Raw genomic sequence first — 55,794 nt, forward strand, 5'->3', positions numbered from 1 at the left:
CACCGAGGGGCACGGAGACGTGCGCATCGAGGCGCGCGTCCACGGGAACCGGCGGCGAGGAGCGGGGCACATGCGGGGTGGGACGGCATCGTGAGGCTCCTGCACACCTCGGACTGGCACCTCGGCCGGTCCTTCCACCGCGTCGGCCTCCTCGAAGCCCAGGCCGCCTTCCTCGACCACCTCGTGGCGACCGTCCACGCGCACGACGTGGACGCCGTCCTCGTCGCCGGGGACGTCTACGACCGGGCCGTGCCCCCGCTGCCCGCCGTCGAGCTCTTCGACACCGCGCTGCACCGCCTCGCCGAGGCCGGCGTGCCCACCGTCATGATCTCCGGCAACCACGACTCGGCCCGCCGGCTCGGCGTCGGCGCCGGACTCATCGAGCGGGCCGGCATCCACCTCCGTACCGACCCCGACGGCATCGGCACCCCCGTCGTCCTCTCCGACGCCCACGGCGAGGTCGCCCTCTACGGCCTGCCCTACCTCGAACCCGCACTCGTCCGCGAGCGGCTCGGGGCCGAGAAGGCCGGCCACGAGGCGGTGCTCGCCGCCGCCATGGACCGGGTCCGCGCCGACCTCGCCGGCCGGCCCGCCGGCACCCGCTCCGTCGTCCTCGCCCACGCCTTCGTCGCGGGCGGCGCGCCCAGCGACAGCGAACGCGACATCACCGTCGGCGGTGTCGCCGCCGTCCCCACCGGGATCTTCGACGGCGTCGACTACGTCGCCCTCGGCCACCTCCACGGCAGCCAGACCCTCACCCCGCGCGTCCGCTACTCCGGCTCGCCGCTTGCCTACTCCTTCTCCGAGGCCGACCACCGCAAGACGATGTGGCTGATCGACCTCGGCGAGGACGGGGCGATCACCGGCGACACACGGATCGACTGCCCCGTTCCGCGCCCCCTCGCCCGGCTCCGGGGGCGGCTCGACGACCTCCTCGACGACCCCGCGCTCACCCCGCACGAGCAGTCCTGGGTCGAGGCCACCCTCACCGACCCCGTGCGGCCCGCCGAGCCCATGGCCCGGCTCACCGCACGCTTCCCGCACACCCTCAACCTGGTCTTCGACCCCGAGCGGACCGGGGACGACCCCGGCGCCTCCTACGCCCAGCGGCTCCGGGACCGCAGCGACCAGCAGATCGCGGAGGACTTCGTGGCCCACGTACGCGGCGGCGCCGCCCTCGACGGCGCCGAACGCACCGTCCTGTACGGCGCGTTCGACGACGTCCGCGTCGACCTCGCCGAGCGCGAGGTGGGCCGGTGAGGCTGCACCGCCTGGAGATCACCGCGTTCGGGCCGTTCGGCACCACGCAGAAGGTCGACTTCGACGCCCTGTCCTCCGCCGGACTCTTCCTCCTCCACGGGCCGACCGGCGCCGGCAAGACCTCCGTCCTCGACGCCGTCTGCTTCGCCCTGTACGGGAGCGTGCCCGGCGAGCGCCAGACCCGCGGCGCCTCCCTGCGCAGCGACCACGCCCCCGTCGGCACGTACACCGAGGTCCTCCTCGAACTGACCGTGGGGGACCGGCGCCTGGAGATCACCCGCCGCCCGGCCCAGCAGCGGCCCAAGAAGCGCGGCGGCGGCTTCACCACCGAGAAGGCCCAGACCTGGCTCCGCCAGTACGACCCGGCCACCGGCGAATGGGCCGGCCTCAGCCGCTCCCACCAGGAGGTCGGAGAGGAGATCACCCAGCTCGTCGGCATGAGCCGCGAGCAGTTCTGCCAGGTCGTCCTCCTCCCGCAGGGCGACTTCGCCCGCTTCCTGCGCGCCGACGCCGAGGCCCGCGGCAAGCTCCTCGGCCGCCTCTTCGACACCCGCCGCTTCGCCGCCGTCGAGGAACGCCTCGCCGAGCTGCGCCGCACCGCACAGCAGCAGGTCGAGGACGGTGACACCCGGCTGCTCACCCTCGCCCACCGCATGACCCAGGCCGCCGGCGGCCTCGACGCCGCCCGCACGCCCGTCGAGGGCCGCCCCGGCGACCCCGGGCTCGCCGACTCCGTCCTCACCTGGGCCGCCGTCGCCCGCGCCGAGGCCCGTGAGGTCCTCGACATCGCCGGCGTGCGACTCGCCGCCGCCGAGGACGGGCAGGCCGCCGCGCGCGCCGCCCTCGACGCGGCGAACGACCTCGCCGCCCGGCAGGCCCGGCACGCCGACGCCCTCCGCCGCCGCGAGCGGCTCACCGAGCAGACCCCCGAACGCGACCGCCTCCAGGCCTCCCTCGACCGGAGCCTCAAGGCCGACCGGGTGGCCCCCGCACTCGGCCTGCGGGGGGAGGCCGAGCGTGAGCACGCCGCCGCGCACACCGCCCGGGAGCGTGCCCGCGCCCAGCTGCCCCCCGGCCTCGCCGAGGCCGGCGCCGAGCAGCTCTCCGCCCTCGAACACCGGCTGCGCGAGGAGCTCGGCGGACTCGACGCGGCCCGCCGCGCCGAGCACCGCGCGACCGCCGTCGCCGAGGAGCGCACCGTGCTCGCCCGGGAGGCGCGCGCCGACGAGGACGCCCTCCGGGACGCGGCAGACTGGCTCGCCGGCTGGGAACCGCGCCGCGCCGCGCTCACCGAGCGCGTCGAGGCCGCCCGCGACGCCGCCGCCCGCGCCGAACACCTCGCGGGTCGCCTCGACCCCGCCCGCCGCCGGCTCGCCGCGGCCCGCCGCCGCGACTCCCTCGGCGAGGCCACCCTGGCCGCCGAGACCCGCCTCGCGGAGGCCCGCGAGCGGCGCAACACCGCCCACGAGAGCTGGCTCGACGTCAAGTCCCGCCGCCTGGAGGGCATCGCCGCCGAACTCGCGGTCACCCTCACCCAGGGCGACCCCTGCCAGGTCTGCGGCTCCACCGCCCACCCGGCGCCCGCCCGCACCACCGCCGACCACGTCGACCGTGCCACCGAGGACGCCGCCTACGCGGCCTACACCCGCGCCGAGGAGACCCGCACGGCCGCCGAACGCGACCTCGCCGTCACCCGCGAGTCCTGGTCCGCGGCGCGTACCGAGGTCCGGGCGGGAGTCGAGTCCCCGGAGCCCACGGTCGGCGAACTCGCTGCCGAAGCCGACGAGTTGGCTCGGCTGCACGCCGAGGCGCACGCCCTCGCCGGGCAGACGCACAGCGCACGGGAGGCACTCGCGCGGGCCGAGCGGGAGCACGAGGAGCGGGTCGGCGCGCAGCGGGCGGCCGAGCGGCGGGTCGCCGCGCGGACCTCGCGCCGGGAAGCCCTGGAGCGGGAGCAGTCCGCGCTCGACGAGGAACTCGCCCGGGGACGCGGCGAGTTCGCCAGCGTGGCCGAACACGCCACCCGACTGGAGCGGCGCATCGCCCTCCTGGTCGACGCCGCCGGAACCGTACGCACCGCCGAACTCGCCGCCCTGCGGCTCAAGGAGGCCGACGACCGGCTCGCCGACGCCGCCTACCGCGCGGGCTTCGCCACCCCGGCCGAGGCCGCCGGCGCCCTCCTCGGCGAGCGCGAACGCCGTGACCTCCAGCAGCGCGTGGACGCCTGGCAGGCCGAGGCCGCCGCCGTCGCCGACCGGCTCGCCGAGCCCGGCACGGCCGAGGCCGCCGCCCTGCCGCCCGCCGACCCGGCCGGTGCCGAGGCCGCGCACAGGGCGGCGGAACGCGCCCTCCGCGAGGCCGACTCCGCCCTCGCCGCCGCCCGCGAGCGGGCCACCGGGCTCGACGGACTCTCCCGGCAGGCCGTCACCGAGGTCCGCCGCCTCGGGCCGCTGCGCGAGGAGTACGACCGGGTGGCCCGCCTCGCCGCCCTCACCGCCGGCACCTCCGTGGAGAACGAGCGCCGGATGCGCCTGGAGTCGTACGTCCTCGCCGCCCGGCTCGAACAGGTCGCGGCGGCCGCGAGCGCCCGCCTCCAGCACATGTCCTCCGGCCGCTACACCCTCGTCCACTCCGACGCGCGCTCCGGCGGCAAGCGGTCCGGCCTCGGACTGCACGTCGTCGACGCCTGGACCGGCAACGAACGCGACACGGCCACGCTCTCCGGCGGCGAGACCTTCTTCGCCTCCCTCGCGCTGGCCCTCGGCCTCGCCGACGTCGTCACCGACGAGGCCGGCGGGGTCCGGCTCGACACCCTCTTCATCGACGAGGGCTTCGGAAGCCTCGACGAGCAGACGCTCGACGAGGTCCTCGACGTCCTCGACTCGCTGCGCGAGCGGGACCGCAGCGTCGGCATCGTCAGCCACGTCGGCGACCTGCGCCGCCGCATCCCGGCCCAGCTGGAGGTCGTCAAGGCGCGGCAGGGCTCGGCGGTCAGGCTGCGCACCGGAGGGGAAGCGCTCAGCGGCTGAGGGAGCGGCGGGGCAGCGGGGAGGAGTAGACGATGCTGGTGGTCACCGCGCCGAGCGTGGCGATCTTCCCCGTGATCCCCTCCAGGTGCTTCATCGAGCGGGCGGCGACCTTGAGGACGAAACAGTCGTCGCCGGTGACGTGGTGGGCCTCCAGGACCTCCGGCGTGGTGTCGATCAGGTCGTGGAACGGCTTGTAATTGCCGTGCGGGTAGCGCAGCCGGACGAACGCGAGGATGGGCAGGCCGAGACGGTCCTGGTCGACGATCGCCGTGTACCCCGTTATCACCCCGGCGTCCTCCAGGCGCCGCACCCGCTCGGTCACGGCGGACGGCGACATGGACACCGCGCGGGCGAGCTCGGCGAAGCTGGCGCGGCCCTCGGACTGGAGGGCTTCGAGGATGCGCCAGTCGGTGGCGTCCGGAGTGTATTCGGTGCTCATGAGGGAGAGCGTGCAGGGGAATCCCCGGTCGATCAAGGGATCGACCGGGGATTCTCGTGGAGTGATCCGCCTGCTCAGAGGTGGAGTGATCCGCGTGCTCAGAGGTGGAGTGATCCGCCTGCTCAGAGGTGAAGTGATCCGCCTGCTCAGAGGCGGGAGATCTCGTCCACCAGGTCGTCCAGGCCCAGCGGGCCCAGGGAGAGCGCCGCCATGTGCCAGGCCTTCGCGTCGAAGGCGTCGCCGTGCGCCGCCCGCGCGTTGGCGCGGCCGAGCAGCCAGGCGCGCTCGCCGAGCTTGTAGCCGATCGCCTGCCCCGGCATCGACAGGTAGCGGGTCATCTCGCTCTCCACGAAGGACGGCGGGCGGCTGCTGTGCAGCTGGAAGAACTCCTGGGCGAGCTTGGGCGTCCATCGCTCGCCCGGGTGGAAGGGCGACTCCGCGGGGATCTCCAGACCGAGGTGCATGCCGATGTCCACGATCACCCGGCACGCGCGCATCATCTGGCCGTCGAGGTAGCCGAGGCGCCGCTCGGCGTCGGGCAGGAAGCCGAGTTCGTCCATCAGGCGCTCCGCGTAGAGCGCCCATCCCTCCGAGTTCGCGCTGACCTTGCCGATCGTCGCCTGGTAGCGGGAGAGCCGGTCGGCGACGTGCACCCACTGGGCGAGCTGGAGGTGATGGCCGGGCACGCCCTCGTGGTACCAGGTCGACACCAGGTCGTACACCGGGAAGCGGGTGGTGCCGTCCACGGGCAGCCAGGTGCGGCCGGGGCGCGAGAAGTCCTCGGAAGGACCGGTGTAGTACGGCGCGGCGGCGCCGCCCGGCGGGGCGATCCGGGACTCCACCCGCCGTACGCGCTCGGCGAGTTCGAAGTGGTGCCCGTCGAGCGCAGCGATCGCCTCGTCCATGAGCTCCTGGAGCCAGACCCGGACCTCCTCGACGCCCTCGATGTGGGTGCCGTGCTCGTCGAGGTGGGCGAGCGCCTCCCAGGGGCCGGCGCCCGGCAGGATCCGCTCGGCCTCGGTCCGCATCTCGCCGAGGAGCCGGTGGTACTCGCTCCAGCCGTACGCGTACGCCTGGTCGAGGTCCAGGTCGGTGCCGTTGAAGAAGCGGGTCCAGCGCTGGTAGCGCTCGCGGCCCACCGTGTCCGGCGCGTCGGCGACGGCCGGGGCGTACACGTCGCGCATCCAGTCCCGCAGCGTCCCGACGGCCGCGGTGGCACCCTGGGCGGCCGCCGCGAGCTCGGCCCGCAGCTCCTCGGGGAGCGTGGCGGGGCCGGCGGCGGCGAACTCCTCGAACCAGCCCGGCTTCCCGCTCGCCCCGCCGGCCCACTCGGTGAGCTGCTCGACGAAGGTGGCGGTGGGGCGCGGCCCGCCGAAGAGCTTGCGCTCCAGGCCGAGCGCGAGCGCGGCGCGGTAACCCTCGAAGGCCGCCGGGACCGCGCGCAGCCGGGCGGCGACCGCCGTCCAGTCCTCCGCGGTCTCCGTCGGCATCACGGTGAAGACGATCCGGACGCTGTGTGCCGGCGAGCGCATGTTGCTGACCGCGCGGAGGTACTCCTCCGCCTCGTGCACGGCGAGTTCCGCCGTGAGCCGCTCGCGCAGCAGCCGGGCGCAGCGCCGCTCGGCGTCGCTGTCCGCGCCCGGGGCCCGCTCCGCCCCGTCGAGCCGGGCGAGCGTGCGGCGGGCGAGGTCGGCCACCGCCCGCTGCCCTGCGGGCGAGAAGTCCGGCAGCCGTCCGGCGCTCTCCTTGACTCCCAGGTACGTACCGGTGATCGGGTCGAGGGCGATGAGTGCGTCGACGTGGTCGTCGGCGACCTGGCGGGGCAGCTGGCTGCTGGAAGTGTCTGGCATGGGGGTCATCCTGGCGCCTCCGGCGGGCCCGCGTCACCCTCGTCCTGGCTCAGTCGGCTGACAAGGAAGGGCCGGGGGAGGGCGGCAGGAGGGGGCCGCACTCCCACTGCTGGAAGATCAGCCGGGTCTCCACGCGGGCCACCTCGCGGCGCGAGGTGAACTCGTCGAGGACGAGACGCTGCAGGTCGGCGGGGTCCGCCACGGCCACGTGCACCAGGTAGTCGTCCGGCCCGGTGAGGTGGAACAGCGCCCGGGACTCGGGCAGGGCCCGGATCCGGTCGACGAACGGACCGATCAGTTCACGCCGGTGAGGGCGGACCTGGACCAGAAGCAGCGCTTCGAGCCCACGCCCGAGTTTGGCCGGATCCAGACGTAGCTGGTGTCCGAGGATCACCCCGGTGCGGCGCAGCCGGGCCACCCGGTCGAGGCAGGTGGAGGGTGCGACCCCGACCTCCGCGGCGAGTTCGCGGTAGGTGCTCCGGGCGTCGTTCTGCAGGAGGCGAAGAATGTGCAGATCGACCGCGTCCAGTACGACAGAATCAGCCATCTGGCGAACGTAACACGGCCTGTTCGCGCTACTTCCCGGTATCCGTTCACAGTGCCGCCATGGACGCCATGGATCACGGCCTCTCGGCCACCCCGAGGGCCCTTGCCACCGAAGCCGTGCACGCCGGCCGCGAAGACCTCGCCGGCCTCGGGCTGCACGCCCCGCCGCTCGACCTGTCCACCACCTACCCCTCGTACGACGCCCGGGCCGAGGCCGCCCGGATCGACGAGTTCGCCAGCACGGGCGCCCGGCTCGACGGTCCGCCCGTCTACGCCCGGCTCGACAACCCGACCGTGGCCCGCTTCGAGGAGGCCCTCGCCCGCCTGGAGGGCGCCGAGGCCGCCGTCGCCTTCGCCAGCGGCATGGCCGCCCTCACCGCCGTGCTCCTCGCCCGCGCGAGCCAGGGCCTGCGCCACGTCGTCGCGGTCCGCCCGCTGTACGGCTGCAGCGACCACCTCCTCGAAGCCGGGCTGCTCGGCACCGAGGTGACCTGGACCGACCCGGCGGGCATAGCCGACGCGATCCGCCCCGACACCGGCCTCGTCATGGTCGAGTCGCCCGCCAACCCGACCCTCGCCGAGGCCGACATCCGGGCCCTCGCCCACTCCTGCGGCTCCGTCCCGCTGCTCGTCGACAACACCTTCGCCACGCCGGTGCTCCAGCGCCCCGTCGAGCAGGGCGCCCGCATCGTGCTGCACAGCGCCACCAAGTACCTCGGCGGCCACGGCGACGTCATGGGCGGCGTCGTCGCCTGCGACGAGGAGTTCGCCCGTACGCTCCGTCAGGTCCGCTTCGCCACCGGCGGGGTGCTCCACCCGCTCGCCGGCTATCTGCTCCTGCGCGGCCTCTCCACCCTTCCGGTACGGGTCAGGGCGGCGTCCTCGACGGCCGCGGAGCTCGTACGGCGGCTCGCCACCGACCCCCGGATCGCCCGCGTCCACTACCCGCGGATCGGCGGCGCGATGATCGCCTTCGAGGTGTACGGGGACCCGCACGACGTGATCGCCGGGGTGCGCCTGATCACCCCGGCGGTCAGTCTCGGCAGCGTCGACACCCTCATCCAGCACCCGGCCTCCATCAGCCACCGCATCGTGGCCGAGGGAGACCGGCGCTCGGCCGGCGTCAGCGACCGGCTGCTCCGCATGTCGGTCGGCCTGGAGGACGTCGAGGACCTGTGGCGCGACCTGACCCAGGCGCTCAGCGCTCCGCCCGGCGCGCCCCTTCGTGCTCCTGCTCCTGCTGCGTCCGGGCGGCCGGTCGCGGTGCCGGGGCCAGCCGGGCGGTGATGACCAGGGTGCCCTCCTCGATCTGGTAGTCGAGGGGGAGGTTCAGCGCCCGCATCGCGGCCACCATCCCCGTGTTGGAGGACTGCGTCACGGCGTACACGCTGTCGCAGCCGGTCTCCTCGGCCATCGCCACCAGCCGGCCGAGGAGCTCGGAGCCGATGCCGCGCCGCTGCCACTCGTCCTCGACGAGGAGGGCGACCTCCGTCTCGTCGCCGTCCCACAGCAGGTGGCCGAGGGCGACCAGTCGGCCCGAGGTCGTCTGGACGGCGAGGGTGCGGCCGAAGCGGGGGCTGAGCAGGTGGTCGAGATAGCGGTCGGCGTCGCCGACCGGGCCGTGGTACCGCAGGCCCAGGGTGCGGGCTGAGCAGCGGTCGTGCATGGCGCGCGCGGCGGGCAGGTCCCGCTGGTCCGCCCGGCGGACGGTGATCTCGTTGCCCTCGGGCAGGGTCAGCACGTCCTGGCTGCGCGGGACGCGGGGGCCCAGGCGGGCGTCGAGCTCGACGAGGGCGCGGGCCCGGGCGAACTCGGTCGGGGTGAACGGCAGATAGGGCCGCTCGATGATGAGGGTGCCGCCGTGCGGGTCGCGCAGCCGCATCACGGTCTCCTCCAGGACGCCCTCGACGGGGGCCTGTTCGCCGGTGGGGCGGCCGGTGAGCGAGACCGCCGGCACCGAGTGGAGGGTGCAGCGGCCCAGCAGCTGGCGCAGCGCGAGCGGCAGTTCGGCCGCGTCGAGGGCGGTACGGGTGGCCAGGCCGAGGACCCGGGTGGGGGTGTCGACCAGGTCGTGGGCGTCGGCCCGCTCGGTCCAGGTGTCGCGACCGCCGGCGGTCGCCGTCTCGCGGGCGAGGGCCTGCGCGGAGAGGTCGGCGGGGGCGCGCAGCAGGAACTCGTCGACGGTGCCGTCGCCCAGCGGGTGGGTCTGGAGGGTGAGGATGTCCACGCCCAGGCGGGCGAGGGCCGTGCACAGTGCGGCGAGGCTGCCCGGGGTGTCGGCGACGGTGGTCCGCATCCGCCACAGCGTCGTCTCGGCGGACGGCGCGGACGGCGCGGACGGCGTCTCCGTGCCGTCCGCCGGGCGCGCTGCCGGCCGCTCGGCGGTGGGGCGCCCGCCGGTGTCACCGGCGGGCGGGGCATGGCTGGCATGACTGTGCCGCCGCGCCCACCAGGTGTGGAACCCGGCGGTGGCGACCAGCGCGATCGCCGAGAAGACCAGGAGGTGGGGGCCGTCGGGGCCCTTGGCGATGGTCTTGGCGATCGTGTCGGCCACCACCACGGCGGTGAACATGGCGGCGAGCTCGATCAGGTCGTGCCGCCAGTGGTGCGGACGGCGGGTGCTCTTCGAAGACGTCACATCGGTCATGGCTTCACTGTGACCCAGCGGTGTTGCGTGATCACGAACGCTTTGTGACTGACGGGTTAAGCGCCGATCTGGCGGCTTAACGACCGATTCAGTCCGTTTCTGTCAGAGGTTGATCGGCTCCTTGGTGGAGTGCGTTCTGCAGCCGCTTGGCCTGCACCACCAGCTGCGAGGAACCCCGGCCCGAGGCGAGCGTGTCGAGCCCGGCGACCCCGCCGCCGGCCCCGCACCGCTCCACACAGTCGGCGGCGACCGCGAGGAGCTCGCCGAGCCCGCGTACCGGCTTCGCCGGGTCCGACAGCTCCGGAAGCATCGCCGAGAGGATCGCCCACACCGTCCCGTACGCCCCCGTGGCCGCCGCCGTACGGGCCGCGTCCGCCAGCCGGTTCGGCTTGACCGAGCCCTCCGCGACCAGCCACGCCAGCTCCTCGCCGAGCCGCCGGGCGTCCAGCTCGCCCCGCGCCGCCAGGACGAGCACGGCGTCCACCGCGCGCAGCCGGTCGTCCGCGTCCATGCAGCCGAGACCGAGGGCCAGGGCCAGCAGCACCGCCCGGCCGACCGGACCCTCGGCCTCGGCCAGCGCGGTCAGCGGTTCGGTCACGCCGCGCGAGTCCCCCTCGGCACCCACGAGGGTCGGCAGGAGACAGGCCGCGAGCAGCTCGCGGTCGGCCGGCAGCACCGGGGCCCACTGCGCGCGGCCCTCGATCCAGTGATGGCAGCGCCGCGGCGTCGCCCCCAGGGCGCCGCCGAGCCACTGGAAGGCGGGCGGGAACTCCGCCTTCACCGCCCGGTGCCCGCCGAGGTCGACCACGAGCCGGTCGGTCAGGTAGTACCTCCGCAGGGTCTTGTCCTCGTCCCGCCGGAGGAACCGCACGGTCGCCCCCACGGCCTCCTCTTCTCCCAGCCGGGCGGCCAGTCGCCGGCCGGCCGGGGTGCCGAGCGCCGCCGCCTCCCCGGCCGCCCGCGCCGCCGAGGGGTCGCCCCGCTCCACCCGGAGCAGGGCCTGCGCGAGATCGGCCGGAGCGGGCTCGACGCCCGCGTCCCGGTACTGCCGCAGCCGCTCCACCAGGACCAGCGGGTCGATCGCCCCCGTGTGCCGGGTCGGCGTGGCGAGGAGGAACGGCAGCGCGTCCGTGCCCACCAGGTCGGCGGCCTCCCACAGACGGCCGTCGAGCACCCCCGACAGCGCCTGGTGGAGACAGGACTCCGCGCCGTGGCCGCTGGTCCGACGGACGTCGACGAGCGCCGGGTTCAGCAGACCGAGCAGCCCCGCGAGCACCACATGGATCCCATGGGTGGTGTGCGTGAAGTAATGGGTCTGCTGCTCCCACGGAGGCGAGGGGAAAGCCTCCCGCACCGCCTCCGCCACGGCCGCCCGGTCCCGGTGCGCGTGCCGCACGAGGTCGTCGAGCGCCCGCTCGAACGCGACGGGGTTCTCGGAGAGCCGCTTCACCACCAGTTCCGACATCAGCTCCTCGACGGTCGTCACCGGGGGCGGGACCAGCTGCGCCTCGGGCAGCGGAGGCAGGATCTCCTCGTACGGAAGTACCTCCTCCGGTTCCAGGTCCGCGCCGAACAGCTCCACGGCGGCCCGCCGGTGCGTCGGGCTCAGCAGCCCCGCGGCCTCGGCCAGCTCGCGCCGCACCCCCTCGTCCACGGCGGACAGATGACGGCCCACCAGCCTGAGGGCCCGCTCCTGGATGTCGGTGTCCTCGTTCCCGAAGGCCTCCGTCACGGCGGGCAGCAGCTCCCCGGCCGCGCCCGGCTCCCGCGCGAGCACCTTGCCGACCAGCGCCAACTGCGCCCGCACCAGCTTCTTCTCGGTACGGAAGAGCACACCGGACGTCATCTCGGCCAGTGCGCCGACCGGCACCGCCCCCGCCGAGGCGAGCTCCACCAGGACGTCCTGCGCGTACCCGGCGACGATCGACGGCGCGTCGGCCGCGATCCCGACCCAGTCCGGGATCCGGGCCCGCAGCTCCTCCGCGTCCGGTGCGAGGAGCTGCACCAGCTCCAGCGGGAGGCGCAGGTTCCGGAGGGGGCCGCCGCGCAGCAGCCGGGACACGCACACGTCCAGGACCCGCGCACGGTCCAGGACCCCTTCCTCGACGAGCGTCCGCAGCGCCGACGGCCAGTGCCGCTGCGGCCGGCGACCGGCCGGCCGGGTCAGCGGCTCGGGAGGCTCGGCCATCGCGAGGGCGTGCGCCACGAGGGCGGGTGTCTGCGGGTCCTCCCGGAGCCGCTCCACGAGCCGGTCGTCGACGAGGTGCCAGGTCCACCCCGTGACGTAACCGTCGGTCGGCTCGACGGTGAACCCGGCGCGGACGATCAGCCCGTGGAGGAGGGGGTAGCTGTTCTCCGCCACGGACCGGCGCCCGGCCAGACGCCCCGCCAGGTCCGCCGCCCACTCCGGGTCGGGCTCGCCGAGGGCCGCGAGGGCCAGGGGTTTGTCCTCCGGCCAGATCTGGAGGTCGCGGGCGCCGAGCCAGCTCGCGGCGGCCGCCGCCGTCGGGAGACAGCCGGCGCCCGCCACGTACAGCGCGCTGCGGATGCGGTTCGGCATGTACGGCGGCGTCGCCCACTTACCGGCACGCACCTCGGCGCGCAGCGCCTTCAGCCGGGCGAGCGCGGCCCTGCGCTCGGCGGCGTCCAGCGGCTCCAACGCGGCCGGCACCTCCTGAGCCTCCCCGGCCAGCACCAGGGCGAGCAGCCTCTCGACGCCGGAGTGGCGCCCCGCACCGGATGCCGCGCCCGGTCCCTCCGCCCTGCCCCCGGCCACGTTCTCCACCTCGCCCGTCACCGTCCCCACGCCCTTCCGCGTCCCGTCCCCGATGCCGTCCCCCACACCGTCCCCCGTCCCGTTCCCCCCCGTCCCGTTCCCCACGGCGTCCCCGGTCCCGTTCCCCACGGCGTCCCCGGTCCCGTTCCCCACGGCGTCCCCGGTCCCGTTCCCCACGGCGTCCCCGGTCCCGTTCCCCACGGCGTCCCGGGTCCCGCCCCCCGTCCCGTCTCCCATGCCGTCCCCCGCCCCGCTGTCCCCGCCCCGCTGTCCCCGCCCCGCTGTTCCGCCCGCGCCTCCACCGTCACGACGCCTCCGCTGCGGCCGCCGCACCCCGGCGTGCCATCCGGACCGCGAGCGCGTGCTTGCACGGGCCCCGTCGGCCCTGGTGCTCCGCCCACCACGGGCACGTGCAGCTCAGCCTCCCGGACGACTCGCGCACCCGGTGGCGACGCTCGCCCGAGGCCACCGTCGCCAGGTCCCCGTCCAGCTCCACCGCCCCTTCCCCGAGCAGTCGGCGCGCGCTCACCAGACGGGGGTTGTGCCGTTCGGCGCGGTCGGCTTCGTAGGGCAGCTCGCGGTGGAAGTAGGCCGCGTCCGCCACGTCGTACCCCACACGCCCCGCCGTGCCGAGCCGGGTCAGCGCCGCACGCACCCGCCGAGAAGAAGCGGGGATGGGCCTGCGCCCCTGCGGGCGTGAGGCCCCCCGCCGTCTCCAGTCCGAGCAGCCGGCCGGAGCCCGTGGACTCCAGCGCGGACGGGCGGACGTAGGCGAGCGCCTGAACGGATCGCGTCATGGGAACGACGTTAGGACCCGCCACTGACAATCAGCGCATGCGGCAGGCGGCGGTCGAGGCCGCCACTTCGCACCCGCTCCCACCAGGGGCTACTGCCCGACGCGACCCGGCTGCAGGACCTTGCTGAAGAGCACCGTCCCGCCCTCGGCCCGGAGCCGCACCGTCAGCTCCCCGCTCCCGCCGTCGATGTCGACCTCGCCGAAGTACTGCGGGCTCTCCATCGGCGACAGGTTCGCCCGCTCCGGCGCCCGCACGAAGACCCGCTCCGGGCCGAAGGTCGCGTCCAGGGCGTTCGCCGGGAACCCGCCCGCCGCCAGCGGCCCGGACACGAACTCCCAGAAGGGCGCGAAGTCCTGGAAGGCGGCCCGCTCCGGCGCGTAGTGCTGCGCCGAGGTGTAGTGGACGTCCGCCGTCAGCCACACCGTGCCGGTGATCCGCCGGTGCTTCACGAACCGCAGCAGCTCCGCGATCTGGAGCTCCCGGCCCAGCGGCGCACCCGGGTCGCCCTGCGCGATCGCCTCGAAGTTCGCCGCGCCGTCCGGGACGACCAGACCGATCGGCATGTCCGCCGCGAGCACCTTCCACACCGCCCTGGACGCGGCCAGCTCCCGCTTGAGCCACGCCAGCTGCTCGGCACCGAGGATGCCGGTGGTGTCGTCGGCCTGCCGGCCGGGCGAGTTGGCGTTCCGGTACGAGCGCATGTCGAGGACGAACACGTCGAGCAGCGGCCCGTACCGCACCACCCGGTGCATCCTCCGCTCGTGCCCCTCACCGCGCGGGTGGAGGGTGGAGACCGGGAAGTACTCGCCGAACGCGCGCGAGGCGCGCGCCGCGAGGACGTCCACGTCCTTCTCCGTGTAGCGGGCGTCCTCCAGGATCTGGCCCGGGTACCAGTTGTTCCGCACCTCGTGGTCGTCCCACTGCACCACCGACGGCACCTGCGCGTTGAAGGCCCGGACGTTGTGGTCGAGGAGGTTGTAGCGGAAGTTGCCCCGGTACTCGTCGAGGGTCTCGGCGACCTTCGACTTCTCCGGCGTCGTGACGTTCCGCCAGATCCGGCCGTCCGGGAGGGTCACGCTCGGCTGGATGACCCCGTCGGCGTAGATCGTGTCACCGCTGCACAGGAAGAAGTCCGGGTCGAGCCGGCGCATCTCCTCGTACGCGCGGAAGCCCCCGATGTCCGGGTTGATGCCCCAGCCCTGCCCCGCGATGTCGCCGGACCACAGGAAGCGGACCCCGTCGCGGCGCCGGTCCGGCGCCGTACGGAAGGTGCCGAGGACCGGCTCGCCCGCCCGGCGCGGGTCGTCCGGGTCGACGAGGGTGACGCGGTAGTGGATCTGCTCGCCCGCGGGCAGGCCGCGCAGGGCGGTCGTGCCGGTGAAGTCCGTGTCCGCGCCGATCAGCGGCCCGAGGTGGCGGCGCGCGTGCCGGAAGGACTCGGTCGCCGAGGTCTCCACCAGCATCCGCGCCGGCCGGTCCGAACGCACCCACACCAGGCCGGAGGAGGCCGTGACGTCACCCGCCTGCACACCCCACTCGGCCCTGGGCCGGCCCGACAGCGCGAACGCGGGGGCGGCGAGACCGGTGCCGCCGAGGGTGAGCGCCGCCGACGCGGCGAGCGAGCCGCGCAGGACGCTGCGCCGGGCGGGGGAGGGGGAGGAGCCGGGCACGGGAAGGGACATGAAAAGGCCTCCGGGGTCGGGTCGTTCCGGTCGTGGACGGTGCGCCGCCCCGTGCCTCACGACCGGGGCGCCGCCCCATGCCTAACGGCCGGGTGAGGCGCCCGCACGAACCCCGCGTGAACAGATCGCGCCTCACCCCCTCCCGTACGCCTCCGCCGCCAGCCTGATCCCGGTCCCGATGGCCGAAGGCGCCAGGTGCGCGTACCCGATGACGAGCCGTACGTCCCCGTCCGCAGGCCGCGCCGTGCCGTACTCCTCCAGGGGCCGCAGCGCCACCCCGGCCTCCGCCGCCCGCGCCAGGAACCGCTCCGGAGGCCCGAACCGCCCCGGTACGCGCGCGATGACGTGCAGTCCGGCCGCGATGCCGCTCACCCGGGTGCCGGGCAGGTGCTCGGCGAGCGCCGCGAGCAGTGCGTCCCGCCGCTCCCGGTAGGCGCGTTGGCAGCGGCGCAGCTGACGGTCGTATCCGCCGCGCGTCACGAACTCCGCGAGGACGGCCTGGTCGAGTACGGGATTGCCGAGGTCCATCGTCCGCTTGCGCTCCACGACCTCGTCGAGCAGCGCCTCCGGCACGAGCATCCAGCCGAGCCGCAGCCCGGGTGCCAGCGACTTGCTGACGGAGCCGGTGTAGGCGACCCGTTCGGGGTCGAGGCCCTGGAGCGCGCCGACGGGGGCCCGGTCGTAGCGGAAGTCGCCGTCGTAGTCGTCCTCCAGGACGTACCCGTCCACCGAGCGCGCCCAGTCGAGGAGCGCGGCCCGGCGCTCCGCCGACCAGCTGATGCCGGACGGGAACTGGTGCGAGGGCGTCACGACCACCGCCCGTATCCCGGAGTCGGCGAGCGGCCCGGGACGCAGCCCCTCCTCGTCCAGCGGCAGCCACACCGTCTCCATGCCGGTGGAGGCGAACAGCCGTCCGTGCTCCGGGCTGCCGGGATCCTCGATCCCGACCCGGCGCAGTCCACGCGCGCGCAGGACGAAGCCGAGGAGCGTCGACGCCTGGGCCACGCCCGAACAGACCACGAGCCGCTCCGGATCGGCGACCACGCCCCGCCGCCGCGTCAGCATCGCGGCCAGCGCCGTGCGCAGTTCGGGGAGCCCGCGGGGGTCCGGGTAGCCGAGCGCCGGGTGGGGGAGCCGTGTGAGCACGGACCGCTGCGCCGCAGCCCACGCGCTCCTGGGGAACAGCGACAGGTCGGGGGTCCCCGGGCGGAAGTCCACCCGGACTCCCGGTGCCCCGGCGGCCAGGTCGCGGGCCCCGCGCACCGCCGCCCGGGCCGCGCCGCCCACCCAGGTCCCCGCGCCCCGGTCGCTGCGCAGATAGCCCTCGGCCGTCAGCTGTTCGTACGCCTCGGTGACGAGCCCCCGCGAGACGCCGAGGTCGGCCGCGAGCTCACGGGTCGACGGCAGCCGCGTCCCGGCCGCGAGCCGCCCCGAACGCACCGCCTCCCGCAGCGCCTCCTGGAGGGCTCGCCCCCGCCGCCGCGTGGGAGCCCCGACGGCCGGCAGGAGCAACTCCCAGGCCGCCTGTCCCTGACTCGCCATGTCACATGGCCCTTCTCGCCGCCCCGCGCCGGGTCCCTCGGTCCGCCCCGGTCGGGACCCATGATGCCGGGGCCCGTGACGCGGCAGCTACGTCGATCGGGTGCATCGGCGGTGTGGCGTCCGCCCGTTCCGGGGCGGGTCGACTGCCATGGACGGGTGAGGGGACGCACGGGCAGCGGGCTGTTGGCACGGATCGCGAACCGGCGCGAGGCCCGGCGCGGGAGCCGGCGCCGAGGTGCGGGCGACTCCGCCGCGGGCCGTTCGGGCCGCTCGCAGTGGCCCGTGCTCGCCGTGGCCGTGCTGCCCGGTCTGGCCGCGATGGTGGCGCTGCTCTTCACCTGGCGGGAAGTGCGGGTCACGGAACAGGGCCAGCTCACGAGCCGGTTCAACGACGCGATCACCAACCTCGGCTCCCCGTCGCTCGACGTGCGGTTCGGCGGGATCTACGCCCTCGAACGCATCATGCAGGACTCGCCGCGCGACCAGCCGAGGGTCGTCCAGGTCCTCTCGGCGTACGTGCGCCGCCACGCGAGTGTCCCGGCGACCGGCTTCGCGAAGGAGCCGGAGGAACCTCGGGAGGGACAGGAGGCACCCGACCACCGACGCCCGGCGACGGACGTGACCGCCGTGGTGAACGTCCTGGCCCACCGCTCCCCGGGGCACGACGGCGACGCCCCGGTCGACTGGAGCCGGGCGGACCTCCGGGGCCTGCTTCTGACCACCTGGGCCGTCGAGGACATCGCGAAGCTGCCCGAGGTCGGGGCGTTCCCGCGCGCGCGTGCCCCGTTCGCCTACGTGAACCTGGAGGGCGCGGACCTGCGTCACGCCAACCTGTCAGGCGTCGACCTGCGGAGCGCGTTCGCCGCCGAGTCCAACCTGAGGCAGACCCAGCTTCTCCGCGTCGACCTGCGCGAGGCCGATCTGAGCCTGGCCGACCTGACCGAGGCGAACGTGATCGACACGGACCTGTCCGGAGCGGACCTCAGCGGCGCGATCCTGCGGGGAGCGTTCCTGGGGGTCCTGGACACGCCTTCCGCCGTCGAACCGTCCGATCTGTCCCGTGCCGTGCTCTGGGACGCGGATCTCACCGGCGCGAACCTCGGCGGAGCGACGCTGACGGGAGCGATCCTCGCGGATGCCGATCTGACGGGCGCGTCCCTGGTCGGCGCCCACCTGCGGGGCGCCAGGTTCAGCGCGGCCGACAGATCGCTGCAGGCAGAGGTCGTCGTCGGCACCGTGGCGGAGAGCGCGAACCTGACCGGTGCCGACCTGACCGGTGCCGACCTGCACGGAGCGGACCTCCGCGAGGTGAACCTGACCCGGGCGGATCTCACGGGGGCGGACCTCACCGGAGCGGACCTCAGGGGGGCCAGGACGACCGGAGCCAGGCTGACCGGCGCACGCACCGAAGGGGCCCGCGGGTTGCCCGGCTCCGACGCGCCGGACTGACCCGGACCGGCGACCGGACCCCCTCCCCGGATGCCGGGGGCCGCCTACCGCCACACGTCCAGGGACAGGTGCCCGGACAGCGCGCGGAGGAAGTCCGGCGCGTCGAACAGCGCGCCGGCCGAGGCGACGCCGGTCGTGCGGGTCCGGCCGGTGAGGATCCGGTGGACCGCCTCCACCGCGAGCGGCGCGCTGACGGCGTAGATGTCCTGCCCGGCGGCGACGGCCCGGCGTTCCGCGTCCCCGGAGCGCACGACGACGTCCACGAGGAAGGTCTGCGCGGACCGGCCGCGCGCGTCCACGGCGGCCGGTGCCGACGCGTCCGGCGCCGACAGGTCCCGGGCCGCCTCGACCGCCATGTACGTGCGTACCTCGGGCACCTCGAGATGGCTCGGGACGGTCACCACGTCGGCCATCGTGAACTCGCCGATGACGGGCCGGGTGCCCAGGGGAGCGGGGAAGGCCCACTCCACGACCGAGGACGCGTCGTCGTGGTACTCCAGTTGCCCGCCGGTGTAGCGGACGTGCCGCCCGTTCCGCCGCTCGCGGGAGACCTTGCCCGCCGCGAGCGTGCCCGCCGTGGGGTGCCAGCTGCTCAGCCCGTAGGCGACGTGCACCTCGTCGGCGGCCGTCCAGTCGCCCATGGCCGTGGTGGCGAGGAGGTCGCCGAGACCGCCGTAGAAGGCCATCGCCGGGACGACGACCGTGCCGGCGGCGCGGGCCCGGTCGGCGAAGCGGGCGAAGGTGTCGGCGTTGGCCTCGATCTCGGCGGCCACGTCCACGTACGGGATCCCCGCGCGCAGTGCGGCCTCGATCACCGGGGCGACGGTCACGGCGAACGGCCCGGCGCAGTTGACGACGGCCGCCGCGCCGGCCGCCGCGCGGTCGAGCGAGGCCGGGTCGTCGACCGACGCCGGGCGGACGTCGAGCCCCTCGTACGACGCGGCGAGCGCCCGCAGCCTGCCGGTGTCGCGGCCGGAGAGCACCGGGACGAAGCCCCGCTCCAGGAGTTCCGCCACCACGAAGCGCCCGGTGTGACCGTACGCCCCGAACACCACGACCCGCTGACCCGATCCCATGACTTCTCCCGCCGTTCCCGGTCATCGCATGCCCGGTTGTCGAATGTTGAACTACCCCCATCCTGGCGGCCGGTGACGGCGACCACGAGTGTCCGGAACGACATCCCCCGTACAATTACGGACATGAGGACGCTCGCACTGGCCGTCACCGACGGCATGCTGCACTTCGAACTCTCCCTCGCGTACGAGGTGTTCGGCTCCGCCCCGGACGCGGTGGACGTGCCCTGGTACGACGTGACCCTCTGCGGGCCCGGCCCCGCGCGCGTGGAGCGGTTCCGCATGGAACCCGACCACGGGCTCGACCGGCTCCCGTACGCGGACACCGTGATCGTCCCCGGCTGGGCCGACGTCGACGAGGAACCGCCCGCCGACCTGGTCGACGCCGTGCGCGCGGCCCACGAGGCAGGCGCGCGCGTGGCCTCCCTGTGCACGGGCGCGTTCGTCCTGGCCGCCGCCGGCCTCCTCGACGGCCGACGCGCCACCACCCACTGGGCGCACACCGAGGCCCTCGCCGCGCGGTACCCCCGCGTCGAGGTCGATCCGGACGTCCTCTACGTGGACAACGGCAGCGTGCTCACCTCCGCCGGCAAGGCCGCCGCGATGGACCTCTGCCTCCACCTCGTCCGCCTCGACCACGGCTCGGCGGTCGCCAACACGGCCGCCCGCCGCCTGGTCGTGCCCCCGCACCGGGACGGCGGCCAGGCCCAGTTCGTCACCGCCCCCGTACCCACCCGGGAGGACCACCCGCTCACCGAGCTGCTGCCCTGGGCCGTCGAACGGCTCCACCAGCCGCTGACCGTGGAGGACCTGGCCCGCCGGGCGCGGATGAGCTCGCGCCACCTGGGCCGCCACTTCCGCGCGGCGACCGGCACCACCCCGCTGCAATGGCTCCTCACCCAGCGGATCCGGCGCGCCCAGGAGCTCCTGGAGGCCACCGACGACAGCGTCGACGCCATCGCCGAGGCGACCGGCATGGGCACCGCCACGACCCTCCGCCGCCACTTCAACCGCACCGTCGGCGTCCCGCCGGACACCTACCGCCGCACCTTCCGCTCCCGGACGCACCCCGTACCCGGTGGGAAGTGGTCCCCGATGGCGTGACGGAAGTGGACCTTAAACAGGGCCGCGCCGGTTCATAGCGTCGGAGGCATGAACGCGAACGCCTTGCGCGGGGTCCTCCTGGTGACCCTCGCCTACGCCCTCGTCGGTGCCTCCTTCACCGCCAACAGCCTGCTCGGCGCCTATCCGTACGCGGGAGGACAGGCGCTCCGGTACGCCGCTGCCTGCCTGCTGCTCCTTCCGCTGCTCGGCCGCGGCGGACTCGCCCCGCTGCGGCTCCTGACCCCGCGTCACTGGCTGCGGCTCGCCGCCCTCGCGGCCGTCGGCATGGTCGGATTCAACCTCGCCGTCCTCGCCGCCGAGCGGACCGCCGAGCCCGCCGTCCCCGGCGTCCTGGTCGGCTGCGCCCCCGTCGTCGTCGCCGTCCTGGTCCCGCTGACCGAGGGCCGCAGGCCCGCTCCCGCCGTGCTGTACGGGGCGCTGCTCGTCGCCGCCGGTGCCTTCACGGTGCAGGGCTGGGGGCGGACGGACCCGGCCGGGATCGGCTGGTCGGTGGCGGCGCTCGCGGGCGAGGTGGGCTTCACCGTCCTCGCCGTCCCGGTCCTGCGGATCCTGGGGCCGAAGCTGCTGACGGCCGCCGTGTGCGGGATCGGGGCGGCCGAGGCGGCGCTCGTCGGCCTGGTCGTGGACGGCGCGGGCTTCGTGCGGATGCCGACGGCCGTGGAGGCGGGCGCTCTGGTCTGGCAGGCGGCCCTGGCCACGGTCGTCGGATTCGTCCTCTTCTACATGGGCGTCCAGCGCGTCGGCATGGAGAGGGCCACTCTCTACACCGGGGCCATCCCGATCGCCGCCGCCCTGAGCGCCGCGGTGGTCGGAGGCGGCGTCTTCGGCCTCCCGCAGGCGGCCGGCAGTCTCCTCGTGGGCGCGGGCGCCGCCCTGGGCACCGGCCTGTTCACGAGGTCGCCCCGGCCCCTCTCAGCGGCTGCCGTCCAGGATCACGCGCGCGACGAGAGCCGGGTCGTCGTTCATCGGCACGTGCCCGCAGCCGGGCAGCCGGACCAGGCGCGCGGCGGGCAGGGTGTGCTTGGCGCGGACGCCCTGGCGCCGCAGCAGCAGCCGGTCGCGGCTGCCCCAGGCGACGGTGACGGGAACGGCGGGGACGTCGTCACGGAAGAGGGCGGTCCGGCCGGCGGCAAGGGTCTGGTGGAAGCCGGTGGCCTCGCGCAGCGCCAGCGTCTCGGCGACGACGGCCTCGGGTGACCGGCGGCCGGGCCGCGCGTAGATGGTGCTGGTGAGCACGGTGCGCCCGGCGGCGGTGCGCGAGAGGCGTTCGATCACCGGAACGGGCAGCGACAGGGCGGCGCCCCGCATGGCCCGCAGCGTTCCGAAGGCGTACCGCCGCTCGCCCTCCGACCAGAACCCGGCGGGGGAGAGGGCGGTGACCGAGCGCACCAGCTTCTCCCGGCCCAGCTCCAGGGCGAGCAGCCCGCCGAGCGAGTTCCCCGCGACGTGCGGCCGCTCGAAGCCGACGGCGCCGCAGAAGGCGCCGAGCACGGGGACGACGGTGGACAGGTCGTACGGGACGCCCTCCGGCAGCCCGTCGGAGGCCCCGAAGCCGGGCAGGTCGACGGCGATCACCTCACGTTCGGCGGCGAGGACGTCGAGGACGGGTTCCCAGGCCTGCCAGTGGTGCCCGATGCCGTGGAGCAGCAACAGCGGCTCGCCCGCGCCCCGCCGCTCGTACGCCATGGACGTGGTGCGGCGACCCGCCGGGGTCTCGATCGTGAACGCGATCCGTGCGGGCATGCGGGCTCCTCGGTTCCTCGTGAAGCGCTTCGTGAACACCGGTCGGCGCCACCTTTTAGACGTCCCGTCAGCAAGAATTACCGCTCAGTAGCCAGGAGTTCAAGACGGGAGCCGGAAACTGGACACGGCCGGTGGCGTGGGCTGGGATGGACGCGTGCCCACCGACATCCCCGCAGCCCTTCCGACCGACACCCTCACCGAACTCTTCGAGGAGCACCGCCCGATGCTCCTCGGCGTCGCCTACCGGATGCTCGGCCGCACCGCCGACGCCGAGGACGTCGTCCAGGAGGCCTGGCTGCGCTGGACCGCCGCCGACCGGGACACCGTCCGCGAACCGCGCGCCTTCCTCGTACGGATCACCACCCGGCTCGCCATCGACCGGCTCCGCCAGGCGCAGGCGCGCCGCGAGTCCTACGTCGGCCCCTGGCTCCCCGAACCCCTCGTCACCGACTTCGGCCCCGCCACCCCCGACAGCGCCGAGCGCGCGCTGCTCGCCGACTCCGTCTCGCTCGCCGTCCTCGTGGTGCTCGAATCCCTCTCCCCGCTGGAACGGGCCGTCTTCGTGCTCCGCGAGGCCTTCGGCTTCCCGTACGGGGAGATCGCCACCGCCCTCGACCGCTCCGAGGCGGCCGTGCGCCAGCTCGCCGGACGCGCCCGGCGCCACGTCGACGAGGGCAGGCCGCGCTACGATGTCGACCCGGCCGAGCGCCGCGACCTCACCGAACGCTTCCTCTCCGCCGCCGCCGGCGGCGACATCGGCGAGCTCCTCGCGCTCCTCGCCCCGGACGTGCGGCTCGTCGGCGACAGCGGAGGCAAGTCCAAGGCGCCGCTGCGGATCATCGAGACCGCCGACAAGGTCGGCCGCTTCCTCGCCGCCGTCGCCCCGGACTCGTGGGCCGGGTACGCGGTCCGCTTCCTGGAGCTCAACGGCGCCCCGGCCGTGCTCGTCCTCATCGACGGGAAGCCCGACACCGTCTTCCAGGTCGAGACGCACGACGGACTCGTCCAGTGCGTCTACATCCACCGCAACCCGGACAAGCTCCAGGGCCTCGCGGACCTCCTCGACGCCTGACGCCGATCACGCCATCCGGCCGGATCTCGCCCCGCCTCCCCTCCCGGGAGGCGGGGCCTTTTGCTGCGCGGGCCTCACGAGGGCGCGAACGTCCTGTGAACGATCTAGGTCAGAGGGTCACATTCAGGGGCGTCCGACGGAGGATTGGTCTTGACCAAGGGGGTGCCTCGCCTTATGGTCGCAGAGTTAGTGCAGGAACCTTTAATAAACAAGGGCGCGGAAAAACGCCGCGGGACACGGCGAATTGCGGAGGATCAGGGTGGGGACCACGCAGCTGGCATCGGTACCGGAACCGAAGTACCAGCACCTCAAGACAGTGATCGGCGAAGCGCTCGACTCGGACTTCGCCGTCGGGGAGATCCTCCCCAACGAGCGCGAGCTCGCGGCCCGCTTCGGCGTCGCCCGCGCCACGCTCCGCCAGGCCCTGGAACAGCTGGAGCTGGAGGGCCGCCTGCAGCGCCGCCGCGGCGTCGGCACCACGGTCGCCCCGCCGCGCGTCGGCGTCGACGTCTCCACCACCCAGCACACCTGGCCCGGTGTCGGCGACGACGCCTGGCAGCCCCAGGACTCCGCGGCCGACGTGGCCCCGGCCGCCGTCGCCCGCGTCCTGGAGACCGGCACCGACGAGCAGGTGCACGTCGTGCGCCGCATCCGGATCAGCCAGGGCCAGCCGGTCGCGGCCGAGCTGCTCTACGTGCCGGCCGGATCCGTCCCGGGCCTCAGCGCCATCGACGCGCCCGCCGGTCCCGCCCGCGCCCGCGCCGTGCTCCGCGAACTCCAGCACCTCGTCCTCGACGGCCAGGACCGCTCCGTGGAGCTCGGCTCCGCCCGCGCCGACGACGCCAAGGAACTCGACCGGCTGCCGGGCGCACCCGTCCTCGTCGTGACGACCCGCTACCTCTCCGCCGGGCGCACCGCCGCCGTCTCCGTGGCCACCTACCGCGCCGACACCTGCCGCCTCACCTTCGGCGACTCCGTCGACCTGGTCATGGCCTCGTAACACCCCACGCCCCCAGGCACCGGCCCGTCACCAGGAGGACAACCCCTAGCGGCGGGCCGTCACCGTGCCGTCGACGGCGAACAGCTGCTCCTCGACGTGGTCGAGGGCGAGCCGCAGGGCGCCCGTGCCCACCGCGGCCTCGCCGAGCAGGGACAGCACCACCCGGGGCGGACGCAGACAGAACCGCGCCAGCTCCTCGCGCAGCGGCTGGAGCACCCCGTCGAGGCCGGCCGCCCAGCCGCCGACGACCACCAGCTCGGGGTCGATGGCGAGCACCAGGGCCGCCACGTCGTGCACGAGGCGCTGGATGAACCGCTCCACCGCCGCCTGTGCGCGCGCGTCGCCCTTGCGGGCCAGCGCGAAGACCTCCGCGACCGCCTGCTCGTCCAGCGGGTGCAGCGGCTCGTCCGTGGTCGACAGGAGATGCTCGGGCGTGACGCCCCGGCCCAGCAGGTGCAGCGCCCCGATCTCCCCGGCCGCTCCGCCGAAGCCGCGGTGCAGCCGGCCGCCGATCAGCGAACCGGCCCCGGGGCTCAGACCGGCCAGGACGAAGACGATGTCGTCGGAGTCGGTCGCGGCACCCTTCCAGTGCTCGGCGACCGCCGCCGCGTTGGCGTCGTTCTCCACGATCACCGGGCAGCGGAACGAGCGCCTCAGCCGCTCGCCGAGCGCGAGGCCCGTCCAGCCGGGCAGTGCCGTACCGAGGCGCACCGTGCCGTCGGCCTCCACGATGCCGGGCGTGCCGACGCCGACGGCCCGCAGATTGGACCGGGCGACCCCGGCCCTGCGCAGCACATCGGCCACGACCGTACGCACCCGGTCGAGGCGCTCGTCCTCGGGTGCCGTCTCCGACACCTCCCGGGACCCGGCGCCGATGATGCGCCCGTCCAGACCGGAGAGCAGGGCGGCCACGCGGTGGGGGCCGATCTCGATGCCGAGCAGATGGCCTGCCTCGGCCCGGAAGCGGAACCTCCGTGCCGGACGCCCCTGCCGCCGGGTCTCGCCCTCCTCGGGCGCCGACTCGACGACGAGACCGCCCTCCATGAGGCCCTCGACGACCCCCTCGACCGTGGGCCGCGACAGGCCCGTGATCCGGGTCAGATCCGTGAGCGTGGGCGCGTCGGCGCCCCGCAGCGCATGGAGTACCACCGCGGAGTTGATCCGCCGCAGCAGAGACGGATCCCCGCCGGTCAGCCGCCCCACCGTGTGTCCTCCCAGCTCGTGCGCTTCTCAGGCGGATGGTACTCAATGGGTCGGCATGCGGCGAGTGCCGCCCCCGCGGCGGACCCGGCGGGATCGCACCCGCCTCCTGACGCGACGCCAACTGTCAGTGCCGGCCGCTTTACTGTCCCCATGACCACGGCAGGGCACCTGGCGACCATCGACTTACTCCGCACCCGCGCCTTCCCGGCGCCACCGGAGCGATCCGGATCCGTCGACAGCGGCCCCGGCTTCCACGTCGGGGAGCTCGCGACGAGCGAGGACTTCTGGGAGGACGACGGCACCCGCAGGCTGCTCGTCGAGGAGCAGTACGAGGCGGAGCGCGACGGACTCGCCGCCCTGCTCACCGCGCGCTGGGGCCCGCCGCGGGAGCTGAGCCTGTGGTCCGTCCTGGAGCGGAGCATGGACGGGGAGGAGATGCCGGAGCCGTGGCCGACCCTCAGCTGCCACACCCCGCACCTGAAGCTGTGGCGGGCGGAGGGACGGTGGACGGGCCTCGGCGTCTCCCAGTGGGACAAGGAGCTGCCGTTCCAGCTCCTCGCCGTGATCACCGAGATCGACCCACCCGACGAGGCCTAGGCCTCTGCCGCCGCCCGCAGCCGGGCGAACTCCTCCGCCATCGTCGCCGCCGTCCAGTGGGCGTTGAGCCCGCTCGGGTTGGGCAGCGCCCAGATCCGGGTGGATCCGATCGTCCGGTCCTGCGGCCCGATCGCGGCCTTCGGCTCCCCGAAGGCCGTGCGGTACGCCGTCACCCCGACGACCGCGAGCCAGCGCGGCGCGAGGCGTTCCACCTTCTCCACGAGCAGCCGCCCGCCCTCGCGGTACTCCTCGCGGCTCAGCTCGTCGGCCCGCGCGGTCGCCCGCGCCACCATGTTCGTGATCCCGAGCCCGTACGAGAGGAGCTCCTCCTGCTCGTCCGGCCGCAGCTGCCTCGGCGTGAACCCGGAGAGGTGCAGCACCGGCCAGAAGCGATTGCCCGGCCGGGCGAAGTGGTGGCCCGTCGCCGCCGTCATCAGACCCGGATTGATCCCGCAGAAGAGCACGGAAAGGCCGCCCGCGACCACGTCGGCAACGACGCGGTCGCGGGCGGCCTCCAGCTCCTGCTGAGTGAACCGGGGGTTCCGGGTCAGAGGATCGCGCCGGGGGTGTAGGCGGCGGCCTCCGGGTGCTGCTTGAGGATCTCCTCGATACGGGAGACCACCGACGCGACCTGGTCGGCGGCGGCGCCCGTGAAGGACAGCTTGTCCGCCATCAGCTCGTCGAGCTGCGCGCGGTCCAGCGGGATCCGCTCGTCGGCGGCCAGCTTGTCGAGGAGCTCGTTGCGCTCGGCGCCCTGCTCGCGCATGGCGAGGGCGGAGGCGACGGCGTTCTCCTTGATGGCCTCGTGGGCGACCTCGCGGCCCACGCCGGCGCGCACCGCGCCCATGAGGACCTTGGTCGTCGCCAGGAAGGGCAGGTAGCGGTCGAGCTCACGGGCGACGACGGCCGGGAAGGCGCCGAACTCGTCGAGCACGGTGAGGAAGGTCTCCAGGAGGCCGTCGAGCGCGAAGAACGCGTCCGGCAGCGCGACGCGGCGGACCACGGAGCAGGACACGTCGCCCTCGTTCCACTGGTCGCCCGCCAGCTCGCCGGTCATCGAGGCGTAGCCGCGCAGGATGACCATCAGGCCGTTGACGCGCTCGCAGGAGCGGGTGTTCATCTTGTGCGGCATCGCCGAGGAGCCGACCTGGCCGGGCTTGAAGCCCTCGGTGACCAGCTCGTGGCCCGCCATCAGGCGGATCGTCTTGGCGATCGAGGACGGCGCGGCGGCCAGCTGCACCAGGGAGGTGACCACGTCGTAGTCGAGCGAGCGCGGGTAGACCTGGCCGACCGAGGTGAAGGCGTGCGCGAAGCCGAGGTGACCGGCGATCCGCTGCTCGAGCTCGGCCAGCTTGCCGGCGTCGCCGCCGAGCAGGTCCAGCATGTCCTGTGCGGTGCCGACCGGGCCCTTGATGCCGCGCAGCGGGTAGCGGCCGAGGAGCTCCTCCAGGCGGGCGTAGGCCACGAGCAGCTCGTCCGACGCCGTCGCGAAACGCTTGCCGAGGGTGGTCGCCTGGGCGGCGACGTTGTGCGAGCGGCCGGCCATGACCAGCTCCGCGTACTCGGCGGACAGCTTGCCGAGGCGGGCGAGGACGGCGACCGTGCGGTCCCGCATCAGCTCCAGGGAGAGCCGGATCTGCAGCTGCTCGACGTTCTCGGTGAGGTCGCGCGAGGTCATGCCCTTGTGGACGTGCTCGTGGCCGGCGAGGGCGTTGAACTCCTCGATCCGGGCCTTCACGTCGTGCCGGGTGACCTTCTCGCGCTCGGCGATGGAACCGAGGTCGACCTGGTCGAGAACGCGCTCGTAGTCGGCGAGGGCGGCGTCCGGAACCTCGATCCCGAGGTCCTTCTGCGCACGCAGCACGGCGAGCCACAGCTGACGCTCCAGCTTCACCTTCTGCTCGGGGGACCAGAGGACGGCGAGCTCCGCGGAGGCGTAGCGGCCGGCCAGAACGTTGGGGATGCGGGGCTTCGCAGTCACAGCAGTCACGTGGACAGAGTTTACTGGTGGTTTCTGCAGGCCAGCGCCACGGTCCGGTGTGGAGCTTGCTACGAGACGCAGGTCACGCGCGCGCGTGGGCCGGCCGCTACCGGTCGGCCGGGGGCTCGTACGGCAGCAGCTCGGGGCGCTTGGGCGGGCGGCCGTCCCCCGAGGAGCGGCCGGTCAGACGCCGTCCGATCCACGGCCCCAGGTGCTCCTTGGCGAAGCGGGCGTCCGCGATCCGCCGGCTCGCCCAGCCGGGCCGTGCGGCCGCGGGAAGCGGCGAGCGCCAGTCCTCCTCGGGCGCCAGGCCGAGCGTCTGCCACACGGCCTCGGCGACCCGCCGGTGCCCGTCCGCCGTCAGATGCAGCCGGTCCACGTCCCAGAGCCGGGGGTCGCCGAGCGACGGAGCCCCGTACAGGTCGACGACCAGGGCGCCGTGCTCGGTGGCGAGCCCGTCGATGTGGGCGAACAGCTCCTCCATCCGGGGCCGGAAGCGCTCCATGACCGGGCCGTTGCGGCCGGGGCTGCGCATCAGGACCAGCTGCCCGCAGGAAGGTGTGAGGCGTTCCACTGCCTCGGTCAGCAGGTCCCGCACCCGGACCATGTCGACCTTCGGGCGGAGGGTGTCGTTGAGCCCGCCGACCAGGGTCACCACATCGGCCTTCATCCCTGCGGCCAGGTCGACTTGCTCGTCGACGATCTGGCCGATGAGCTTGCCGCGCACGGCCAGATTGGCGTAGCGGAAGCCGGGGGAGCGGGCGGCGAGCCGGCCCGCGAGGACGTCGGCCCAGCCCCGGTAGGAGCCGTCGGGCTTCAGGTCCGACATACCCTCGGTGAAGCTGTCCCCGACGGCGACGAGACTGTTGTACGTGGCATTGATCTCCATGGCGGAGCGATCATACCGTGCGGTATGCACGGGGTGCCGTGGAGAACCCGGGAGGGGAAACCCGATGAGCGACGCGCTCCTGAGCGCCCTGGCCGAGGCCCTCGCCGATCTGGTGACGGCGGTCGAGACCTGCGACGACGAGGTCCTCGACCCGGACACGGCCGTGAAGTGGCTGGAGGCCACCTCGTACACCCTGAAGGGACTCGGTGCCGCCGATCGCCGCGCCCTCGACGGACTGTTCCGCGAGGCCGCGCTGCGGCAGCCGGCCGGCCCCAGGCGCGAGGAGCTCCTGAAGGTCTCCGAGGGCTTCGGCCTCACCGAGGACACCCACGCGGCCGCCTGCGACGCCGCCCTGGAGACCGCGCGGCGCTTCGCCGCGACCGTCCGCGACGCCGACCCCGTGACCCCCGTCCCCACCTGCCCCGGCTGGGACCTGGCGGACCTGACGTGGCACCTCGGCACCCTCCACCACTGGGCCGAACACGTCGTACGGACCCGGGCCACCACCCGCGTCCTCGCCCGCGACCTCCCCCTCGACCCGCCGACCGACCTCGCGGCCCACCCCGACTGGCTCGCCGCCGGAGCCGAGCGGTTCGCCGCCACCGCGCGCGCGGCGGACCCGGACGCCCCGGTCTGGTCGCCCGGTGCCGACCCGCACGTCCGCCACTACCCCCGCCACGTGCTCTTCGAGACCCTGGTCCACCTCGCCGACGCCGAGATCGCCCTGACCGGCGAGGCCCGCCCCCTCGGCCCCGGCATCGCAGCCGACGCGATCGACCACTTCCTCGAGAACGCCCCGTACATCCCCTGGATCGCCGAACCGCTCGCCCACCTCGACCGTGACGGAGCCGTCCTCCGCCTCACCGCCCGCGACACCGGCGCCGTCTGGACGCTCGCCCTCGGCGGGGGCGGCTTCACCTGGAACCGGGAGAGCCGGAAGGGCCGGGAGGGCCGGGAGGGCCGGGGGAACGGCGGCGCGGAGCCGACCGCCGGCGTCGAGGCCGACACCGGCGAGCTGCTGCTCCTGCTGCACCGCCGGTACGCCGCCGACGACCCCCGCTTCGCCCACACCGGCGACCGGCACCTGCTCGACGACTGGCTCGCCGCCACCGCGCTCTGACACGACGGAGGGGCCCCGGGAAGACTCCCGGGGCCCCTCAGGTCTCAGCGCGTCACGGCGCCGCCGAGCGTCCCACCAGCTCGCGCAGGACGTCCTCCATCGTCACGAGGCCCGCCGGCTTGCTCTCCTCGTCGAGCACGGCCGCCAGATGGGTCCGGCTGCGGCGCATCGCGGTGAGGACGTCGTCCAGCGGCGTCGCCGCCCGGACCCGGGCGATCGGCCGCAGCGCCGACACCGGGAACGGCAGATCGCGCGGGGTGGCGTCCAGGGCGTCCTTGACGTGCAGATAGCCCAGGATGCGGCGTTCGGCGTCGAGGACCGGGAAGCGGGAGAACCCGGTCCGCGCCGCCAGCGTCTCCAGCTCCTCCGGAGTGGTGCCGACCTGCGCGTACACGACCTTCTCCGCCGGCATCACGACGTCCCGCACGGGACGCCGGCCCAGCTCGAGGGCGTCGTGCAGTCGCTCGGCGGCCCGGTCGTCGAGGAGGCCCGCGTCGCCCGCGTCGGTGACCATCCGGGCCAGCTCGTCGTCCGAGAAGGTCGCCGAGACCTCGTCCTTCGTCTCCACCCGCAACAGCTTGAGCAGGGCGTTGGCGAAGGCGTTGATCGCGAAGATCACCGGCCGCAGCGCCCGCGCGAGCGTCACGAGCGGAGGCCCGAGGAGCAGCGCGGAACGCGTCGGCTCGGCCAGCGCGATGTTCTTCGGCACCATCTCGCCGAGCAGCATGTGCAGATACGTCGCCAGGGCCAGCGCGATCGCGAACGAGATCGTGGCGGCCACGCCGTGCGGCACGCCGACCGCGTCGAAGACCGGTTCCAGGAGGTGCTCGATGGCCGGCTCGGCGACGATGCCGAGGACCAGGGTGCAGAGCGTGATGCCGAGCTGCGCCGCCGCGAGCATCGCGGAGACGTGCTCCAGGCCCCAGATGACGCTGCGCGCCCGCCGGTTCCCGGAGTCGGCCAAGGGCTCGATCTGACTGCGGCGGACCGAGATCAGGGCGAACTCGGCGCCGACGAAGAAGGCGTTGACGACCAGCGTGAGCAGACCGATCAACAGCTGGATCGCGATCATCGGCCGGCCTCCCCGGACTCGTCCGTGTCATGCGGGGCGGGGCGTGCGGGGGCGTGCAGGAGCACGCGCGCGGCGCGCCGGCCCGAGGCGTCGACGACGTCGAGCCGCCAGTCGGCCAGCTCCACGCTGTCGCCGGCGGCGGGGATGCGGCCGAGCTCCGTCGCGAGGACGCCCGCGAGCGTCTCGTACGGGCCGTCCGGCACCCGCAGGCCGATCGTGGCCAGCTGGTCCGTACGGGCGGCGCCGTCGGCGGACCACAGCTCGCGCCCGTCCGCGTCCTCGCCGGCCCGCGCCAGGTCCGGCGTCTCGTGCGGGTCGTGCTCGTCGCGCACCTCGCCGACGACCTCCTCGACGATGTCCTCCAGGGTGACGACCCCGGCCGTGCCGCCGTACTCGTCGATGACGACGGCCATCGTCTGCTTGCCCGACAGCCGGTCGAGCAGCCGGTCCACGGTGAGCGTCTCGGGGACGAGCAGGGGCTCGCGGAGCATCTCGCCGATCCGGCGGCGGGGCCGGTCCTCGGCCGGAATCGCGAGCACGTCCTTGATGTGGGCTATGCCCACGACCGCGTCGAGGCTGCCCCGGTAGACGGGGAAGCGGGACAGGCCGGTCGCGCGGGTCGCGTTGGCGACGTCCTCGGCGGTGGCCTGCACCTCCAGCGCGGTGACCTGCACGCGGGGCGTCATCACGTTCTCCGCGGTCAGCTCCGCCAGGTTGAGGGTACGGACGAACAGCTCGGCCGTGTCCGCCTCCAGGGCGCCCTCCTTCGCGGAGTGCCGGGCGAGCGCCACCAGCTCCTGCGGGGAGCGCGCGGAGGCGAGCTCCTCGGTCGGCTCCAGACCGAGGCGGCGCAGGAACCGGTTCGCGGTGTTGTTGAGATGACTGATGAACGGCTTGAAGGCGGCCGTGAACACGCGCTGAGGGGTGCCCACCACCTTCGCGACGGCGAGCGGCGAGGAGATCGCCCAGTTCTTGGGGACCAGCTCGCCGACGACCATCAGGACGACGGTGGACAGGGCGGTGCCCAGGACGAGGGCGACCGAGGAGGCCGTCGAGGACGAGAGTCCGATCGACTCCAGGGGCCCGCTGATCAGCGCGGCGATCGAGGGCTCGGAGAGCATGCCGACGACCAGGTTGGTCACGGTGATGCCCAGCTGGGCGCCGGAGAGCTGGAAGGTGAGGGAGCGGACGGCCTTGAGCGCGCCCGCCGCCCCCCGCTCGCCGCGCTCGGCGGCGGCTTCGAGCTCGCCGCGCTCGACCGTGGTCAGGGAGAACTCGGCCGCGACGAACGCCCCGCACGCGAGAGCGAGCAGCAGCGCCACCACGAGCAGAAGCACTTCGGTCATCGGTTCACCTCCGTCCCATGATCAGTCAGCGGGAGAGGTATCGCTCGATGTCGATGGTCGGAACCAGTGCTACTGGGAGGCTCGCCCATGGGCGGACATTCACACCTTTCGGTCGTCAGGAGGAGACACCATGGTAAAGGATCGGCAAAGTGGGGTGGTGGGCGCCCTCTCCCGGTGGCTACGCGCTGAACGGCTTCACCCATCGGCGCCATTGTTCCTGCCGCTCGTACCCCGCGGCTCCCCAGGCGGCGTGCGCCGTCTCGTTCGCCACCAGGACCATCGCGTCCGCACGGCGCCCGCCGAGCGCGGCGAAACGATCCTCCGCCGCTCGCAGCAGCGCGGTCGAGATGCCCTGCCGACGGTGCGAGGGCAGCACGGCGAGCCGGTAGAGCGAGGCCCGCCAGCCGTCCCAGCCGGCGATCACGGAGCCCACGATCCGCCCGTCGGGCAGCGTGGCCAGGATCAGCGCCTCGGGGTCGCGCTCCAGGAGCCGGGTCACTCCGTGCACGTCGTCGGAGATGGACGTGCCCTCGGCGGACTCCCGCCAGAAGGCCAGGACGGCCTCCGCCTCGTCGGGGACGGCGGAGCGAATCTTCACATCGATCATGGCCGGATCCCATCATGCGGTGCGTGGACACGGCCAGGGATTACCTTCGGGCCGCGCCCAGGACGCAGGGGGAGGACGGCAGCCGCGGACCCTGTTCCGGAACGTCGAAGGAGCGGTACGAGACGAGCTCGAAGCCGGCCGCCTCGATCGCCGCCACAGGGGAGCGGGAGGTGTGACACCCGCCGAACAGCAGCGGCCAGACCGTGCGGTCGAGGCCCCGCTGCACCCGTGCGAGCCCCGGCGTGTCCGCCGCCCCGTGCTCGAAGAACCGCAGCTCGCCGCCGGGCCGCAGCACCCGCCGCAGCTCGGCCAGGACCTCCGGCACGCTCCGTACGGTGCACAGCACCAGCGAGGCCACCGCCGCGTCGAAGGCGCCGTCGCGACCCGGCAGCGCCTCGGCCGTGCCCGGCAGCACCGTCACCGGGACGGTGGCCCGGCGCGCGGCCTCCTCGGCGAGCCGGCGCAGATGGTCCTCCGGCTCGACGGCCACGACCTCCGTGACCCCGGCCGGGTAGTGCGCGAAGTTCAGGCCGTTCCCCGCGCCGATCTCGACGACCCGGCCGGAGAGCCCGGCCAGCAGCTCGGTCCGCAGGGCACCGAGCCCGCCGCGCGTGTCGGCCGAGACGCTGAACCGGGCGTAGAAGCGGGCGAACACGGGGTGGTGGACACGAGGAGTCGAGCCGGGGTGTGCCATCGCCGCTCACCTCATCCCGTCACGAAACAGAATTCGTTGCCCTCCGGGTCCCGCATGACCTGGAAGGAGCCCTGCTCGTCGGTGACCAGCTCGCCGACCGTCACCGCCCCGAGCGCCAGCACCTCCTCGGCCGCCCGCGCCGGATCCGCCACCTCCACATCGAGATGGACCCGGTTCTTCACGGCCTTGCCCTCCGGCACCCGCTGGAAGGCGATCCGTACGAACTCCGGCGGATCCACGTACGACCAGTCGGCACTCCGGTCGACGGGATCACCGCCGAGGAGCCCGGCCCAGAAGCGGACCAGCGCCGCCGGGGCGGCGCAGTCGAAGACGATCTCCTGAACTCGTGCGCGCATACCGTCAGCGTACGGAGACCGGCGCCGCCTGCGCCCCCGCGAACGCCTCCGCGTCCCACGTGCCGCCCAGCTCCGGCGCCAGCCAGCCGCCCGCGGCCGCCCGGAACTCCGCCGGGTCGAGCGCCCCCGAACCCTCCGGTACGGCTCCGAGCAGCGGAGCGCCCGCGGCCTGCGGCAGGTCCGCGAGGTTGCAGCGCGCCGCCAGGTCCGGCGCGTCCGGCCAGCTGCCGACGACGACGCCGAGCTGCTCGATCCCACGGGCCCGCAGCGCCTCGGCCGTCAGTGCGGTCGAGTTGAGCGTGCCCAGGCCGGCCGGGGCCACCACCAGGACGGGGGCGCCGAGCAGCGCGGCCGCGTCGGCGAGCGTGCCGCCCTCCTCGTCGAAGCGGACGAGGAGGCCGCCGGCCCCTTCCACGAGCACCAGGTCGTGCTCCTCGGACAGCTTCCGGGCGGCCTCGGCGACCTCCCGGGGCCCGACCGGAGCCATCCCGGCCCGCCGGGCGGCCGTCCCCGGGGCCAGCGGCTCCGGGAAACGGCCCAGCTCGGCGGAGGCCGCGGCGCCGGAGAGGCGTACGACCTCGTCCGCGTCGCCCTGCTCGTCCGGGCCGACGCCCGTCTGGGCGGGCTTGAGGACGGCGACGGTGCGGCCGGCGGCGGTGGCGACTGCGGCGACGGCCGCGGTGGTGATCGTCTTGCCGATCTCGGTGCCGGTGCCGGTGACGACGATGATGCCCATGGGGGCGTCCTTCCTTGTTCGTGAGGACGGTGCGGACGGTGCGGACGGTGCGGGTTCAGGCGCGGAAACCTCTGGCGCCGGCAAGGGCGCCGTTCCGTTGTGCCCACCCTCCCCCAAGCTCTCGGCTTCGCTCGAGCAGGGGGACCCCCATCGCCGCGGCGGAACGATTGCCCACGACGGGCGGGGCGCAGCCCACGACGGGGCTCCGTCAGCCCGCTGCCGCCGCCGCTCTTACCGCCGTGCAGATGCGGGCCAGGTCCTCGTCGCCCGTCACGTACGGCGGCATCGTGTAGATCAGGTCGCGGAACGGGCGCAGCCACACGCCCTCCCGGACCGCCGCGGCGGTCGCCGCCGCCATGTCGACCTCGTGGTCGAGCTGGACGACACCGATCGCGCCGAGCACCCGCACCTCGCGCACGCCCGGGAGGCCGGCCGCCGGGGCGAGTCCGTCCCGCAGGCCCGCCTCGATCCGCTTGACCTCGACCTCCCAGTCCTGGGAGAGCAGCAGGTCGATCGAGGCGAGGGCGACGGCCGAGGCGAGCGGGTTCCCCATGAAGGTGGGCCCGTGCGCCAGGACGGGGACCTCGCCGCGCGAGATCCCGTCGGCGACGCGGCTCGTGCAGAGCGTCGCCGCCATCGACATGTAGCCGCCGGTCAGCGCCTTGCCCACGCACATCACATCGGGGGAGACCCCCGCCCGGTCGGCGGCGAACAGGGTGCCCGTCCGCCCGAACCCGGTCGCGATCTCGTCGAACACGAGCAGCACGTCGTGCGCGTCGCAGGCCTCGCGCAGCACCCGCAGATACGCCGGGTCGTGGAAGCGCATGCCGCCCGCGCCCTGCACCACGGGTTCCACGACCACCGCGGCCAGCTCGTGCGCGTGCTCGGCGATCCGGGCCCGGAGCAGCTCCGCGTACGACTCCTCGTACGCGGCCGGCGGCGCGTCCGTGAAGACCTGCCGCTGGAGCACCCCCGACCACAGCTCGTGCATCCCGCCCTGTGGGTCGCACACGGACATCGGCTGCCAGGTGTCCCCGTGGTAGCCGCCGCGCCAGGTGAAGAGCCGCTGCTTCTCGGGGCGGCCGAGGGAGCGCCAGTACTGCAGGCACATCTTGGCCGCCACCTCGACGGAGACCGAGCCCGAGTCGCTGAGGAAGACGTGCCGCAGCGGCTCCGGGGTGATCTCCACGAGCCGGGCGGCGAGCCGGACGGCCGGCTCGTGGGTGAGCCCGCCGAACATGACGTGGCTCATCCTGTCCAGCTGGCCGCGCACCGCCTCGTTGAGCACGGGGTGGTTGTAGCCGTGGACCGCCGACCACCACGAGGACATGCCGTCGACCAACTCGTCCTGTCCCTCGACGGGTTCGGCGAGCCGGAGCCGCACCCCGGACGCGGACGCGACGACCAGCGGCTCCGCGCGGCCCGGCATGGGGCCGTACGGATGCCAGACGTGCGCCCGGTCCAGGGCGAGGAGTTCGTCGTTACGCATTCGGCGCGAGGTCCGTGCCGGCGCCCCGGCGGCGCACGGCCACCAGGTCGGTGCGGGCCTCGTCGGCGGTGCGCGCCGGAGCCGCGGAGGGCGCCGCGTGACCGCCGCAGGGACCGCAGCCGCCGCCCTCCTCCGCGTGCGAGCCGCAGCCGGCCGAGGCCTCGGAGCCGCAGCCCGCCGAGGCGGTCGAGCCGCAGCCGCCCGTCGCCCCGGCCGCGGCGAGGGCGTCCGCGCGGTGCTTGGGGAGGGTGGTCGTGCCCGCGCCCTCCACCTCGAAGCCCGCGTCCGCGATCATGTCCAGGTCGGCCTGGCCGGCCTGGCCCTCGCTGGTCAGGTAGTCGCCGAGGAAGATCGAGTTCGCGATGTTCAGCGCCAGCGGCTGCATCGAGCGCAGGTGGACCTCGCGGCCGCCGGCGATCCGCACCTCGACGTCGGGGCAGACGAACCGGACCATCGCGAGGATCCGCAGGCAGCGCTGCGGGGTGAGGTTCCACTCCTTGGCGAGCGGGGTGCCCTCGAAGGGGATCAGGAAGTTGACCGGCACCGAGTCGGAGTCGAGCTCGCGCAGCGCGTACACGACGTCGACGAGGTCCTCGTCGCTCTCGCCCATGCCCGCGATCAGACCCGAGCAGGCCGACAGACCGGCGGCGTGCGCCTTCTGCACGGTGTCCACGCGGTCCGCGTAGGTGTGGGTCTTGGTGATGTCCCCGTACGTCGCCTCGGACGTGTTCAGGTTGTGGTTGTACGCGTCGGCGCCGGCCTCCCGCAGCCGCTCCGCCTGGCCGTCCGAGAGCAGACCGAGGCAGGCGCACACCTCGACGCCCTCGTTCTGCTCCTTGATCGCCTCGATCGTCTTCCCGACGCGCTCCACGTCCCGGTCCGTCGGGCCGCGGCCGCTGGCCACCAGGCAGACCCGCTTGGCGCCGCCCGCGACACCCGCCGCCGCGGCCTGCGAGGCCTCGTCCGGCTTCAGCCACGTGTACTTGAGGATCTCGGCCTTCGAGCCGAGCCGCTGCGAGCAGTACGAGCAGTCCTCGGGGCAGAGACCGGACTTCAGGTTGACCAGATAGTTGAGCTTCACCCGGCGCCCGAACCACTGACGGCGCACCTTGCCGGCCGCCGCCACCACATCGAGCAGTTCGTCGTCGGAGGTCGCCAGCACGGCGAGCGCTTCTTCACGGGTCGGCAGCTCGCGCCGCAGCCCCTTCTCCACCAGCGTGTTCAGCAGGTCCATAACCGCAGATCCTTGCCTACCGCCCACCCCCGGGCCAAGGAGGATCCGAACAAACGCCCCCGATAGAGGTGTGTGGATGACCACATCCCGACCTCGTCGTCCTGCGGTTAGGGTCTGTGCGCTGCCTACAAAAGGATCGCCGCATGTCTCTGGCCGACGACACGCGGGCCGCGGGCCCGCGCCGCACCGCCTTCGACTGGACCGACGCCGAGGCGCGTCGCCGGGCCGAGGCCGGTCTCGTCCGGACGCTGCGAGCCCGGTCGGCCGAGTCGGACCTCCTGGACCTGGCGAGCAACGACTACCTCGGCCTCACCCGCCGCCCCGAGGTCACCGGGGCCGCGGCCGAGGCGGCCGGGCGCTGGGGCGCCGGCTCCACGGGCTCGCGGCTCGTCACCGGCACCACCCGGCTGCACACCCGCCTGGAGCGCGAACTCGCCGAGTTCTGCGGCTTCGAGGCGGCCCTCGTCTTCTCCTCCGGCTACACCGCGAACCTCGCCGCGCTCACGGCGCTCGGCGGCCGGGACTCCCTGATCGTCTCCGACGCCTCCAACCACGCCTCGATCGTGGACGGCTGCCGTCTCGCGCGCGCCGAGACCGCCGTCGTCCCGCACACCGACCCCGAGGCCGTCGCCAAGACCCTGGACGCGCACCCGGGGCGCCGGGCCCTGGTCGTCAGCGACTCCGTCTTCTCCGTCGACGGGGACAAGGCGCCGCTGCGCGAGCTCGCCGACGCCTGCCGCGCGCACGGTGCCGGACTCGTCGTCGACGACGCCCACGGCTTCGGCGTCCTCGGCGAGGGCGGCCGGGGCGCCCTGCACGAGGCGGGGCTCGCGGGCGACGAGGACGTCGTCGCGACCCTCACCCTCTCCAAGTCCCTCGGCAGCCAGGGCGGCGCCGTTCTCGGCCCGGCCCGGGTGATCGAGCACCTGGTGAACGCGGCCCGCACCTTCATCTTCGACACCGGGCTCGCCCCGGCCGCCGCGGGCGGCGCGCTCGCGGCCCTACGTCTGATCGTGGCGGAGCCGGGCCTCGCCGAGCGGGCCCGTACCGTCGCCGCGACGCTGCACCGGCTGCTCACGGAGGCCGGCCTCGCCGCGGCCCGGCCCGACGCGGCCGTCGTCTCGGTGCACGCGCCCTCCCCGGAGGCGGCGCTGCGCTGGGCGGCGGACTGCCGTGAACAGGGCCTGGCGGTCGGCTGCTTCCGGCCCCCGTCCGTCCCCGACGGCATCTCGCGGCTGCGGCTGACGGCCCGGGCCGATCTGACGGACGCGGAGATCGCGCGCGCGGTGGAAACGATCCTGCGGACCGCGCCCCAGGTCTGACGGGCCGTCGGGTGGTTCAAGGGCGGCCAAGGACAGCAGAGTTCACCGCTTCGGGCGACAGATGGGGACATATCTTGGTGGAACGCCTGCCGGGGCGGCACGATCGGTGGGACTCTGACGCGAAGCGCGATCCGGGGCGGAAGCCCCGGCGGGAAGGGACAGCGTCGCCATGGCAGACCATCAGGAAGCATCCGTCACTCTGCCGAGCGATCCCGCGTCGGTCCCCACGGCCCGGCGGTTCGTCGCGGAGGTACTCGACGGTTGGGGCCTCGGCGGGGCGGACGAGCCGGCGGACGCGATCCGCCTGATGGTCTCGGAACTGGCCACCAACGCAGTCCTGCACACCTTCGGGCAGTCGCCCACCTTCACGGTCGACGTCCGTCTGGAGCGCGAGGAGCGACTCCACATCGGCGTCACCGACAGTCACCCCCGCTGGCCCCGCCGGCTCCCGGCGGCGGTCCAGCAGGACAACGGCCGGGGCATGGTCATCATCCGCTCGCTGGCGGCGGAGGCGGGCGGCCGGCTCTCGGTCACACCGACCGAGGAGGGCGGCAAGACGGTCTGGATCACGCTTCCGTGGACTCCGGCGACCGCCTCGTACGTCTAGAACGGGACCGTGGCCCCGGCCGACCGCCCCGTACGTCCGGAACGGCCCGGGCTCCCGGCGCAGGGGTGCGGCGGCGCCACCGCACCCCTGGGGCGGGCTCAGTGCCCGGCGGTCGTCATCGGACGCGGCCGTAGTAGACCTTCGACGTCCAGATCGCGTCGAGCTTCACCCAGGATCCCGTCTTGGGCGAGTGCCAGATCTTGCCGCTGCCGGCGTAGATGCCCACGTGGTAGACGCTCCCGCCGGAGTGGAAGAAGACCAGGTCCCCCTTCTGTCTGCTGGACGCGGAGATGTGCCGGGTGTTGTTGTACTGCTGCTGCGCGGTGCGGGGCAGCGACTTGCCCGCCTGCTTGTACGCGTAGAGCGTCAGACCGGAGCAGTCGAACCTGGAGGGTCCGGCGCTCCCGTACCGGTACGGGGCTCCCTTCTTGGACGCGGCGACGCTCAGTGCCTTGTTCGCGTATGTGGTGGCTGCCTGGGCCTCGGGTGCCGCACCTGGTGCGAGCAGCGTGCCGCCGACGGCGGCGAGGGTGAGAGCCGAGACGGCTCCGGCCCGGGACAGCAGGGACGGGACGTGCATCTGCGCAGTCATGCGCAACCCTTCGTCAGCCGCCTGCGAAGGATGACCTGTCGGGTTCGGACTGGCGAAGATGCCCGGCCGCGGTTGCGGCTTCACCCCAAGGGACGGCCCCGCTGCGGAAACAGCGCGTACGTCCCGTACTGCTCGGGTCCTCCACTCCTGCCGATCCACTCCTGTCGACCAGACGTCCGGGACAGCGGCAGGACTCGGCGTCCGCCCGGACCGCCCCGCCTCGGATGGCGGGGGCTTGTCGTCGACAGGGATCTTGACCCACACCGAGGGCGAAATCCGAGCTGAAACGGCGATATGTGAGGCTCCTCACGACTGATCCATACGGGTGGACAGGCAGCCTTTGTGATCTTCGGAGGTTTGACCGACGAGCCTCGCACCAGCGGCGGAACGTCCCATTCCGCCAGATGCGTACACCTGTTGCGCAACTCGCCCCGCACATATGTCGACTCGTCGACTACGCCGAACGGGGGAGCGATTCTGCGATCCGTGTCGGCCGACCGGACCTCGACACGACATGCCGGAATGTCAACTCGCCCGAGTGCGGGGGACGGTGACGCGGTCGGCGCGGCGCTCGCCGTCCAACACCCGTAGGGCGCGCGCCAGGGTGTCCGCGTGGACCTCGCTCTCGCCCCGCATATGCATGAGTGTCAGCGCCTCGCGCAGCGCCACCGCGCGCCCCACCAGGGCCTGTGCCGCGCGCAGCGCCCCATAGGTATGCGTACCCCTGGATGGGTTGATCTTCCCGAGGAGGTCGACGACTTCGAGGTACGCGTCGATCAACTCGCCCTCGGCGCGGGTCAGCGCGGGGAGCGGCGGAAGTTCGGGCACCACGGCCGGCTCACCGCGCCGCGCCGGTGTCGCGCCGGCTCGTGATCACGTGGTCCACCAGTCCGTACGCGACGGCCGCGGGCGCGTCCAGGACGCTCAGGCGGTCGATGTCGGCGTCGATCCGCTCCCGGCTCTGCCCGGTGTACTCGGTGAGCATCCCGGCCACCAGATCGCGCAGCCTGAGCAGTTCGCGCGCGTGGATGTCGAGGTCGCTCGGCTGTCCCTGGAGGGGCTCGTCCATGGCCGGCTGCCGGAGGGTGATCCGGGCTCCCGGGAGGACCAGCCGCTTGCCGGGGGCGCCGGCGGCGAGCAGGACGGCGGCGGTGGACGCGGCCTGGCCCAGGCAGGTGGTCTCCACGTCGCAGGAGAGCGTCCGCATCGTGTCGTGGATCGCGGTCATGGCGCTGATCGAGCCGCCGGGGGAGTTGATGTAGAGCGAGATGTCCTGGCCGGGGGCCGCGTAGTCGAGGTGCAGGAACTGCGCGATGACGTCGTTGGCCGAGGTCTCGTCGATGGGTGTGCCGAGGAAGACGATCCGGGCTTCGAGGAGTTTCGAGTACGGATCGAGGGTCCGGGTTCCGAAGCTGGTCCGCTCCGTGAACTCGGGCAGAACGTAGCGGGCGTCCATGGCTGAGCACCTCCAGCTGTCTGTAAAAAATGTACAGGACGTACAGACCGTAAGATGAGGAGCATGACCTACGAGATCCCGGTGACGCAAGCGCGGGCTGAGCTCGCCGACCTCATCAACCGCGTCGTGTACGGCGGCGAGCGCGTCGTCGTCACCCGCCACGGGAAGCCGCTCGTCGCCCTGGTCTCCGCCGCTGACCTGGAAGAACTCGAAGCGGCGGAGAAGCCCGCCGACGAGCAGGTGGTCAGCTCGCTCTCCGGCCTCCACCCGGTCGACTCCGCTCCCGGCGAACAGCGCCGCTTCGGCATCGCCGCCCACCACCAGGAGCCCGGCGCCTCCTGACCGGGGCGCGCGCGAGCGCGAGCCCGGCGCCTCCCGACCCGGGAAGCGAAGGCCGCACGGCAAACGAAAGCCGCACGGCAAAAACGAAAGCCGCGCACCCCCGTCCGCTACAGCGGGGGTACGCGGCCGTTCTCGGGTGCGGGTCTCAGCCCACCGGCACCGGTGCGGGCTCCGTCGAGGGGGCCGCTTCCGCGCGGCGCCGGGCGCCGAGCGCGGTCGCGGCCAGACCCGCCACGGCCCAGAGGGAGAGGACGAGCAGCGGGCGGCCCGCCGCCGCGCCGTCGAAGGCGGACACCGACCGGAGGGCCGAGCCCCCGGCGCCCGGCGGCAGCCACTGGCCGAGGGCGCCGACCCCGGTGGGCAGCATCTGCGGGGCGCTCGACATCCCCGAGAAGGCGTTGCCGAGCAGGATGGTCAGGGCTGCCGCGAGCCCGAATCCGGGCTTGCCGAGCAGGGTGGCGAGTCCCGCGAAGGCCGAGCCGATCGCCAGGACGGTCAGACCGAGCACCCCGGCCTCGGCCCACCAGTCGCCCGTGAGTGCCCCGAGCCAGCTGTCGGCGAGCGTCGCGCCGACGACCCCGGCGAGCGCCGCCGCGCCCACGAGCGTCGCGGCCGCCCCGGCCCCGCGCAGGCCGAGCAGGACGGTGGTGACGCCCGTGGCCGCGCCGATCAGGGCGAGGGGCAGCAGGCTCGCGCCGAGTACGGCGCCGCGCGGGTCGCCCGCCGGTGCAGCGACCACGTCCGTGACCCGGACCTCGGCGCCCGCCGGGGCCTGGGCGGTCACGGCCTCGCGCAGCAGCCCGGCCACGACGGGGCTCGCCGCCGAAGCGGTGAGCAGTTCCGTACCGCTCGGGGTGACGACCACGGCTCCGTATACATCGCGGTCCTCGATCGCGGCCCGGGCGGCAGCGGCGTCCTCGTAGCGGTGGATCTCGAAGGCCCCTTCGTGCCGGCCGAGCTGCCGCTCGACCGCATCGGCCGCGGCGGCGGGCCCGGCCACGCCGATCGGCAGGTCGCGGGGTGCGATGCGCGCGGCCGGCCAGGCGAAGAGCGCGAGGGCGAGGGCGGCGACGACCGGTATCAGAACGAGGACCGCGAGGGCTCTGCGGCCGGTGGCCGGCGGGGTGGTGGCGGGCATGACGGCCTCGATTCAAAGCGAAGGATCGTTCGTTTTATGTGAGGCACAGCGTGCGCCGCCGCCGGGAAGTTGTCAAGAATGAACATTCGTTTTAGGTTCTGACCATGGCACGTGTCTCCCAGGAACACCTCGACGCACGCCGGCGCCAGATCCTCGACGGCGCCGCCCGCTGCTTCGCCCGCAACGGCTTCCACGCCACGTCCATGCAGGACGTGCTCGCCGAGGTGGGCCTCTCCGCGGGCGCTGTCTACCGCTACTTCCGCGGCAAGGAGGAGCTGATCGGGGCCATCGCGAGCGAGGCCTTCGCCGGCATCCGGAGCGCCTTCGAGGAGGCGTCCCGCGCCACCCCGCCGCCCACCCCCGACGTCCTCCTCGGCGCGGTCCTCCGGCTCTTCCTGGAGGAGCGGATCGAGGGCGCCGACCGGCAGGCCTTCGCGCGGCTGATCATCCAGGTGTGGACCGAGACCCTGCGCAACGAGACGCTGGCCGGGACCCTCGCCGAGGGTTACCACGGGATGCGGGTCGCGTGGACGCGGCTCGTGACCGCCTACCGGGAGAACGGCCTCCTCCACGCCGACGTCCCCGCAGACCATGTGGCACGCACCCTCATCGCCACCGCCCAGGGCTTCATCGCCCAGCAGGCGCTCTTCGGCGACGTGTCCGTCGAGGTCCTGGAGGACGGACTGCGTGGCCTGATGTCGATGTCCGCACCCGGGGACGCCGACCCGATCGGATGATCATGAGAACGCAAAGCCGGAGTTAACGAGCCGGAAAAACTTCCGCCCTAACGTGCAATGTCTGGCCGCGCACCGCATCTCCGCAGTTCAACAGAGTGTTGACGGTCGGTAGGGTCCGCAGCTGTCCGGGTCCCGTCCCGGTCGACGACTGTGAGGTGGAAGAGTGCAACTGAGCCCGCACGAGCAGGAGCGCCTGCTCATCCATGTGGCGGCCGACGTGGCCGAGAAGCGCCGGGCCCGCGGTGTGCGGCTCAACCACCCCGAGGCCGTCGCGCTCATCACGTCCCACATCCTGGAAGGCGCCCGGGACGGCCGTACCGTCGCCGAGCTGATGGCCTCCGGGCGCAAGGTGATCACCCGTGACGAGGTCATGGACGGCATCCCGGAGATGATCCACGACGTCCAGGTCGAGGCCACCTTCCCGGACGGCACCAAGCTCGTCACCGTCCACGACCCCATCGTCTGAGGGGCGGCCGCCGATGATCCCCGGAGAGATCCTGTACGCGGACGGCCCCGTCCCCCTCAACGAGGGGCGCCCCGTCACCCGCCTCACCGTCCTCAACGCCGCCGACCGGCCCGTCCAGGTCGGCTCCCACTACCACTTCGCCGAGGTCAACCCCGGCCTGGACTTCGACCGCACCGCCGCCCACGGGCAGCGACTGCACATCGCCGCCGGGACGGCCGTCCGCTTCGAGCCCGGCATCCCCGTCGAGGTCGAGCTGGTCCCGATCGCCGGCCGCAGGATCGTGCCCGGCCTGCGCGGCGAGACCGCCGGCCCGCTCGACACCACCGAAGCCACCACCGAACAGGACCAGGACAAGGACGGCGACCGTGCCTGACCTCCACCGCGCCGTCTACGCCGACCTGTTCGGCCCCACCACCGGCGACCGCATCCGGCTCGCCGACACCGACCTCCTCGTCGAGATCGAGGAGGACCGCTGCGGCGGCCCCGGCCGCGCCGGCGAGGAGGCCGTCTTCGGCGGTGGCAAGGTCGTCCGCGAGTCCATGGGCCAGGCCCGCACCACCCGCGCCGAGGGCGCCCCCGACACCGTCATCACCGGTGCCGTGGTCATCGACCACTGGGGCGTCGTCAAGGCGGACATCGGCATCAGGGACGGCCGCATCACCGCCCTCGGCAAGGCCGGCAACCCCGACACCATGGACGGCGTCCACCCCGACCTCGTCATCGGCCCCGAGACCGAGATCATCGTCGGCAACGGGCGGATCGTCACCGCCGGCGCCGTCGACACCCACGTCCACTTCATCTCGCCCACCGTCGTCGAGCAGGCCCTCGCCACCGGCGTCACCACGCTCGTCGGCGGCGGCACCGGCCCCGCCGAGGGCACCAAGGCGACCACGATCACGCCCGGCCCCTGGCACATGGCCCGGATGTTCGAGGCCCTGGACACCTTCCCCGTCAACATCGGCCTGCTCGGCAAGGGCAACACGATGTCCCGGGAGGCGATGCACTCCCAGCTGCGCGGCGGCGCGCTCGGCTTCAAGATCCACGAGGACTGGGGTGCCACCCCCGCCGTCATCGACGCCTGTCTGAGCGTGTGCGAGGAGACGGGCGCCCAGCTCGCCATCCACACCGACACCCTGAACGAGGCGGGCTTCGTCGGCGACACCCTCGCCGCCATCGCCGGACGCACGATCCACGCGTACCACACGGAAGGTGCCGGCGGCGGGCACGCCCCCGACATCATCTCCGTCGTCTCCGAGCCGTACGTCCTGCCCAGCTCCACCAACCCGACCCGGCCGCACACCGTCAACACCATCGAGGAACACCTCGACATGCTGATGGTCTGTCACCACCTCAACCCGGCCGTCCCCGAGGACCTCGCCTTCGCGGAGTCCCGCATCCGGCCCTCCACCATCGCCGCCGAGGACGTCCTCCACGACCTGGGCGCCATCTCGATCATCTCCTCCGACTCCCAGGCCATGGGCCGGATCGGCGAGGTGATCATGCGGACCTGGCAGACCGCCCACGTCATGAAGAAGCGCCGCGGTGCCCTGCCCGGCGACGGTGCCGCCGACAACCACCGAGCCCGCCGCTATGTCGCCAAGTACACGATCAACCCCGCCGTCGCCCAGGGCATGGACCACCTGATCGGCTCGGTCGAGCCCGGCAAGCTCGCCGACCTGGTCCTCTGGGAGCCCGCGTTCTTCGGCGTGAAGCCGCTCGTCGTCGTCAAGGGCGGCCAGATCGCGTACGCGCAGATGGGCGACGCCAACGCCTCCATCCCCACGCCCCAGCCGGTGCTGCCCCGCCCGATGTTCGGCGCGCTCGGCCGGGCCGCCGCGGCCGGCTCGGTCAACTTCGTCGCCCGGGCGGCGATCGAGGACGACCTGCCCCAAAAGCTCGGAGTGCACAAGGAGTTCACCGCCATCGGCTCCACCCGGCGGGTCACCAAGGCCGACATGCGGGAGAACGACGCGCTGCCCCGGGTCGAGGTCGACGCCGACACCTTCTCGGTGACCATCGACGGCGAGACGGTCGAACCGGCACCCGCGGCCGAACTGCCCATGGCCCAGCGCTACTTCCTCTTCTGATGTCGCGCTCAGCCCTCCTCGTGCTCGCCGACGGGCGCTTCCCCGCCGGCGGACACGCCCACTCCGGCGGCGCCGAGGCCGCCGTCAGGGCCGGCCGCATCAAGGACGCCGCCGGCCTGGAGGCCTTCTGCCGGGGCCGCCTGCACACCACGGGCCTCACCTCGGCGGCCCTCGCCGCCGGGGCCGCGCACGGACTCGACCCGTACGAGCTCGACGCGGCGGCCGACGCGCGCACACCCTCGGAGGCCCTGCGCGCCGCCGCCCGCAAGCTCGGCCGCCAGCTGATGAGGGCCGCCCGTGCCACCTGGCCGAGCCCCGAACTCGACGCGCTCGCCGCCGCGTTCCCGCGCGGCGCCCATCAGCCCGTCGTCCTCGGCACCGCCGCGCGGGCCGCCGGACTCGGCCCCGAGGACGCGGCGCACTGCGTCGCGTACGAGACGGTCGGCGGCCCGGCGACCGCGGCCGTCCGCCTCCTCAGCCTCGACCCCTACCAGGCCACCGCCGTCCTCGCCCGCCTCGCACCCGAGATGGACCAGGTGGCCGAACACGCGGCCGCCGCCGCCCGGCAGGGCGTCGACGCCCTGCCCGCCGCCTCCGCCCCGCTGCTCGACCTCACCGCCGAACAGCACGCGGCCTGGCCGGTCCGCCTCTTCGCCTCGTAACCCCACCAGGAGCCGCCCCCATGCACCTCGACCACGCGCACACCCACCACGGCGCCGTCTCCGCCGACGCCCACCGGCCCGACGGCACCCGCCGCGCCCTGCGCGTCGGGCTCGGCGGACCGGTCGGCTCCGGCAAGACCGCCACCGTCGCCGCCCTCTGCCGGGAGCTGCGCGACACCCTCTCCCTCGCCGTCGTCACCAACGACATCTACACCCGCGAGGACGCCGAGTTCCTGCTCCGCAACGCCGTCCTGCCGCCCGAGCGCATCCAGGCCGTGGAGACCGGCGCCTGTCCGCACACCGCCATCCGCGACGACATCTCCGCCAACCTCGAAGCCGTCGAGGAGCTCGAGGACACCGTCGGTCCGCTCGACCTCATCCTCGTCGAGTCCGGCGGCGACAACCTCACGGCCACCTTCTCCAAGGGGCTCGTCGACGCCCAGATCTTCGTCATCGACGTGGCCGGCGGCGACGACATCCCGCGCAAGGGCGGACCCGGCGTCACCACCGCCGACCTCCTCGTCATCAACAAGACCGACCTCGCCCCGCACGTCGGCTCCGACCTGGAGCGGATGGCCCGCGACGCCGCGGAACAGCGCGGCGAACTCCCGGTCGCCTTCACCTCGCTGCGCGGCGAGAACGGCGTCGCGCCGGTCGCCGACTGGGTCCGGGCACAGCTCACGGCGTGGACCGCGTGAGCCTGAGCGCCACCGCCCGGATCGTCGCCGACGCCGACGGCGGCCTGCCGCTCCTCGTGAGCGACGGCCCCCTGGCCCTGCGCCGCACCCGGGCCGCCGGACCGTACACCCGGGTCACCGTCGTCGGCGCGATGAGCGCGCCGCTCGGCGGTGACCGGCTCGCGATCGAGACCGAGGTACGGGACGGGGCCCGGCTCCTGGTCGACTCGGCCGCCGCCACCCTCGCCCTGCCCGGCCGGAGCACCGACCCCGCCGCGTACGACGTACGGATCGCCGTCGGCGAGGGAGCGGAGCTCCGCTGGCTGCCCGAACAGCTCGTCTCCGCCGCCGGCTCGCACCTGCGGATGCGCACCACCGTCGACCTCGCGCCCACGGCGCGGCTCGTCCTCCGCGAGGAACAGGTCCTCGGCCGGCACGGCGAAGCGCCCGGCACCCTGACCACCCGCCTCACCGTCCGCCGCGCCGGCCGCCCCCTGCTCGACCAGGAACTGGCCTTCGGCCCCGGCGCGCCCGGCGGCTGGGACGGCGGCGCGGTCCTCGGCGGCCACCGCGCCACCGGTCAACTCCTCGTCGTCGACCCGGCGTTCGCCGAGAAGCCGGTGGAAGCGCGGCGGTTCGGGGAGAACGCCGTGGTCAGTCCGCTCGCCGGGCCCGCCGCCCTCGCCACCGCCGTGGCCCCGGACGCGCTCGCGCTGCGCCGACTCCTCGACGAGGCCTTCGCCCAACTCCTCCCGTTCTGACCGTCTCCGCACGTTCACCGCTCAGCGGTACACCTGTCACCGGTTATTGGTTCGGCAAAGAAACACGTGTACGCCCTTTCATCACGAGCCCCAGGGACGAAAGGATCCCCCGGACACACAGACTCCTTCTGGGGGAGGATCATTGAGACGCACAGCAGTGCTCGGCTCGGCCGGCACTCTGATAGCGGGCACGCTCATGGCGACCGCGCTCGCGGCACCGACCGCCGGCGCCGTCACCGGTCTCGACCGTGACGAGGAGGCGCGCGGCGCGACCATCGCCGCCGCCGAGGCCGCCAAGGCCGGAATCGACTGGCAGGACTGCCCGGCCGACTGGGGCTTCGCCAAGCCCATCCAGTGCGGCTGGGTCACCGTCCCGGTCGACTACGCCAAGCCCAACGGCAAGAAGATCAAGATCGCGGTGGACCGCGTCAAGTCCACCGGCACGCCCGCCGAGCGCCAGGGTGCGCTGCTCTACAACCCCGGCGGCCCCGGCGGCTCCGGCCTGCGCTTCCCGCGCCGGGTCACCACCAACAACCCGCTCTGGGTGAACACCGCGAAGGCGTACGACTTCGTGGGCTTCGACCCGCGCGGTGTCGGCCACTCGGCGCCCATCTCCTGCGTCGACCCGACCGAGTTCGTCAAGGGTCCGAAGCTCGACCCGGTCCCGGACAGCGAGGCGGACAAGCTCGCCCAGCGCAAGCTGGCCGCCGAGTACGCCAAGGGCTGCGCCGAGAAGAGCGGCGACATGCTGCCCTACATGACGACCCGGAACACCGCGCGTGACCTGGACGTCATCCGGGCCGCGCTCGGCGAGAAGAAGCTCAACTTCATCGGCGTCTCCTACGGCACCTACCTCGGCGCCGTCTACGGCACGCTGTACCCGAACCACGTGCGCCGCATGGTCGTCGACAGCGTGGTCAACCCGGCGAAGCACAACATCTGGTACCAGGCCAACCTGGAGCAGGACATCGCCTTCGAGGGTCGTCTGAAGGACTGGATGACCTGGGTCGCCCAGAACGACGCGACCTACCACCTCGGGGACACCCTGGCGGAGGTCCAGCAGCAGTGGGTGACCCTGCGCGCCGCCGCCAAGAAGGAGCCCCTGGGCGGCAAGGTGGGCCCGGCCGAGCTCATCGGCTTCTTCCAGAGCGCCCCGTACTACGACTCCTCGTGGGTCCCGGTCGCGGAGGCCTGGAGCGCGTACGCCCAGGGTGACCCGCAGCCGCTGATCGACGGCGCCGCCGCGGACCTCACCGACACGGCCGGCAACATCGCGTCGGAGAACGGCAACGCCGTCTACACCGCCGTCGAGTGCGCCGACGCGGCGTGGCCGACCAACTGGAACAAGTGGAACCGGGACAACTCGGCCCTCCACGAGCAGTACCCGTTCATGACCTGGGCGAACGCCTGGATGAACCTGCCGTGCGCCACCTGGTCCGCGCCGCAGCAGAAGCCGACCCAGGTCAAGACGGGCAAGGGCCTGCCGCCCGTGCTCATCGTCCAGTCCGAGCGTGACGCGGCGACGCCGTACGCCGGCGCGGTCGAGCTGCACAAGCGCTTCAAGGGCTCGCGTCTCATCACCGAGAAGAACGCGGGTTCGCACGGTGTCACCGGTCTGGTGAACCCCTGCATCAACCCGAGGGTCGAGACGTACCTGCTCACCGGCAAGGTGGACAGCCAGGACGTGACGTGCGAGCCGCACGCCACGCCCAAGCCGTAACACCCGCACCACAGTGAGGGGCGGTCGCCGTACGGCGGCCGCCCCTCTCCGCCTCTCCGCCTCTCCGCCTCTCCGCGTCTCCGCGTCTCCGCGTCTCAGCGCGAGGCGAGCCAGGCGTCCTCTGCCGCGTAGTCGAACCAGTCCTGCCCGTACTTGGCGAGGTTCGGGAACGCCTCCAGCCATCCCCGGCCCGCGAGCCGCTCCGTCAGCCACTCCACCGTCGCCGGCAACGACTCCGCGTAACCCACCACCGGCCGGTAGCCCAACTCCCGCTCCGCCGCCGTCATGTCGTACACGATCGGCGCGTCCAGGCCCCACGGCGTCTCACCCACGATGCCCACCGGAGGCGGCCCGTCCACGAGCACCGTCTCGCTCTCCACGCCCACGACCGCGTCCACCGCGGCGGAGATCTCCGCGACCGTCGGCACCTGTGGATCCGCGGCGTTGAGCACCCGCGTGCCCGGCCGCCGCGCCGCGAGCCGGATCAGCTCGGCCAGATTGTCGACGTGCGACGGGTGGAACTGCGACAGGCCGCCGTACGCGAGCACCCGCACCGGCCGGCGGTCGAGCGCCCGCTTCACGAAGAACAGCTCGCGCGGCGACCGGCAGTGCGGGCCGTGGATCGAGCCCGCCCGCAGCAGCGTCGTCGGCAGCAGCTCCCCGGCCGCCGTCAACGCCTGCTCCAGGGCCACCTTCCGCGTGCTGTACGTGCCGTCGCCCGGCGCCACCGTCGCGAGCGACTCCGGGATCGGCACCGGATAGCGCGGGAAGCCGTCCGGCCGGTCCTGGGTGTCGAAGCTGCGCCCCTGCTCGTCCTGGTACACCGCCCCGCTGGAGATCACCACCGCCGAGCCGATCCGGTCCGCGAGACCGGTCAGCTGGGCGGCGTGCCCGGCGTCGTACGCCACGATGTCCACGAGGACGTCGGTGCCCCCGCCGAGCGCCGAGGCCAGCGCGCCGTCCTCGCCCCGGTCGAGCCGCACCGACCGCACCTCGTCCGGCCAGCCCTCGTCCCTGCCGCCGCCCCGCGAGGCGGCCGTCACCTCCCAGCCGTCCGCGACGAGCGCCCGCACGGCCGCCCGCCCCACCTGTCCCGTCGCACCCAGCACGAACGCGTTTCGCTTGCTCATGCAGGGGACGCTACGGGGGCCAGGGGCGGCGGCCCAGGGGATTGCGCCGTGCGCGGATCCGCCCTCAGCGTTCCCCGCGCGGGAACTTCTCGGGAGGCGCGTCACCGCCGGACTCCGCGGCCTTCACCACCGCCGCGTACTCGTCCACGTACTCCTGTCCCGACAGGCGCAGGATCTCGTACATGATCTCGTCCGTCACCGCGCGGACCACGGCCTTCTCACCCGCCGACCCGGCGAACCGGGAGAAGTCCAGCGGCTCCCCGAACCGGATGGTGACCCGGCGGATCCTCGGCACGACCTTCCCCGGCGGCTGGATCTCGAAGGTCCCCACCATCGCGCACGGCACCACGGGCACCCCGGCGGTCAGCGCCATCACCGCCACCCCCACCTTGCCCTTGTAGAGCCGTCCGTCGTGCGAACGTGTCCCCTCGGGATAGATCCCGAGCAACTCGCCCCGGTCGAGGACGCCGAGACCCTCCCGGATCGCCGCCTTGCCCGCCTCCTTCCCGGACCGGTCCACCGGGATCTGGCCGGCGGCCCGGAAGAAGCCGGCCGTCAGCCGGCCCTTGAGCCCCGGCCCCGTGAAGTACTCCTGCTTCGCGAGGAAGGTGATCCGCCGGTCCAGGACGACCGGCATCAGGAAGTGGTCGGAGAAGGAGAGGTGATTGCCCGCGACGATCGCGGCCCCCTCCTCCGGGATGTGTTCGAGCCCCTCGATCCGCGGCCGGAAGAGCAGCCTGAGGAGCGGTCCGAGCAGGACGTACTTCATCAGCTGGTAGAACACGCGCGGCCCCCGTTCGTCGTCCGTCACGCCCCGTTGTATCCCCGCGGGCGCCCGTGGTCCACTGGTGGGGGAGCGTCACATGACAGGCGAGCGCGGGGCCAGGCGCCCCGGCCGCGTCCTCACCGCGCTGCTGTGCGCGCTGACGGCGGCCGGGCTGTACGGCTGCTCCGGCTCGGGCCCGTCGGAGCCCAGCCCCACGCCGACGACCGCGCCCGCCACCCGGCCCGCCACCCGACCCGCCACGCGGCCCGCCGGCCTCTCGCCCTTCACCGGGCTGCCCGCGAAGTCCGCCCCGGTCCTGGCCGTGAAGCTCGACAACGTGCCGGCGGCCCGCCCCCACACAGGACTCGGCAGGGCCGACCTCGTCTACGTCGAACAGGTGGAGGGCGGCGTGACCCGTCTCATGGCCGTCTACTCCTCCCACCTTCCCGACCTCACCGGCCCCGTCCGCAGTGCCCGCGAGTCCGACATCGCCCTGCTCGGCGACTTCGGCCACCCGGTCCTCGCCTACTCCGGCGCCCAGTCCGCCCTCGGCCCGCTGCTCCGGGCCGCGCCCCTCCACCTCGTCACGGAGGGCATGACACCCCAGGCCTTCCGGCGCTCATCGGACCGCCCCGCCCCGCACAACCTCTACCTGCGACCCGGCCGCGCGCTCGCCGCCGCGCCGGGCGCCGACGACCCCCGGGACATCGGCTTCCGCTTCGGGCCCGCACCCGGCGGCGGCACCCCGGTCAGGACCGAGACCGTCCGCTACCCGGCGGCCCGCTACACCTTCACCTGGTCCGCCGCCGACCACGCCTGGCGGGTGGCCATGGACGGCCGGGAGGCCCGCGCCACCGACACGGGCCCGCTCACCCCGGAGACGGTCGTCGTCCAGCGCGTCACGATCCGCCCGTCCCGCTTCCACGACCGGTTCGGCTCGGTCTCCCCGTACAGCGAGACCGTCGGCAGCGGCACGGCGCTCGTCCTGCGCGACGGACGCGCCCACGAGGCCCGCTGGTCCCGGCCCTCGGCGACGTCCGGCACCACCTTCACCACCCCGGCAGGAAAGCCCCTGCCCTTCGCCCCGGGCCAGACCTGGATCGTCCTGGCCCCGCGCGGCTAGAGGTGTCCGGCGGATCAGGGCCGGACAGGCCCTCGCGGGTGCCGCGGGTCAGGACGTGGTGCCCGGCGGGCGGGGCGGGGGAGGCGGTGGTACGGCGCTGTCCGCCGCCGCCATCCCGATCGTCGTCACGATCAGCACCACCAGGCCGAACCAGAGCCAGCCGCTGCTGCCGAGCGCCACCGTGTAGGCCGTCGTCAGCACCAGCGCGGCGCAGGTGAGCACCGTCATCGTCTTCGTGGGACCGGACATCAGCCCGTCCTCCTCCCGACCGGGGCCGCGGAAGCCGTCCAGCCCATCGTGACCCCGCGAGAGGGGCGCGCGCTACTCCCCGGACGCTCCGGCGTGCGCCGGTACGCGAACGGGCCCGGCGCCGCATGCGGCACCGGGCCCGGGAGGAGCACCGTGGATCCAGGATCCAGGATCCAGGATCCAGGATCCTGGATCCGGGAGGTCGGATCCTGGATCCGGGATCCGGGAGGTCGGATCCTGGATCCTGGATCCGGGAGGTCGGATCCAGGAGGTCGGATCCTGGGGGTCGGATCCTGGATCCCGATCGTCAGCGGCTCCGCGTCTGCAGACTCGCCAGATAGGCGTTGTACGCCTCCAGCTCCTTGTCGCCGTCCCGGTCGGCGGCCCGGTCCTTGCGGACCGCCTGCCGCTGCTCGGAGTGGTACCACTGGTAGACCAGGGCGATCAGGACGAGGACGGACGGGATCTCGCTGAACGCCCAGGCGATGCCGCCCGCCGCGTTCTGGTCGGCGAGGGCGTCGATCCCCAGCGAGGCCGGCGGGTTTTTGTACGCCTCCACCATCGGCTGGGTCGCCATCATCATCGCGATGCCGAAGAACGCGTGGAACGGCATGCCCGCGAAGAGCTCCAGCATCCGCATCACGTACCCCGGCCGGTGCGGGCCCGGGTCCACGCCCATGATCGGCCAGAAGAAGACCAGGCCCACCATCAGGAAGTGCACCATCATCCCGATGTGCCCCGCCTTGGAGCCCATCAGGAAGTCGAAGAGCGGCGAGAAGTACAGCCCGTACAGGCTCGCGATGAACATGGAGATCGTGAACGCCGGGTGCGTGATCACCCTCATGTACCGGCTGTGCAGCAGCTTCAGGAGCAGCTCGCGCGGCCCCGTCGAGCCCCGGCCCGCCACCGGCAGCGCCCGCAGCGCGAGGGTCACCGGCGCGCCGAGCAGCAGCAGGATCGGCGACAGCATGGAGATCACCATGTGCTGCACCATGTGCACGCTGAACATGACCATGCCGTAGTCGTTGAGCTTGGTGCACATCATCAGGGCGACGCTCAGCACGCCCACGGTGAAGAACACCGTCCGGCTGATCGGCCACGCGTCACCGCGTCGCCGCAGCCGCGCCACCCCCCACCCGTACAGACCGAGCGCCGCGAGGCATCCGATCAGGAAGAAGAGGTCGGGAGAGAACTCCAGGCCCCGCCCCAGCGTGAACGGCGGCAGATCCGTGGTCATGCCGTGCCCGCTGTGATCCATCCGTACACTCCTGGAGCCCGATTCGCGCTTGTTGTCCGCACCAGACTAGAACCGCCCCCGGCCGCGACTGCGACCGGGGGCGGATGTCACGGACGGAAGCCGTCAGAGCACGCACTCCGCCTCGGCGTACCGGTCGGCCGGAACCGTCTTGAGGGTCTCCACGGCCTGCGCGAGCGGGACCATCGTGATCTCCGTGCCGCGCAGGGCGGTCAGCATGCCGAACTCGCCGCGGTGCGCCGCCTCGACGGCGTGCCAGCCGAAGCGGGTCGCGAGGACGCGGTCGTACGCGGTCGGGGTGCCGCCGCGCTGGACGTGACCCAGGATGACCGGGCGGGCCTCCTTGCCGAGGCGTCCCTCCAGCTCGGCGGAGAGCTGGTTGGCGATGCCGGTGAAGCGCTCGTGGCCGTAGATGTCGGTGCCGGCGGTCTTGAAGTCCATCGAGCCCTCGCGCGGCTTCGCGCCCTCGGCGACGACCACGATCGCGAACCGCTTGCCGGCCTCGAAGCGCTCGCCGACCCGGGCGGTCAGCTCGTCGATGTCGAAGGGGCGCTCGGGGACGACCACGGCGTGCGCGCCGGCGGCCATGCCGGAGTGCAGCGCTATCCAGCCGGTGTGGCGGCCCATCACCTCGACGACGAGGACCCGCTGGTGCGACTCGGCGGTGGTCTTCAGCCGGTCGAGCGCCTCGGTGGCGACGGTCACGGCGGTGTCGAAGCCGAAGGTCACGTCGGTGGAGGCGATGTCGTTGTCGATCGTCTTCGGGACGCCGACGATCGGGAGGCCCGCCTGGGAGAGCAGGTTGGCCGCCTTGAGGGTGCCCTCGCCGCCGATCGGGATGATGGCGTCGAGGCCGAGGTCGGCGACGTGGCCCTTGGCCCGCTCGACGCCGTCGACGAGGTGCGCGGGCTGGACCCGCGAGGAGCCGAGGATGGTGCCGCCCCGGGCCAGGATGCCACCCACCGCGTCGAGATCGAGCTTGCGGTAGTCGCACTCCAGGAGGCCCTTCCACCCGTCGTGGAAGCCGATGACCTCGTCGCCGTGATCGACGACGGCGCGGTGCACGACGGAACGGATGACAGCGTTCAGACCGGGGCAGTCTCCGCCGGAGGTGAGCACGCCAATGCGCATAGCCCAAAAACCTTTGCAACGTGGGCCGACTCCCGGACCACGTCGTCCGGCTGGATCCCCGCCACCCTATCGTCGCAGGGTGGCGGGGCCGAACCGGATGTCCGCACAGTGGACAACGTACGTTCGTACGAGGGACCCACGGCGGTGCCCGGATTGACTCAGGCGGGCTGGGTCGCCGCCGAGATGCGCTCGGCGCGCAGCGCCTCGTACCAGCGGTCG

52 protein-coding genes, 2 pseudogenes and 1 riboswitch (1 of these 55 running past the window's edge) are annotated in these 55,794 nt (G+C 73.7%); of the genes and pseudogenes, 22 read left to right on the forward strand and 32 right to left on the reverse strand.

Features of this window, described 5'->3' with window-relative positions:
• Positions 1-90 precede the first annotated feature (90 nt).
• Both ACF07V_RS28350 and ACF07V_RS28355 read left to right on the forward strand, forming a co-directional pair.
• Positions 91-1,260, forward strand: a complete 1,170-nt coding sequence (locus ACF07V_RS28350; protein WP_392158358.1) for an exonuclease SbcCD subunit D — start codon at positions 91-93, stop codon at positions 1,258-1,260.
• Positions 1,257-4,289: an AAA family ATPase gene (locus ACF07V_RS28355; RefSeq protein ID WP_392158360.1), complete on the forward strand. Its 3,033-nt coding sequence runs from the start codon at positions 1,257-1,259 to the stop codon at positions 4,287-4,289. The genes ACF07V_RS28350 and ACF07V_RS28355 overlap by 4 nt, the downstream gene beginning before the upstream one ends.
• Here the strand turns inward: ACF07V_RS28355 and ACF07V_RS28360 are convergent.
• From ACF07V_RS28360 to ACF07V_RS28370, 3 genes are all read right to left on the reverse strand, one after another.
• Positions 4,279-4,728 (reverse strand): Lrp/AsnC family transcriptional regulator, encoded by a 450-nt coding sequence (locus ACF07V_RS28360; RefSeq protein ID WP_392158362.1) that lies wholly within the window; start codon positions 4,726-4,728, stop codon positions 4,279-4,281. The genes ACF07V_RS28355 and ACF07V_RS28360 overlap by 11 nt on opposite strands.
• A 146-nt stretch (positions 4,729-4,874) precedes the next feature.
• Entirely contained in the window at positions 4,875-6,578 is a 1,704-nt protein-coding gene (locus ACF07V_RS28365) for a DUF885 domain-containing protein (protein ID WP_392158363.1), read from the reverse strand.
• 49 nt (positions 6,579-6,627) lie between these two features.
• A complete protein-coding gene (locus ACF07V_RS28370; protein ID WP_030686247.1) occupies positions 6,628-7,125 on the reverse strand; it encodes an Lrp/AsnC family transcriptional regulator in 498 nt (165 codons plus the stop codon).
• A 59-nt stretch (positions 7,126-7,184) separates the two neighbouring features.
• Between ACF07V_RS28370 and ACF07V_RS28375 the strand changes: the two genes are divergently transcribed.
• Positions 7,185-8,411, forward strand: a complete 1,227-nt coding sequence (locus ACF07V_RS28375) for a trans-sulfuration enzyme family protein (protein WP_392158365.1) — start codon at positions 7,185-7,187, stop codon at positions 8,409-8,411.
• Here the strand turns inward: ACF07V_RS28375 and ACF07V_RS28380 are convergent.
• From ACF07V_RS28380 to ACF07V_RS28400, 5 genes and pseudogenes are all read right to left on the reverse strand, one after another.
• On the reverse strand, positions 8,323-9,771 hold the full coding sequence (locus ACF07V_RS28380; RefSeq protein WP_392158366.1) for a GNAT family N-acetyltransferase: 1,449 nt from the start codon (positions 9,769-9,771) through the stop codon (positions 8,323-8,325). The genes ACF07V_RS28375 and ACF07V_RS28380 overlap by 89 nt on opposite strands.
• 88 nt (positions 9,772-9,859) lie before the next feature.
• Complete coding sequence (locus tag ACF07V_RS28385) at positions 9,860-12,613, reverse strand: DUF6493 family protein (RefSeq protein WP_392158368.1); 2,754 nt, start codon at positions 12,611-12,613, stop codon at positions 9,860-9,862.
• Between the two features lie 238 nt (positions 12,614-12,851).
• Positions 12,852-13,205 (reverse strand): annotated as a pseudogene (locus ACF07V_RS28390) (SWIM zinc finger family protein); the annotation flags it as partial.
• A 228-nt stretch (positions 13,206-13,433) separates the two neighbouring features.
• Entirely contained in the window at positions 13,434-15,026 is a 1,593-nt protein-coding gene (locus tag ACF07V_RS28395; protein WP_392158370.1) for an alkaline phosphatase D family protein, read from the reverse strand.
• Between the two features lie 132 nt (positions 15,027-15,158).
• Positions 15,159-16,568, reverse strand: coding sequence for a PLP-dependent aminotransferase family protein (locus ACF07V_RS28400; protein ID WP_392158371.1), 1,410 nt, complete (start codon positions 16,566-16,568; stop codon positions 15,159-15,161).
• Between the two features lie 156 nt (positions 16,569-16,724).
• Here ACF07V_RS28400 and ACF07V_RS28405 point away from each other — a divergent pair, with 156 nt between their 5' ends.
• Complete coding sequence (locus tag ACF07V_RS28405; protein WP_392158373.1) at positions 16,725-18,017, forward strand: pentapeptide repeat-containing protein; 1,293 nt, start codon at positions 16,725-16,727, stop codon at positions 18,015-18,017.
• A 44-nt stretch (positions 18,018-18,061) separates the two neighbouring features.
• Here the strand turns inward: ACF07V_RS28405 and ACF07V_RS28410 are convergent, their stop codons facing one another.
• The gene (locus ACF07V_RS28410; protein WP_392158375.1) at positions 18,062-19,093 is read right to left on the reverse strand and encodes a saccharopine dehydrogenase NADP-binding domain-containing protein; all 1,032 of its coding nucleotides are present in this window, start codon (positions 19,091-19,093) and stop codon (positions 18,062-18,064) included.
• A 123-nt stretch (positions 19,094-19,216) separates the two neighbouring features.
• On the opposite strand from ACF07V_RS28410, the gene ACF07V_RS28415 reads away from it, so the two are divergent.
• Both ACF07V_RS28415 and ACF07V_RS28420 read left to right on the forward strand, forming a co-directional pair.
• Positions 19,217-20,194 (forward strand): helix-turn-helix domain-containing protein, encoded by a 978-nt coding sequence (locus ACF07V_RS28415; RefSeq protein WP_392158377.1) that lies wholly within the window; start codon positions 19,217-19,219, stop codon positions 20,192-20,194.
• A gap of 48 nt (positions 20,195-20,242) precedes the next feature.
• Positions 20,243-20,647 (forward strand): annotated as a pseudogene (locus ACF07V_RS28420) (EamA family transporter); the annotation flags it as partial.
• Positions 20,648-21,127: 480 nt separating this feature from the next.
• Here ACF07V_RS28420 and ACF07V_RS28425 read toward each other — a convergent pair.
• Entirely contained in the window at positions 21,128-21,958 is an 831-nt protein-coding gene (locus ACF07V_RS28425; RefSeq protein WP_392158379.1) for an alpha/beta fold hydrolase, read from the reverse strand.
• 154 nt (positions 21,959-22,112) lie between these two features.
• Between ACF07V_RS28425 and ACF07V_RS28430 the strand changes: the two genes are divergently transcribed.
• Both ACF07V_RS28430 and ACF07V_RS28435 read left to right on the forward strand, forming a co-directional pair.
• Positions 22,113-23,030, forward strand: coding sequence for an RNA polymerase sigma-70 factor (locus tag ACF07V_RS28430; protein ID WP_392158380.1), 918 nt, complete (start codon positions 22,113-22,115; stop codon positions 23,028-23,030).
• A gap of 259 nt (positions 23,031-23,289) precedes the next feature.
• Positions 23,290-24,030: a GntR family transcriptional regulator gene (locus ACF07V_RS28435; protein ID WP_392158381.1), complete on the forward strand. Its 741-nt coding sequence runs from the start codon at positions 23,290-23,292 to the stop codon at positions 24,028-24,030.
• A 45-nt stretch (positions 24,031-24,075) separates the two neighbouring features.
• On the opposite strand, the gene ACF07V_RS28440 is transcribed toward ACF07V_RS28435, so the two are convergent.
• On the reverse strand, positions 24,076-25,233 hold the full coding sequence (locus tag ACF07V_RS28440; RefSeq protein WP_392158382.1) for an ROK family transcriptional regulator: 1,158 nt from the start codon (positions 25,231-25,233) through the stop codon (positions 24,076-24,078).
• A 150-nt stretch (positions 25,234-25,383) separates the two neighbouring features.
• Here ACF07V_RS28440 and ACF07V_RS28445 point away from each other — a divergent pair, with 150 nt between their 5' ends.
• On the forward strand, positions 25,384-25,830 hold the full coding sequence (locus tag ACF07V_RS28445) for a hypothetical protein (protein WP_392158384.1): 447 nt from the start codon (positions 25,384-25,386) through the stop codon (positions 25,828-25,830).
• Here ACF07V_RS28445 and mug read toward each other — a convergent pair.
• The 3 genes from mug to ACF07V_RS28460 form a co-directional block, all read right to left on the reverse strand.
• Positions 25,827-26,315, reverse strand: coding sequence for a G/U mismatch-specific DNA glycosylase (gene mug / locus ACF07V_RS28450; RefSeq protein WP_392158386.1), 489 nt, complete (start codon positions 26,313-26,315; stop codon positions 25,827-25,829). The two genes, ACF07V_RS28445 and mug, sit on opposite strands and share 4 nt — an antisense overlap.
• Before the next feature lie 62 nt (positions 26,316-26,377).
• Positions 26,378-27,820, reverse strand: coding sequence for an adenylosuccinate lyase (gene purB / locus ACF07V_RS28455; RefSeq protein ID WP_392158387.1), 1,443 nt, complete (start codon positions 27,818-27,820; stop codon positions 26,378-26,380).
• A 97-nt stretch (positions 27,821-27,917) separates the two neighbouring features.
• On the reverse strand, positions 27,918-28,700 hold the full coding sequence (locus ACF07V_RS28460; RefSeq protein WP_392158389.1) for an SGNH/GDSL hydrolase family protein: 783 nt from the start codon (positions 28,698-28,700) through the stop codon (positions 27,918-27,920).
• A gap of 64 nt (positions 28,701-28,764) precedes the next feature.
• Between ACF07V_RS28460 and ACF07V_RS28465 the strand changes: the two genes are divergently transcribed.
• Complete coding sequence (locus tag ACF07V_RS28465; protein ID WP_392158390.1) at positions 28,765-29,820, forward strand: maleylpyruvate isomerase N-terminal domain-containing protein; 1,056 nt, start codon at positions 28,765-28,767, stop codon at positions 29,818-29,820.
• 52 nt (positions 29,821-29,872) lie between these two features.
• On the opposite strand, the gene ACF07V_RS28470 is transcribed toward ACF07V_RS28465, so the two are convergent.
• From ACF07V_RS28470 to bioB, 8 genes are all read right to left on the reverse strand, one after another.
• The gene (locus tag ACF07V_RS28470) at positions 29,873-30,892 is read right to left on the reverse strand and encodes a hemolysin family protein (protein ID WP_392158392.1); all 1,020 of its coding nucleotides are present in this window, start codon (positions 30,890-30,892) and stop codon (positions 29,873-29,875) included.
• Positions 30,889-32,238, reverse strand: coding sequence for a hemolysin family protein (locus ACF07V_RS28475; protein ID WP_392158393.1), 1,350 nt, complete (start codon positions 32,236-32,238; stop codon positions 30,889-30,891). Before ACF07V_RS28475 ends, ACF07V_RS28470 begins: the two co-directional genes overlap by 4 nt.
• Before the next feature lie 178 nt (positions 32,239-32,416).
• Positions 32,417-32,845 (reverse strand): GNAT family N-acetyltransferase, encoded by a 429-nt coding sequence (locus ACF07V_RS28480; protein WP_392158395.1) that lies wholly within the window; start codon positions 32,843-32,845, stop codon positions 32,417-32,419.
• Positions 32,846-32,885: 40 nt separating this feature from the next.
• The gene (locus ACF07V_RS28485) at positions 32,886-33,539 is read right to left on the reverse strand and encodes a class I SAM-dependent methyltransferase (protein WP_392158396.1); all 654 of its coding nucleotides are present in this window, start codon (positions 33,537-33,539) and stop codon (positions 32,886-32,888) included.
• Between the two features lie 11 nt (positions 33,540-33,550).
• Positions 33,551-33,895: a VOC family protein gene (locus ACF07V_RS28490; protein ID WP_392158398.1), complete on the reverse strand. Its 345-nt coding sequence runs from the start codon at positions 33,893-33,895 to the stop codon at positions 33,551-33,553.
• 4 nt (positions 33,896-33,899) lie between these two features.
• Positions 33,900-34,631, reverse strand: coding sequence for a dethiobiotin synthase (bioD, locus tag ACF07V_RS28495; RefSeq protein ID WP_392158399.1), 732 nt, complete (start codon positions 34,629-34,631; stop codon positions 33,900-33,902).
• A gap of 208 nt (positions 34,632-34,839) precedes the next feature.
• Positions 34,840-36,120, reverse strand: coding sequence for an adenosylmethionine--8-amino-7-oxononanoate transaminase (locus ACF07V_RS28500; RefSeq protein WP_392158401.1), 1,281 nt, complete (start codon positions 36,118-36,120; stop codon positions 34,840-34,842).
• Complete coding sequence (gene bioB / locus ACF07V_RS28505; protein WP_392158403.1) at positions 36,113-37,354, reverse strand: biotin synthase BioB; 1,242 nt, start codon at positions 37,352-37,354, stop codon at positions 36,113-36,115. Before bioB ends, ACF07V_RS28500 begins: the two co-directional genes overlap by 8 nt.
• A gap of 143 nt (positions 37,355-37,497) precedes the next feature.
• On the opposite strand from bioB, the gene ACF07V_RS28510 reads away from it, so the two are divergent.
• Together ACF07V_RS28510 and ACF07V_RS28515 are read left to right on the forward strand one after the other, a co-directional pair.
• A complete protein-coding gene (locus ACF07V_RS28510; protein WP_392158404.1) occupies positions 37,498-38,676 on the forward strand; it encodes an 8-amino-7-oxononanoate synthase in 1,179 nt (392 codons plus the stop codon).
• 169 nt (positions 38,677-38,845) lie between these two features.
• Positions 38,846-39,283: an ATP-binding protein gene (locus ACF07V_RS28515; protein WP_392158406.1), complete on the forward strand. Its 438-nt coding sequence runs from the start codon at positions 38,846-38,848 to the stop codon at positions 39,281-39,283.
• Positions 39,284-39,398: 115 nt separating this feature from the next.
• Here ACF07V_RS28515 and ACF07V_RS28520 read toward each other — a convergent pair whose 3' ends face one another.
• The 3 genes from ACF07V_RS28520 to ACF07V_RS28530 form a co-directional block, all read right to left on the reverse strand.
• Complete coding sequence (locus tag ACF07V_RS28520; RefSeq protein WP_392158407.1) at positions 39,399-39,875, reverse strand: C40 family peptidase; 477 nt, start codon at positions 39,873-39,875, stop codon at positions 39,399-39,401.
• A 2-nt stretch (positions 39,876-39,877) separates the two neighbouring features.
• A riboswitch (cyclic di-AMP (ydaO/yuaA leader) is annotated at positions 39,878-40,000 on the reverse strand.
• A 400-nt stretch (positions 40,001-40,400) separates the two neighbouring features.
• Entirely contained in the window at positions 40,401-40,706 is a 306-nt protein-coding gene (locus ACF07V_RS28525; RefSeq protein WP_392158409.1) for a hypothetical protein, read from the reverse strand.
• A gap of 7 nt (positions 40,707-40,713) precedes the next feature.
• On the reverse strand, positions 40,714-41,331 hold the full coding sequence (locus ACF07V_RS28530) for a ClpP family protease (protein ID WP_392158411.1): 618 nt from the start codon (positions 41,329-41,331) through the stop codon (positions 40,714-40,716).
• A gap of 63 nt (positions 41,332-41,394) precedes the next feature.
• On the opposite strand from ACF07V_RS28530, the gene ACF07V_RS28535 reads away from it, so the two are divergent.
• Entirely contained in the window at positions 41,395-41,673 is a 279-nt protein-coding gene (locus ACF07V_RS28535) for a type II toxin-antitoxin system Phd/YefM family antitoxin (protein ID WP_392158413.1), read from the forward strand.
• 145 nt (positions 41,674-41,818) lie between these two features.
• On the opposite strand, the gene ACF07V_RS28540 is transcribed toward ACF07V_RS28535, so the two are convergent.
• The gene (locus ACF07V_RS28540) at positions 41,819-42,811 is read right to left on the reverse strand and encodes an ABC transporter permease (protein ID WP_392158415.1); all 993 of its coding nucleotides are present in this window, start codon (positions 42,809-42,811) and stop codon (positions 41,819-41,821) included.
• 104 nt (positions 42,812-42,915) lie between these two features.
• Between ACF07V_RS28540 and ACF07V_RS28545 the strand changes: the two genes are divergently transcribed.
• The 8 genes from ACF07V_RS28545 (at position 42,916) to ACF07V_RS28580 (ending at position 49,921) form a co-directional block, all read left to right on the forward strand.
• Positions 42,916-43,548, forward strand: a complete 633-nt coding sequence (locus ACF07V_RS28545) for a TetR/AcrR family transcriptional regulator (RefSeq protein ID WP_392158416.1) — start codon at positions 42,916-42,918, stop codon at positions 43,546-43,548.
• 163 nt (positions 43,549-43,711) lie between these two features.
• Positions 43,712-44,014: an urease subunit gamma gene (locus ACF07V_RS28550; protein ID WP_392158418.1), complete on the forward strand. Its 303-nt coding sequence runs from the start codon at positions 43,712-43,714 to the stop codon at positions 44,012-44,014.
• Between the two features lie 13 nt (positions 44,015-44,027).
• Positions 44,028-44,387 carry an urease subunit beta gene (locus ACF07V_RS28555; protein ID WP_392158420.1) on the forward strand — a complete coding sequence of 120 codons (360 nt, stop codon included), beginning with the start codon at positions 44,028-44,030 and terminating at the stop codon, positions 44,385-44,387.
• A complete protein-coding gene (locus ACF07V_RS28560; protein WP_392158422.1) occupies positions 44,380-46,101 on the forward strand; it encodes an urease subunit alpha in 1,722 nt (573 codons plus the stop codon). The genes ACF07V_RS28555 and ACF07V_RS28560 overlap by 8 nt, the downstream gene beginning before the upstream one ends.
• Positions 46,101-46,763: an urease accessory protein UreF gene (locus tag ACF07V_RS28565; RefSeq protein ID WP_392158424.1), complete on the forward strand. Its 663-nt coding sequence runs from the start codon at positions 46,101-46,103 to the stop codon at positions 46,761-46,763. The genes ACF07V_RS28560 and ACF07V_RS28565 overlap by 1 nt, the downstream gene beginning before the upstream one ends.
• Positions 46,764-46,783: 20 nt before the next feature.
• The gene (gene ureG, locus ACF07V_RS28570) at positions 46,784-47,461 is read left to right on the forward strand and encodes an urease accessory protein UreG (RefSeq protein ID WP_392158426.1); all 678 of its coding nucleotides are present in this window, start codon (positions 46,784-46,786) and stop codon (positions 47,459-47,461) included.
• Positions 47,458-48,201: an urease accessory protein UreD gene (locus ACF07V_RS28575; RefSeq protein WP_392158703.1), complete on the forward strand. Its 744-nt coding sequence runs from the start codon at positions 47,458-47,460 to the stop codon at positions 48,199-48,201. Before ureG ends, ACF07V_RS28575 begins: the two co-directional genes overlap by 4 nt.
• A 142-nt stretch (positions 48,202-48,343) precedes the next feature.
• On the forward strand, positions 48,344-49,921 hold the full coding sequence (locus tag ACF07V_RS28580; protein WP_392158428.1) for an alpha/beta hydrolase: 1,578 nt from the start codon (positions 48,344-48,346) through the stop codon (positions 49,919-49,921).
• 95 nt (positions 49,922-50,016) lie between these two features.
• Here the strand turns inward: ACF07V_RS28580 and ACF07V_RS28585 are convergent, their stop codons facing one another.
• Positions 50,017-51,051, reverse strand: a complete 1,035-nt coding sequence (locus tag ACF07V_RS28585) for an NAD-dependent epimerase/dehydratase family protein (RefSeq protein WP_392158430.1) — start codon at positions 51,049-51,051, stop codon at positions 50,017-50,019.
• Positions 51,052-51,115: 64 nt separating this feature from the next.
• Positions 51,116-51,835, reverse strand: a complete 720-nt coding sequence (locus ACF07V_RS28590) for a lysophospholipid acyltransferase family protein (protein WP_392158705.1) — start codon at positions 51,833-51,835, stop codon at positions 51,116-51,118.
• A 79-nt stretch (positions 51,836-51,914) separates the two neighbouring features.
• On the opposite strand from ACF07V_RS28590, the gene ACF07V_RS28595 reads away from it, so the two are divergent.
• On the forward strand, positions 51,915-52,940 hold the full coding sequence (locus ACF07V_RS28595; RefSeq protein WP_392158432.1) for a DUF3048 domain-containing protein: 1,026 nt from the start codon (positions 51,915-51,917) through the stop codon (positions 52,938-52,940).
• A 48-nt stretch (positions 52,941-52,988) separates the two neighbouring features.
• Here the strand turns inward: ACF07V_RS28595 and ACF07V_RS28600 are convergent, their stop codons facing one another.
• From ACF07V_RS28600 to ACF07V_RS28615, 4 genes are all read right to left on the reverse strand, one after another.
• A complete protein-coding gene (locus tag ACF07V_RS28600) occupies positions 52,989-53,189 on the reverse strand; it encodes a hypothetical protein (protein ID WP_392158434.1) in 201 nt (66 codons plus the stop codon).
• A 307-nt stretch (positions 53,190-53,496) separates the two neighbouring features.
• A complete protein-coding gene (locus tag ACF07V_RS28605; protein WP_392158436.1) occupies positions 53,497-54,447 on the reverse strand; it encodes a cytochrome c oxidase assembly protein in 951 nt (316 codons plus the stop codon).
• A 102-nt stretch (positions 54,448-54,549) separates the two neighbouring features.
• Positions 54,550-55,575: a 6-phosphofructokinase gene (locus ACF07V_RS28610; RefSeq protein WP_369142899.1), complete on the reverse strand. Its 1,026-nt coding sequence runs from the start codon at positions 55,573-55,575 to the stop codon at positions 54,550-54,552.
• 158 nt (positions 55,576-55,733) lie between these two features.
• Positions 55,734-55,794, reverse strand: the end of a protein-coding gene (locus ACF07V_RS28615; protein WP_392158438.1) for a type 1 glutamine amidotransferase. It continues 668 nt past the right edge of the window; only the last 61 of its 729 coding nucleotides appear in the window; its start codon lies off the right edge, out of view — the gene reads right to left on this strand; its stop codon occupies positions 55,734-55,736.

Source organism: Streptomyces sp. NPDC015661, from assembly GCF_043077765.1.
GTDB lineage: Bacteria > Actinomycetota > Actinomycetes > Streptomycetales > Streptomycetaceae > Streptomyces.

Bases quoted from the DNA above. Each gene is read 5' to 3' on its own strand.
- ACF07V_RS28360 (WP_392158362.1), bottom strand. From the start codon at position 4,728: ATGAGCACCGAATACACTCCGGACGCCACCGACTGGCGCATCCTCGAA.
- ACF07V_RS28365 (WP_392158363.1), bottom strand. From the start codon at position 6,578: ATGCCAGACACTTCCAGCAGCCAGCTGCCCCGCCAGGTCGCCGACGAC.
- ACF07V_RS28370 (WP_030686247.1), bottom strand. From the start codon at position 7,125: ATGGCTGATTCTGTCGTACTGGACGCGGTCGATCTGCACATTCTTCGC.
- ACF07V_RS28375 (WP_392158365.1), top strand. From the start codon at position 7,185: ATGGACGCCATGGATCACGGCCTCTCGGCCACCCCGAGGGCCCTTGCC.
- ACF07V_RS28380 (WP_392158366.1), bottom strand. From the start codon at position 9,771: ATGACCGATGTGACGTCTTCGAAGAGCACCCGCCGTCCGCACCACTGG.
- ACF07V_RS28395 (WP_392158370.1), bottom strand. From the start codon at position 15,026: ATGTCCCTTCCCGTGCCCGGCTCCTCCCCCTCCCCCGCCCGGCGCAGC.
- ACF07V_RS28400 (WP_392158371.1), bottom strand. From the start codon at position 16,568: ATGGCGAGTCAGGGACAGGCGGCCTGGGAGTTGCTCCTGCCGGCCGTC.
- ACF07V_RS28410 (WP_392158375.1), bottom strand. From the start codon at position 19,093: ATGGGATCGGGTCAGCGGGTCGTGGTGTTCGGGGCGTACGGTCACACC.
- ACF07V_RS28415 (WP_392158377.1), top strand. From the start codon at position 19,217: ATGAGGACGCTCGCACTGGCCGTCACCGACGGCATGCTGCACTTCGAA.
- ACF07V_RS28425 (WP_392158379.1), bottom strand. From the start codon at position 21,958: ATGCCCGCACGGATCGCGTTCACGATCGAGACCCCGGCGGGTCGCCGC.
- ACF07V_RS28445 (WP_392158384.1), top strand. From the start codon at position 25,384: ATGACCACGGCAGGGCACCTGGCGACCATCGACTTACTCCGCACCCGC.
- ACF07V_RS28460 (WP_392158389.1), bottom strand. From the start codon at position 28,700: ATGGAGATCAATGCCACGTACAACAGTCTCGTCGCCGTCGGGGACAGC.
- ACF07V_RS28465 (WP_392158390.1), top strand. From the start codon at position 28,765: ATGAGCGACGCGCTCCTGAGCGCCCTGGCCGAGGCCCTCGCCGATCTG.
- ACF07V_RS28470 (WP_392158392.1), bottom strand. From the start codon at position 30,892: ATGATCGCGATCCAGCTGTTGATCGGTCTGCTCACGCTGGTCGTCAAC.
- ACF07V_RS28475 (WP_392158393.1), bottom strand. From the start codon at position 32,238: ATGACCGAAGTGCTTCTGCTCGTGGTGGCGCTGCTGCTCGCTCTCGCG.
- ACF07V_RS28480 (WP_392158395.1), bottom strand. From the start codon at position 32,845: ATGATCGATGTGAAGATTCGCTCCGCCGTCCCCGACGAGGCGGAGGCC.
- ACF07V_RS28485 (WP_392158396.1), bottom strand. From the start codon at position 33,539: ATGGCACACCCCGGCTCGACTCCTCGTGTCCACCACCCCGTGTTCGCC.
- ACF07V_RS28490 (WP_392158398.1), bottom strand. From the start codon at position 33,895: ATGCGCGCACGAGTTCAGGAGATCGTCTTCGACTGCGCCGCCCCGGCG.
- bioD (WP_392158399.1), bottom strand. From the start codon at position 34,631: ATGGGCATCATCGTCGTCACCGGCACCGGCACCGAGATCGGCAAGACG.
- ACF07V_RS28500 (WP_392158401.1), bottom strand. From the start codon at position 36,120: ATGCGTAACGACGAACTCCTCGCCCTGGACCGGGCGCACGTCTGGCAT.
- bioB (WP_392158403.1), bottom strand. From the start codon at position 37,354: ATGGACCTGCTGAACACGCTGGTGGAGAAGGGGCTGCGGCGCGAGCTG.
- ACF07V_RS28510 (WP_392158404.1), top strand. From the start codon at position 37,498: ATGTCTCTGGCCGACGACACGCGGGCCGCGGGCCCGCGCCGCACCGCC.
- ACF07V_RS28515 (WP_392158406.1), top strand. From the start codon at position 38,846: ATGGCAGACCATCAGGAAGCATCCGTCACTCTGCCGAGCGATCCCGCG.
- ACF07V_RS28520 (WP_392158407.1), bottom strand. From the start codon at position 39,875: ATGACTGCGCAGATGCACGTCCCGTCCCTGCTGTCCCGGGCCGGAGCC.
- ACF07V_RS28530 (WP_392158411.1), bottom strand. From the start codon at position 41,331: ATGGACGCCCGCTACGTTCTGCCCGAGTTCACGGAGCGGACCAGCTTC.
- ACF07V_RS28535 (WP_392158413.1), top strand. From the start codon at position 41,395: ATGACCTACGAGATCCCGGTGACGCAAGCGCGGGCTGAGCTCGCCGAC.
- ACF07V_RS28540 (WP_392158415.1), bottom strand. From the start codon at position 42,811: ATGCCCGCCACCACCCCGCCGGCCACCGGCCGCAGAGCCCTCGCGGTC.
- ACF07V_RS28545 (WP_392158416.1), top strand. From the start codon at position 42,916: ATGGCACGTGTCTCCCAGGAACACCTCGACGCACGCCGGCGCCAGATC.
- ACF07V_RS28555 (WP_392158420.1), top strand. From the start codon at position 44,028: ATGATCCCCGGAGAGATCCTGTACGCGGACGGCCCCGTCCCCCTCAAC.
- ACF07V_RS28565 (WP_392158424.1), top strand. From the start codon at position 46,101: ATGTCGCGCTCAGCCCTCCTCGTGCTCGCCGACGGGCGCTTCCCCGCC.
- ureG (WP_392158426.1), top strand. From the start codon at position 46,784: ATGCACCTCGACCACGCGCACACCCACCACGGCGCCGTCTCCGCCGAC.
- ACF07V_RS28585 (WP_392158430.1), bottom strand. From the start codon at position 51,051: ATGAGCAAGCGAAACGCGTTCGTGCTGGGTGCGACGGGACAGGTGGGG.
- ACF07V_RS28595 (WP_392158432.1), top strand. From the start codon at position 51,915: ATGACAGGCGAGCGCGGGGCCAGGCGCCCCGGCCGCGTCCTCACCGCG.
- ACF07V_RS28600 (WP_392158434.1), bottom strand. From the start codon at position 53,189: ATGTCCGGTCCCACGAAGACGATGACGGTGCTCACCTGCGCCGCGCTG.
- ACF07V_RS28605 (WP_392158436.1), bottom strand. From the start codon at position 54,447: ATGGATCACAGCGGGCACGGCATGACCACGGATCTGCCGCCGTTCACG.
- ACF07V_RS28610 (WP_369142899.1), bottom strand. From the start codon at position 55,575: ATGCGCATTGGCGTGCTCACCTCCGGCGGAGACTGCCCCGGTCTGAAC.